The organism is Bradyrhizobium sp. HKCCYLRH3099 (assembly GCF_051167855.1).
Lineage (GTDB): Bacteria > Pseudomonadota > Alphaproteobacteria > Rhizobiales > Xanthobacteraceae > Bradyrhizobium.
Genome location: NZ_JBNPTW010000011.1, coordinates 171,772 through 227,981, shown reverse-complemented (window position 1 = coordinate 227,981; position 56,210 = coordinate 171,772). Strand labels below are relative to the sequence as shown.

48 protein-coding genes, 1 tRNA gene and 1 pseudogene (1 of these 50 running past the window's edge) are annotated in these 56,210 nt (G+C 65.8%); 26 read left to right on the top strand and 24 right to left on the bottom strand.

The window, feature by feature from the left end; genetic code table 11:
* Positions 1–93: 93 nt before the first annotated feature.
* Positions 94–771: a ParA family protein gene (locus ACQR1Y_RS21625; protein ID WP_006610486.1), complete on the top strand. Its 678-nt coding sequence runs from the start codon at positions 94–96 to the stop codon at positions 769–771.
* 51 nt (positions 772–822) lie between these two features.
* Here ACQR1Y_RS21625 and ACQR1Y_RS21620 read toward each other — a convergent pair whose 3' ends face one another.
* From ACQR1Y_RS21620 to trxB, 4 genes are all read right to left on the bottom strand, one after another.
* A complete protein-coding gene (locus ACQR1Y_RS21620; protein ID WP_434861147.1) occupies positions 823–957 on the bottom strand; it encodes a hypothetical protein in 135 nt (44 codons plus the stop codon).
* Between the two features lie 103 nt (positions 958–1,060).
* Positions 1,061–1,966: a 4-hydroxy-tetrahydrodipicolinate synthase gene (gene dapA, locus ACQR1Y_RS21615; RefSeq protein WP_434875154.1), complete on the bottom strand. Its 906-nt coding sequence runs from the start codon at positions 1,964–1,966 to the stop codon at positions 1,061–1,063.
* A gap of 433 nt (positions 1,967–2,399) precedes the next feature.
* A complete protein-coding gene (locus ACQR1Y_RS21610) occupies positions 2,400–3,323 on the bottom strand; it encodes a LysR family transcriptional regulator (protein ID WP_008962929.1) in 924 nt (307 codons plus the stop codon).
* Between the two features lie 7 nt (positions 3,324–3,330).
* Complete coding sequence (gene trxB / locus ACQR1Y_RS21605; protein WP_434875155.1) at positions 3,331–4,296, bottom strand: thioredoxin-disulfide reductase; 966 nt, start codon at positions 4,294–4,296, stop codon at positions 3,331–3,333.
* Between the two features lie 282 nt (positions 4,297–4,578).
* Between trxB and ACQR1Y_RS21600 the strand changes: the two genes are divergently transcribed.
* Positions 4,579–5,058 carry an Lrp/AsnC family transcriptional regulator gene (locus ACQR1Y_RS21600; protein WP_434861144.1) on the top strand — a complete coding sequence of 160 codons (480 nt, stop codon included), beginning with the start codon at positions 4,579–4,581 and terminating at the stop codon, positions 5,056–5,058.
* A gap of 129 nt (positions 5,059–5,187) precedes the next feature.
* Here the strand turns inward: ACQR1Y_RS21600 and ACQR1Y_RS21595 are convergent, their stop codons facing one another.
* The 5 genes from ACQR1Y_RS21595 to ACQR1Y_RS21575 form a co-directional block, all read right to left on the bottom strand.
* Positions 5,188–5,592 (bottom strand): DoxX family protein, encoded by a 405-nt coding sequence (locus ACQR1Y_RS21595; protein WP_434875156.1) that lies wholly within the window; start codon positions 5,590–5,592, stop codon positions 5,188–5,190.
* A 249-nt stretch (positions 5,593–5,841) separates the two neighbouring features.
* The gene (greA, locus tag ACQR1Y_RS21590; RefSeq protein WP_434861142.1) at positions 5,842–6,318 is read right to left on the bottom strand and encodes a transcription elongation factor GreA; all 477 of its coding nucleotides are present in this window, start codon (positions 6,316–6,318) and stop codon (positions 5,842–5,844) included.
* A gap of 211 nt (positions 6,319–6,529) precedes the next feature.
* A complete protein-coding gene (carB, locus tag ACQR1Y_RS21585; RefSeq protein WP_434875157.1) occupies positions 6,530–9,994 on the bottom strand; it encodes a carbamoyl-phosphate synthase large subunit in 3,465 nt (1,154 codons plus the stop codon).
* Between the two features lie 247 nt (positions 9,995–10,241).
* Positions 10,242–10,318, bottom strand: a tRNA-OTHER gene (locus ACQR1Y_RS21580).
* Between the two features lie 109 nt (positions 10,319–10,427).
* Complete coding sequence (locus ACQR1Y_RS21575; protein ID WP_434875158.1) at positions 10,428–11,123, bottom strand: class I SAM-dependent methyltransferase; 696 nt, start codon at positions 11,121–11,123, stop codon at positions 10,428–10,430.
* Between the two features lie 108 nt (positions 11,124–11,231).
* Between ACQR1Y_RS21575 and ACQR1Y_RS21570 the strand changes: the two genes are divergently transcribed.
* Complete coding sequence (locus ACQR1Y_RS21570) at positions 11,232–11,759, top strand: Dps family protein (RefSeq protein WP_434861139.1); 528 nt, start codon at positions 11,232–11,234, stop codon at positions 11,757–11,759.
* A gap of 178 nt (positions 11,760–11,937) precedes the next feature.
* Here the strand turns inward: ACQR1Y_RS21570 and ACQR1Y_RS21565 are convergent, their stop codons facing one another.
* Both ACQR1Y_RS21565 and ACQR1Y_RS21560 read right to left on the bottom strand, forming a co-directional pair.
* Positions 11,938–12,390 carry a DUF6691 family protein gene (locus tag ACQR1Y_RS21565; protein ID WP_434861138.1) on the bottom strand — a complete coding sequence of 151 codons (453 nt, stop codon included), beginning with the start codon at positions 12,388–12,390 and terminating at the stop codon, positions 11,938–11,940.
* Between the two features lie 7 nt (positions 12,391–12,397).
* Complete coding sequence (locus ACQR1Y_RS21560) at positions 12,398–12,820, bottom strand: YeeE/YedE family protein (RefSeq protein WP_434875159.1); 423 nt, start codon at positions 12,818–12,820, stop codon at positions 12,398–12,400.
* Positions 12,821–12,908: 88 nt separating this feature from the next.
* On the opposite strand from ACQR1Y_RS21560, the gene ACQR1Y_RS21555 reads away from it, so the two are divergent.
* The 3 genes from ACQR1Y_RS21555 (at position 12,909) to ACQR1Y_RS21545 (ending at position 16,171) form a co-directional block, all read left to right on the top strand.
* Complete coding sequence (locus ACQR1Y_RS21555) at positions 12,909–13,250, top strand: ArsR/SmtB family transcription factor (protein WP_434861136.1); 342 nt, start codon at positions 12,909–12,911, stop codon at positions 13,248–13,250.
* Between the two features lie 141 nt (positions 13,251–13,391).
* The gene (locus tag ACQR1Y_RS21550; protein WP_434875160.1) at positions 13,392–14,561 is read left to right on the top strand and encodes an ROK family transcriptional regulator; all 1,170 of its coding nucleotides are present in this window, start codon (positions 13,392–13,394) and stop codon (positions 14,559–14,561) included.
* Positions 14,562–14,599: 38 nt separating this feature from the next.
* The gene (locus ACQR1Y_RS21545; RefSeq protein WP_434875161.1) at positions 14,600–16,171 is read left to right on the top strand and encodes an ABC transporter substrate-binding protein; all 1,572 of its coding nucleotides are present in this window, start codon (positions 14,600–14,602) and stop codon (positions 16,169–16,171) included.
* Between the two features lie 11 nt (positions 16,172–16,182).
* Here ACQR1Y_RS21545 and ACQR1Y_RS21540 read toward each other — a convergent pair whose 3' ends face one another.
* Together ACQR1Y_RS21540 and carA are read right to left on the bottom strand one after the other, a co-directional pair.
* The gene (locus ACQR1Y_RS21540; RefSeq protein ID WP_434875162.1) at positions 16,183–16,674 is read right to left on the bottom strand and encodes a PaaI family thioesterase; all 492 of its coding nucleotides are present in this window, start codon (positions 16,672–16,674) and stop codon (positions 16,183–16,185) included.
* A 146-nt stretch (positions 16,675–16,820) separates the two neighbouring features.
* A complete protein-coding gene (gene carA / locus ACQR1Y_RS21535) occupies positions 16,821–18,017 on the bottom strand; it encodes a glutamine-hydrolyzing carbamoyl-phosphate synthase small subunit (RefSeq protein WP_434861132.1) in 1,197 nt (398 codons plus the stop codon).
* A 192-nt stretch (positions 18,018–18,209) separates the two neighbouring features.
* Here carA and ACQR1Y_RS21530 point away from each other — a divergent pair, with 192 nt between their 5' ends.
* The 4 genes from ACQR1Y_RS21530 to ACQR1Y_RS21515 all read left to right on the top strand — a co-directional run bounded on the left by ACQR1Y_RS21530 (position 18,210) and on the right by ACQR1Y_RS21515 (position 22,120).
* The gene (locus ACQR1Y_RS21530) at positions 18,210–18,665 is read left to right on the top strand and encodes a GatB/YqeY domain-containing protein (protein ID WP_434875163.1); all 456 of its coding nucleotides are present in this window, start codon (positions 18,210–18,212) and stop codon (positions 18,663–18,665) included.
* A gap of 286 nt (positions 18,666–18,951) precedes the next feature.
* Positions 18,952–20,559, top strand: coding sequence for an acyl-CoA synthetase (locus ACQR1Y_RS21525; protein ID WP_434875164.1), 1,608 nt, complete (start codon positions 18,952–18,954; stop codon positions 20,557–20,559).
* 346 nt (positions 20,560–20,905) lie between these two features.
* Positions 20,906–21,682 carry a DUF2189 domain-containing protein gene (locus tag ACQR1Y_RS21520; RefSeq protein ID WP_434861129.1) on the top strand — a complete coding sequence of 259 codons (777 nt, stop codon included), beginning with the start codon at positions 20,906–20,908 and terminating at the stop codon, positions 21,680–21,682.
* Positions 21,683–21,697: 15 nt separating this feature from the next.
* On the top strand, positions 21,698–22,120 hold the full coding sequence (locus tag ACQR1Y_RS21515; RefSeq protein WP_434875596.1) for a hypothetical protein: 423 nt from the start codon (positions 21,698–21,700) through the stop codon (positions 22,118–22,120).
* A gap of 7 nt (positions 22,121–22,127) precedes the next feature.
* On the opposite strand, the gene ACQR1Y_RS21510 is transcribed toward ACQR1Y_RS21515, so the two are convergent.
* Positions 22,128–22,664: an SRPBCC family protein gene (locus tag ACQR1Y_RS21510; protein WP_434875165.1), complete on the bottom strand. Its 537-nt coding sequence runs from the start codon at positions 22,662–22,664 to the stop codon at positions 22,128–22,130.
* Positions 22,657–22,971, bottom strand: coding sequence for an ArsR/SmtB family transcription factor (locus ACQR1Y_RS21505; RefSeq protein WP_434875166.1), 315 nt, complete (start codon positions 22,969–22,971; stop codon positions 22,657–22,659). Before ACQR1Y_RS21505 ends, ACQR1Y_RS21510 begins: the two co-directional genes overlap by 8 nt.
* Before the next feature lie 129 nt (positions 22,972–23,100).
* On the opposite strand from ACQR1Y_RS21505, the gene ACQR1Y_RS21500 reads away from it, so the two are divergent.
* Positions 23,101–23,721: a LysE family translocator gene (locus ACQR1Y_RS21500; RefSeq protein WP_434875167.1), complete on the top strand. Its 621-nt coding sequence runs from the start codon at positions 23,101–23,103 to the stop codon at positions 23,719–23,721.
* Between the two features lie 27 nt (positions 23,722–23,748).
* On the opposite strand, the gene ACQR1Y_RS21495 is transcribed toward ACQR1Y_RS21500, so the two are convergent.
* The 3 genes from ACQR1Y_RS21495 to ACQR1Y_RS21485 all read right to left on the bottom strand — a co-directional run bounded on the left by ACQR1Y_RS21495 (position 23,749) and on the right by ACQR1Y_RS21485 (position 25,434).
* On the bottom strand, positions 23,749–24,333 hold the full coding sequence (locus ACQR1Y_RS21495; protein ID WP_434875168.1) for a Uma2 family endonuclease: 585 nt from the start codon (positions 24,331–24,333) through the stop codon (positions 23,749–23,751).
* Between the two features lie 95 nt (positions 24,334–24,428).
* Positions 24,429–25,265, bottom strand: a complete 837-nt coding sequence (locus ACQR1Y_RS21490; RefSeq protein WP_434875169.1) for a PhzF family phenazine biosynthesis protein — start codon at positions 25,263–25,265, stop codon at positions 24,429–24,431.
* A gap of 25 nt (positions 25,266–25,290) precedes the next feature.
* Entirely contained in the window at positions 25,291–25,434 is a 144-nt protein-coding gene (locus ACQR1Y_RS21485) for a DUF1127 domain-containing protein (RefSeq protein ID WP_434875170.1), read from the bottom strand.
* Between the two features lie 86 nt (positions 25,435–25,520).
* Between ACQR1Y_RS21485 and ACQR1Y_RS21480 the strand changes: the two genes are divergently transcribed.
* Positions 25,521–26,930, top strand: coding sequence for a PLP-dependent aminotransferase family protein (locus ACQR1Y_RS21480; protein WP_434875171.1), 1,410 nt, complete (start codon positions 25,521–25,523; stop codon positions 26,928–26,930).
* A gap of 196 nt (positions 26,931–27,126) precedes the next feature.
* On the opposite strand, the gene ACQR1Y_RS21475 is transcribed toward ACQR1Y_RS21480, so the two are convergent.
* A complete protein-coding gene (locus ACQR1Y_RS21475) occupies positions 27,127–27,915 on the bottom strand; it encodes an N-formylglutamate amidohydrolase (RefSeq protein WP_434875172.1) in 789 nt (262 codons plus the stop codon).
* A gap of 187 nt (positions 27,916–28,102) precedes the next feature.
* On the opposite strand from ACQR1Y_RS21475, the gene ACQR1Y_RS21470 reads away from it, so the two are divergent.
* From ACQR1Y_RS21470 to ACQR1Y_RS21445, 6 genes and pseudogenes are all read left to right on the top strand, one after another.
* On the top strand, positions 28,103–28,927 hold the full coding sequence (locus ACQR1Y_RS21470) for a transglutaminase-like domain-containing protein (RefSeq protein WP_434875173.1): 825 nt from the start codon (positions 28,103–28,105) through the stop codon (positions 28,925–28,927).
* A gap of 36 nt (positions 28,928–28,963) precedes the next feature.
* Positions 28,964–29,374, top strand: a complete 411-nt coding sequence (locus ACQR1Y_RS21465; RefSeq protein ID WP_434875174.1) for a gamma-glutamylcyclotransferase family protein — start codon at positions 28,964–28,966, stop codon at positions 29,372–29,374.
* A 267-nt stretch (positions 29,375–29,641) separates the two neighbouring features.
* Complete coding sequence (gene dnaG, locus ACQR1Y_RS21460; RefSeq protein ID WP_434875175.1) at positions 29,642–31,648, top strand: DNA primase; 2,007 nt, start codon at positions 29,642–29,644, stop codon at positions 31,646–31,648.
* 409 nt (positions 31,649–32,057) lie between these two features.
* A complete protein-coding gene (rpoD, locus tag ACQR1Y_RS21455) occupies positions 32,058–34,169 on the top strand; it encodes an RNA polymerase sigma factor RpoD (protein WP_434861116.1) in 2,112 nt (703 codons plus the stop codon).
* A gap of 152 nt (positions 34,170–34,321) precedes the next feature.
* Positions 34,322–34,561 (top strand): hypothetical protein, encoded by a 240-nt coding sequence (locus ACQR1Y_RS21450; RefSeq protein WP_434861115.1) that lies wholly within the window; start codon positions 34,322–34,324, stop codon positions 34,559–34,561.
* Positions 34,562–35,002: 441 nt separating this feature from the next.
* A pseudogene (locus tag ACQR1Y_RS21445) lies at positions 35,003–35,938 on the top strand (DUF817 domain-containing protein).
* A gap of 149 nt (positions 35,939–36,087) precedes the next feature.
* Here ACQR1Y_RS21445 and ACQR1Y_RS21440 read toward each other — a convergent pair.
* A complete protein-coding gene (locus tag ACQR1Y_RS21440) occupies positions 36,088–36,324 on the bottom strand; it encodes a hypothetical protein (RefSeq protein WP_434861113.1) in 237 nt (78 codons plus the stop codon).
* Between the two features lie 296 nt (positions 36,325–36,620).
* Here ACQR1Y_RS21440 and ACQR1Y_RS21435 point away from each other — a divergent pair, with 296 nt between their 5' ends.
* Positions 36,621–36,995, top strand: a complete 375-nt coding sequence (locus tag ACQR1Y_RS21435; protein WP_434875597.1) for a thiol-disulfide oxidoreductase DCC family protein — start codon at positions 36,621–36,623, stop codon at positions 36,993–36,995.
* A gap of 98 nt (positions 36,996–37,093) precedes the next feature.
* Here the strand turns inward: ACQR1Y_RS21435 and ACQR1Y_RS21430 are convergent, their stop codons facing one another.
* Both ACQR1Y_RS21430 and ACQR1Y_RS21425 read right to left on the bottom strand, forming a co-directional pair.
* A complete protein-coding gene (locus ACQR1Y_RS21430) occupies positions 37,094–37,408 on the bottom strand; it encodes a hypothetical protein (RefSeq protein WP_434875176.1) in 315 nt (104 codons plus the stop codon).
* A 141-nt stretch (positions 37,409–37,549) separates the two neighbouring features.
* Entirely contained in the window at positions 37,550–38,068 is a 519-nt protein-coding gene (locus ACQR1Y_RS21425) for a hypothetical protein (protein WP_434875177.1), read from the bottom strand.
* A 345-nt stretch (positions 38,069–38,413) separates the two neighbouring features.
* Between ACQR1Y_RS21425 and ACQR1Y_RS21420 the strand changes: the two genes are divergently transcribed.
* From ACQR1Y_RS21420 to ACQR1Y_RS21395, 6 genes are all read left to right on the top strand, one after another.
* Entirely contained in the window at positions 38,414–39,232 is an 819-nt protein-coding gene (locus ACQR1Y_RS21420; RefSeq protein ID WP_434875178.1) for a lytic murein transglycosylase, read from the top strand.
* Positions 39,233–39,295: 63 nt separating this feature from the next.
* Positions 39,296–42,967 (top strand): trifunctional transcriptional regulator/proline dehydrogenase/L-glutamate gamma-semialdehyde dehydrogenase, encoded by a 3,672-nt coding sequence (gene putA, locus ACQR1Y_RS21415; protein ID WP_434875179.1) that lies wholly within the window; start codon positions 39,296–39,298, stop codon positions 42,965–42,967.
* 150 nt (positions 42,968–43,117) lie between these two features.
* Positions 43,118–44,365, top strand: a complete 1,248-nt coding sequence (locus tag ACQR1Y_RS21410) for an amidohydrolase family protein (protein ID WP_434875180.1) — start codon at positions 43,118–43,120, stop codon at positions 44,363–44,365.
* Between the two features lie 1,400 nt (positions 44,366–45,765).
* On the top strand, positions 45,766–45,978 hold the full coding sequence (locus tag ACQR1Y_RS21405) for a DUF3800 domain-containing protein (RefSeq protein WP_434875181.1): 213 nt from the start codon (positions 45,766–45,768) through the stop codon (positions 45,976–45,978).
* Positions 45,979–46,010: 32 nt separating this feature from the next.
* Positions 46,011–46,670 (top strand): DUF3800 domain-containing protein, encoded by a 660-nt coding sequence (locus ACQR1Y_RS21400; protein WP_434894314.1) that lies wholly within the window; start codon positions 46,011–46,013, stop codon positions 46,668–46,670.
* Positions 46,671–46,772: 102 nt separating this feature from the next.
* A complete protein-coding gene (locus ACQR1Y_RS21395; RefSeq protein WP_434875182.1) occupies positions 46,773–47,417 on the top strand; it encodes a hypothetical protein in 645 nt (214 codons plus the stop codon).
* A 51-nt stretch (positions 47,418–47,468) separates the two neighbouring features.
* Here ACQR1Y_RS21395 and ACQR1Y_RS21390 read toward each other — a convergent pair whose 3' ends face one another.
* Together ACQR1Y_RS21390 and ACQR1Y_RS21385 are read right to left on the bottom strand one after the other, a co-directional pair.
* Positions 47,469–50,621, bottom strand: coding sequence for an efflux RND transporter permease subunit (locus ACQR1Y_RS21390; protein ID WP_434875183.1), 3,153 nt, complete (start codon positions 50,619–50,621; stop codon positions 47,469–47,471).
* Entirely contained in the window at positions 50,614–51,618 is a 1,005-nt protein-coding gene (locus tag ACQR1Y_RS21385) for an efflux RND transporter periplasmic adaptor subunit (RefSeq protein ID WP_434875184.1), read from the bottom strand. The genes ACQR1Y_RS21390 and ACQR1Y_RS21385 overlap by 8 nt, the downstream gene beginning before the upstream one ends.
* A 765-nt stretch (positions 51,619–52,383) precedes the next feature.
* Here ACQR1Y_RS21385 and ACQR1Y_RS21380 point away from each other — a divergent pair.
* Positions 52,384–56,210, top strand: the 5' portion of a protein-coding gene (locus ACQR1Y_RS21380) for an AAA family ATPase (RefSeq protein WP_434875185.1). 1,489 nt of this gene lie beyond the right edge of the window; only the first 3,827 of its 5,316 coding nucleotides appear in the window; the start codon lies at positions 52,384–52,386; the stop codon falls past the right edge of the window.

Genomic DNA, 56,210 nt, shown 5'->3' with positions numbered 1-56,210 from the left:
CAGGAGTTACGCCATATCAAACGCTAAATTTATCTTCCGCGAATCAGTCCGCTGATTCATTTTCGCCGCCGGGGTCAATCTGGAGGCCAAGGTATGAACGTTATTGTTTTCGCATCGCGTAAGGGCGGTTCAGGCAAGAGCACCCTGGCCGCTCATCTCGCTGCGCAGATCAAGGCGAGCAAGTCCTGTCTGCTCATCGATGCCGACCCCCAGGGGTCGCTGACGCTCTGGCACAAGCTGCGCGGGACCAACGAGCCGCCGATCAAGACCGCCGTGAACTCGGTGAGCGCGATCGTCTCCGCCGCCCGCCGCGACGGTGTCGAGTGGGTGCTGATCGATACGCCGCCGACCATCTCGGCCGTGGTCGAGGATGCGATCAAGAACGCGACCATGGTGATCATCCCGGCGCGTCCGGGCGTGTTCGACGTCAACGCGGTGCAGGAGACGATCCAGACCTGCCGCGCCGCGCGCAAGCCCTATGCGGTCGTGCTCAACGGCGCGCCGGCGCGCCGCGACGATGCCGAGAGCCCGATCGTGACGATCGCCCGCGAGGCGCTCGCCAAGTTCAAGGCGCCGGTGTGGGGCGGCCAGATCACCAACCGCGCCGACCTGTTGATGGCGCTCGGGCAGGGCGAAGGCGTGCGCGAATATTATGCGGAAGGCCGCGCGGCGGCCGAGATCGCCCGCCTGTGGGCTGCGATCGAGCGCTCGGTGAAGGCGATCCGCGGCACGGTGTCGGCCAACGGCGCGATGCACAAGCAGGCGGCGTGATCGGGACATGGGAGTTGAACGCGCGGGGGACCGCGCGTTTTGGCAGCGAGATCAGGCGACCATCAGCAGATAGAACGCGATCGCCGGCGTGAGCGTCAGGATCACCGACCAGATCCCGATCGCCCAGAGAATGTCTTCGGTGCTGAATCCCTGACGCTCAGGGAATGGATGATCCTGAAAAGCCACGACGCCCCCGCGCTCGTTTTGAGGTTTTCAACATCGATAGCGGATCATCTTTAAACATCGCGTTTCGGACTACGCCGCATTTGCCGACCTTTGTTAGCTCCGATTAACCACCGCCGCGCCGCCGCTCGATCTCCTGGTCGAGCCGGGCCGCGAGCGCGGCGCCGACCTCGACCATCGGCAGCCGCACTTCGGGGCTGGCGATCAGTCCGGTCCGGGCGAGCCAATACTTGGCCGGAGCGGGGCTCGGCTCGGTGAACAGCAGCCGCGTGAGATCCTCGACCTCAGCCCAAGAGGTCGCGGCGGCCTCGGTCTCACCGGCCTTCACGTGGCGCAGGATGGCGGCGAAGGTCGCGGTCTCCAGATGCGCCGACAGCAGGATCGCGCCGTCTGCGCCGGCCTGCAGCGCGTCGAAGCTCTGGGCGTCCTCGCCCGTGAGGATCCGGAAGTCCGGTGGCCGGCGTGCGATCAGGTCGCGCGTCTGCATCCGGTTGGCGCAGCAATCCTTGAGGCCCGCGATGGCGCGATGCGCCGCGAGCTGCAGCAAGGTCTCGTTGTCGAGCCCGACGGCGGATCGATACGGAATGTTGTAGAGCACGATCGGATGGGCGGTCCGATCGGCCAGCGCCGTGAAATGCGCCAGCAGCCCGCGCTGCGAGGGACGGACATAGGGCGGGCTGGAGATCAGATAGAAGTCGATGGGCCATGATGCGGTTCGATCGAGCGCCTCGATCAGATCAGACGTCGCGACGCCGCCGAGGCCGAGACAGATCGGGAGGGAACGTCCGATGCCGTCGCATTCCGCGCGGACCACCTCGACGAGGCGGGCGCGCTCGTCCCACGACAGCGACAATCCTTCGCCGGAGGTCGCGCCGAGTACCAAGCCGTCGATCGGCTTGGCCGCGTAGTGGCGGACCAGTTGTCGCAGCGAGGCTTCGTCGAGCCCGCCGTCCCGGAACGGCGTGATCAGGGGAAGCCAGAGGCCGTGGAGGTGTGTGCTGGATGTCGTCATGATCGTCTCTCATGCTGGATGGCCGGAGACGGGACATGAAAAAACCCCGTCCTTGCGGCGGGGCCTGGTGATGCGGCGTCTGCTCGAACGAGAGTCTAGCGCGCGCGTCCACATGTCCCCGAAAGGGGAGCTTTTTTCGACGACAGTGCAATGCGCGAAATCGTGGACATGAGATCTAGATGCGCCGTGCACGACGCGCTGTCAACGACGTGAGCTCAGACGACGGCACAAAAAAATAGCCGGGCCCAATGAGCCCGGCTGGAGGTTTTGGCCAATGAGGCCGACACAATCACCTTCCAAGAGGGATTCCCGAGCGCTCACGCCACTGGAGGAGGGGGACAATGCGCAGCGCCAACGCTCAGTACTCAAGCAGTATGATCCTTCATGCGGCCCTGCAGCAACTAGGCAGGCCGCATGTCAGACATGCACAATCTCAAGCCGGCCAGCGCTGCGCTTTGCTCACGACAAAGTCACGGAACACTTGCACGCGTGCGACCGTCTTCAATTCCTCGGGATAGACGAAGTAGGTGTCGAGCTGGATCGAATCGGACTCGCCGAACAGCTGCACGAGACGGCTGTTCTCTTCAACGAGATAGTCGGGCAGCGCGGCGATGCCGAGCCCCTGCTGGCAGGCGCGGACGAGACCGAGAATGTTGTTGACCTTGAAATAGGCCTCGCGCGGACCGGAGCCGTTGCGGCCCGCATCGACCAGCCAGTTGCGGTTCTGCAGATGCGGCGCGACCTGGCCGTCGGCGAGCATGATGATGCGGTGGTCGTCGAGCTCGTCGAGGGTGCGCGGCGTGCCGAAGCGCTTCACATATTCCGGCGAGCAGTACGCATGGAAGCTGATCGCGAACAGCTTGCGCTGGATCAGATCGGGCTGCGTCGGCTTGCGGGTGCGGATCGCGACGTCGGCCTCGCGCATCGACAGGTCGAGCTCTTCGTCGGTGACGATCAGCGAGATCCGGATCTCCGGGTACATCGCGGTGAACTCGCCGAGCCGCGGGATCAGCCAGTTGATGCCGACGCCGGGCGTGGTCGTGATCTTGAGGTCGCCGCTCGGACGCTCGCGGCTGTCGGTCAGCTTGGCCCGTGCCGCCTGCAGCTGCATGAAGACGTCATGCGCGGTCCGGAACAGCAGATCGCCCTGCTCGGTGAGGATCAGGCCGCGCGCATGGCGATGAAACAGCGAGACCGCCAGCTCCTGCTCGAGCGCGCTGACCTGGCGCGAGACTGCCGATTGCGACAGTCCGAGTTGCTCCCCGGCATGCGTGAAGCTGCCAGCTTCCGCCGCTGCGTGAAACACCTTCAGCTTGTCCCAATCCATATCCGTAAATCCATCCCGTGATCGTGGCATCGTCAGTTCATTCCGCAGCGGCGCGTTCGCTCGCCGCGTGGGCGATGAAGCGTTCGGCCTCGAGGGCTGCCATGCAGCCCATGCCGGCGGCGGTGATCGCCTGCCGATAGGTTTCGTCGGCGACGTCGCCGGCGGCGAACACGCCGGGGACGGAGGTCGCGGTCGAGCCGGGCACCACCTCGACATAGCCGGACGGCTTCAGCTTGAGCTGTCCCGCGACGAGCTCGGTGGCCGGCGCATGGCCGATCGCGACGAAAACGCCATCAGCGGGCAGCTCGGTGAGCGCGCCGGTCTTGACGTTTTTCAGCCGAACGTGAGTGACTTTCGATGGTGAACTCGCGCCACAGATCTCGTCGAGCACGCTGTCCCAGACCACCTTGATCTTGGGGTGTTTGAACAGCCGCTCCTGCAGGATGCGCTCGGCGCGGAAATGATCGCGCCGGTGCACGACCGTGACGGTGGAGGCAAAATTGGTCAGGAACAGCGCTTCCTCGACCGCGGTATTGCCACCGCCGACAACGACGACCTCCTTGCCGCGATAGAAGAAGCCGTCGCAGGTGGCGCAGGCCGAGACGCCGAAGCCCTTGAACGTTTCTTCGGACGGCAGGCCCAGCCAGCGCGCCTGGGCGCCGGTGGCCAGGATCACGGTCTCCGCGAGATAGACGTCACCGGAATCACAGGTCAGGCGGAACGGACGCTGGCCAAGCTCGAGCTTGGTCACCAGATCGGTCCGGATCTTGGCGCCGACATGGGTGGCCTGCTTCTCCATCTGCTCCATCAGCCAGGGGCCCTGGATCACGTCGGCGAAGCCCGGATAGTTCTCGACGTCGGTGGTGATGGTGAGCTGGCCGCCGGGCTGGATGCCCTGGATCAGCACCGGCTCAAGCATGGCCCGTGCCGCGTAAATCGCCGCCGTATAGCCGGCGGGGCCGGAACCGATGATGACGACTTTGGCATGGATCGGAGCTTGCATGGCGACGAGAACTCGCTGGAAAGGGGGAGATTGACGACGCAGCGAGCGGAATGCGTGGACGAAACGCCCCGAGGCCCCATCGAAAATGTCAAATCCAAGTCTAAGCCATCTGGCAAGCTATGCAAGAATTGCAACGCATCTCGGCGAATTTTCCCTTCACGACCCGGTCAACAGGGGAAATCTAGAGTAATAAAATTGCGCAAATTGACCGGCTTGCGCTAAGAGATTGCGATCCACCCGGGGGCCCGCCTCCCGTTTGTTCCCGCCAGCCCCCAATCCCCCGTGACCAAGAATCTCGACGATATCGATCTCAAAATCCTGAGCGAAATTCAGGCCGACGGCAGGATCACGAATGTGGAACTGGCCAAGCGGGTCGGGATCTCGCCGCCGCCCTGCCTGCGGCGCGTCAGGACGCTGGAGGAGGAAGGTTACATCACCGGCTACCGGGGCCTGCTCGATCCGCGCAAGCTCGGCTTCGACGTCACCGTGTTCGCCGCGGTTCATCTCTCGAGCCAGGCCGATGCCGACCTGAAGGCGTTCGAGGAGTTCGTGCGGTCGGAGCCGCTGGTGCGGGAGTGCTGGATGCTGTCCGGCGAGGTCGACTTCATCCTGAAATGCGTGGCGCCTGACATGGCGACCTTCCAGGAGTTCGTGACGCATCTCACGGCGGCACCGCATGTGCGCAACGTGCGGACGTCGCTGGTGCTGCACAATTCGAAATACGACGCGGCGGTGCCGCTCGAGGTGAAGGGCCGCAATTGAACGTGGCCGTCATTCCGGGGCAGCCCCGAAGGGGCTGAACCCGGAATCTCGAGGTGGCGTCGGTAGTCTCTGGATTCCGGGTTCGATGCTGCGCATCGCCCCGGAATGACACGGAGATGAAGCGAACGCTCAGCTCTTCTTGCGCAGCAACGCGTCGAGGCTGATCGGGCCGCCGCCCGCCGTCGCCAGATACAGGCACGAGAAGCAGAAGGCGATTGCCGCGGTGCCGTTGTTCAGGAGCGGCAGCCAGACCGGCTCACCGGTCTTGAACATGTGGCCGAGGAAATAGGCGAACGCCATCTGGCCTGAGAGGATGAAGGCGACCGGGCGCGTCAGCAGGCCGACCATTAGCAGCGCGCCGAGCACGAGTTCGACCATGCCGGCCGTGTAGATGAGCGGCGGGATATTCGCGAAGTACGGAATCACCGGAAACTTGAAGATCTTCGCCACGCCGTATTGAAACAGCAGCAGGCCGGTGATGAAGCGAAACAGGCTGAGCACAGCCGGTTGCCATTTCGAGAGCATCTGCTCCATGTGTGATCGTCCCCCATCCAGGAAATCGGTAAGGCGGCCCCAGATATCAAGTCCGGCGTGGCTCGCCGGTCCTGACCTAGCCCATTCCTGTAACCCCGTCACCGCGTCTGTCTTCCCGGCCCGATGAATTGACCGTGTACTGCCGAACTGCCTGGATCGGGCGCAGGTCCCAAAACGCGAAAAGGGCCGCGCTTCGCGCAGCCCTTGGTCAGTCCAGACTCTTCTGGCGATGCGTGCGGCGAGACCGCCTCAGCGCCACTCGACCTTCTCGATCTCATAGGACTTGGCGCCGCCCGGGGCCATGACCTCGACGGTGGTCCCCATCTTCTTGCCGATCAGGGCACGGGCCAGGGGTGAGGTGATCGAGATCTTGCCCTTCTTGGCATCGGCCTCGACCTCGCCGACGATCTGCCAGACCGTCTTCTTCTCGGTGTCCTCATCGATCAGGGTGACGGTCGCACCGAACTTGATGGTATCGCCCGACAGCTTCGTCACATCGATGATGTCGGCGCGCGCGAGCTTGTCCTCGAGCTCGGCGATGCGGCCCTCATTGTGCGACTGCTCTTCCTTGGCGGCGTGATATTCCGCGTTCTCCGACAGGTCGCCATGGGACCGCGCTTCGGCGATGTGCTCGATGATGCGCGGGCGGTCCACCGACTGGCGCTGCTTGAGCTCGGTCTCCAACGCGGCGTAGCCGCCGGCGGTCATCGGAACCTTTTCCACCATCTCTTCTCGTCCTTCAGCCGTGCGGGCAGAGGCGCGCACGATCAGCATCTTCAGAATAGGCCATTGCGGCTCAAAGCAAAGCCTGAAAGCTCGGCCGCGCCGGTCCCGTCAAAGGCGGGACCAACATCGAACCGGGCAGCGAGTTCCTGCCGGAGGGCGTCATTTCCAATGATTGCCAATCGCTTAGCGGGCTCTCGCCCGCGCCACGCGATTAGTTTTCGGAAAAGTAACTCTGCAAGGTGCGGACCTCAAGGTCTCCCCCGAGATAGGCACGGATGCCTTGCGCAGCCGCCACGGCACCCGAAAGAGTGGTGTAATACGGCACTTTATGCAAGAGGGCAGCGCGCCGCAGCGAGCGGCTGTCGGCGAGCGCCTGCGGACCTTCGGTGGTGTTGAAGACCAGCTGGATGTCGCCGTTGGTGATGGCGTCCACGATGTGTGGCCGGCCTTCCAGCACCTTGTTGATCTTCTCCGTCGGCACGCCCTGATCGACCAGGAAGCGCTGGGTGCCCGAGGTGGCAACGACCTTGAAGCCATGTTCGTGCAACATGCGCACGACCTCGGTGATCCGGCTCTTGTCACTCTCGCGCACCGAGACGAACACCGTGCCCTTGCGCGGCACACGCGTGCCGCCGCCAAGCTGGCTCTTGGCAAAGGCCACCGCGAAGGAGCGGTCGATGCCCATCACCTCGCCGGTCGAGCGCATCTCCGGGCCCAGCACCGTGTCGACGCCGGGGAAGCGGGCGAACGGGAAGACCGATTCCTTGACGCCGACATGCTTCAGCGCGCGCTTCTTCAGGCCGAAATCGGCGAGCTTCTCGCCGGCCATGATTCGGGCCGCGATCTTGGCGACGGGTGTGCCGACCACCTTGGCGACGAACGGCACCGTGCGCGATGCGCGCGGATTGACTTCGAGCACGTAGATCGTGCCGTCCTTGATCGCATACTGGACGTTCATCAGGCCGACCACGTCGAGGCCGAGCGCCAGCTCGCGGGTCTGCCGCTCCAGCTCGGCGATGGTGGCTTCGTCCAGGGAGTGCGGCGGGAGCGAGCAGGCGGAGTCGCCGGAATGGATGCCGGCTTCCTCGATGTGCTCCATGATGCCGACGACGAAGGTGTCCTTGCCGTCGGAGAGGCAGTCGACGTCGACCTCGGTGGCGTCAGACAGATAGCGGTCGAACAGCAGCGGGTTCTTGCCGAGCACCGTGTTGATCTGGCCGGTCTTGTCGTTCGGATAGCGCGCCTTGACGTCGGCCGGCACCAGCTCGGGCAGGGTGCCGAGCAGGTAGTCGCTGAGCTGATTGTCCTCGCGGATGATCTGCATCGCGCGGCCGCCGAGCACGTAGGACGGACGCACCACCAACGGCAGGCCGAGATCCGCTGCGACGAGCCGCGCCTGCTCGACCGAATAGGCGATGCCGTTCTTCGGCTGCTTCAGATGCAGCTTGTCGAGGACGCGCTTGAACCGGTCGCGGTCCTCGGCCAGATCGATCGCCTCCGGCGAGGTGCCGAGGATCGGCACGTCGGCCGCTTCCAGCGCACGGGCCAGCTTCAGCGGCGTCTGGCCGCCGAACTGCACGATGACGCCATGCACGGTGCCGTTCTGCCGCTCGGTCGCGATGATCTCGAGCACGTCCTCGGCCGTCAGCGGCTCGAAGTACAGCCGGTCGGCGGTGTCGTAGTCGGTCGACACCGTCTCCGGATTGCAGTTGACCATGATGGTCTCGTAGCCGGCATCCGCTAGCGCGAAACAGGCATGACAGCAGCAATAGTCGAACTCGATGCCCTGGCCGATCCGGTTCGGACCGCCGCCGAGGATGATGACCTTCTTCCTGTCCGACGGCGCGCTCTCGTCGCCGAGCTGGCCGGCGAACGGCGTCTCGTAGCTCGAATACATGTAGGCGGTCGGCGAGGCGAACTCCGCCGCGCAAGTGTCGATGCGCTTGAACGCCGGACGGACGCCGAGCGCCTGCCGCTTGGCGGCGACCTCGGCTTCGGTGGTGTTGGCGAGCACCGCGAGCCGCGCGTCCGAGAAGCCCATCGCCTTCAAGCTGCGCATGCCATTCGCGTTCGGCGGCAGGCCGTGACGGCGGACCTTGTCCTCCATCTCGACGATGCCGCGCATCTGCGCCAGGAACCACGGATCGATCTTGCAGGAGTTGAAGATCTCTTCATCCGACCAGCCGAGGCGCATCGCCTGCGCAACTTGCAGGATACGGTTTGGCGTCGGCGTGCCCAGCGCGGCGCGGATTGCGTTCTTGTCGTCGCCGCGGCCGAGGCCCTCGATGTCGATCTCGTCGAGACCGGTCAGCCCGGTCTCCAGGCCGCGCAGCGCCTTCTGCAGGCTCTCCTGGAAGGTGCGCCCGATCGCCATGACCTCGCCGACCGACTTCATCGAGGTGGTCAGCGTGGTCGAGGCGCCCGGGAATTTCTCGAAGGCGAAGCGCGGAATCTTGGTGACGACGTAGTCGATGGTCGGCTCGAATGACGCAGGCGTCGCGCCGCCGGTGATGTCGTTGGCGATCTCGTCGAGCGTGTAGCCGACCGCGAGCTTGGCCGCGACCTTGGCGATCGGGAAGCCCGTGGCCTTTGAGGCCAGCGCCGAGGAGCGGGACACGCGCGGATTCATCTCGATCACGACCATGCGGCCGTCGGCGGGATTGACGCCGAACTGCACGTTGGAGCCGCCGGTCTCCACACCGATCTCGCGCAGCACCGCCAGCGAGGCGTCGCGCATGATCTGGTATTCCTTGTCGGTGAGCGTCAGCGCCGGCGCGACGGTGATGGAGTCGCCGGTGTGCACGCCCATCGGATCGAGGTTCTCGATCGAGCAGACGATGATGCAGTTGTCCTTTTTGTCGCGGACGACCTCCATCTCGTACTCCTTCCACCCGAGCACCGATTCTTCGATCAGCACTTCGTTGGTGGGGGAGGCGTCGAGACCGCGCTCGATGATGTCGAGGAATTCTTCCTTGTTGTAGGCAATGCCGCCGCCAGTGCCGCCCATGGTGAAGGACGGACGGATGATCGCGGGCAGGCCGATCTCGGACAGCGCCATGAGCGCCTCGCCAAGCGCATATTCCTGGTAGCGCTTGCGGCGGTCGTTTTCGCCGAGCGTCCACTGCCGGTCGAGTTCGTCGCGCGCGGCGCCCGTGAGCTTCTCGCGCTCGGCGAGGTATTTGTCGCGATACTGCTTCTTCAGCGCGGAGGCGTTGGCGAGCCGCGACTTCGGCGTCTGCAGCCCGATCTTCTCCATCGCGTTGCGGAACAGCTGGCGGTCCTCGGCCTTGTCGATAGCGTCAGCCGTGGCGCCGATCATCTCGACGTCGAACTTCTCCAGCGTGCCCTGCCGGCGCAGCGACAGCGCGCAGTTCAGCGCGGTCTGGCCGCCCATGGTCGGCAGCAGCGCGAAGCCGCCGGGGATGACATGGCGTTCCTTCTCGATGATCTTGGCGACGATCTCGGGCGTGATCGGCTCGATATAGGTCGCGTCCGCCAATTCCGGATCGGTCATGATCGTGGCCGGATTGGAATTGACGAGGACGACGCGATAGCCCTCCTCCTTCAGCGCCTTCACCGCCTGCGTGCCAGAATAGTCGAATTCGCAGGCCTGGCCGATCACGATCGGACCGGCGCCAATGATCAGGATGGTCGAGATGTCGGTTCGTTTCGGCATTCAAGCTCACGGGCAAGAAACGGCAGAGATCTGGGCACAAAAAAAGGGCGCGCGTGCCGCGCGTCCCCCACAGGCCCAGGGAAGGCCAAGGCGCGACCGGTGCTCGCGCGCGAGCGGTCTTTAGACCAGTTTCCTCTGAGCGAAAAGGGTTTTGGGCCGAAATCAACGGCCAAATTGGCGAGGGCAGGGCGCTAGGACGGCCGATCTTGGCTGCTTGCCGAGCCGAAGCTGCAAAAGCAGCGAAGGCTGGAGGCCCGGCCTGGACTTGAACCAGGTTCAAGAGCGTTGCACCGCTCTTCGCGTCGTAGCTTCCGCCACCGGGCCGAGAACGATCTTACCTTTCACGGAGCCGTGAGCCAGCCCGTGTTTCAGTTAACCCTAACCCTGTTGCAGGATGTGGCGAGATGAAGGCGGCCGAAGATCAGCCTGCGGTTCAGGGCGCGGGTCTCGCGACGAAGGTCATGCGCCAGGGATTGTGGCCAATGTTCTTGGGTGCCCGGACCGCGCTGAAGCCGGCCGTCTTGAGCCGGGCCAGCATATCGGCCTCGCTGTAGCGCTGCAGGCCGACCTTGGTCCGCAGCTGCCGGTAATCGGACAGGGCGGTCGCCACCAGGCCCACCATGGCATCCTTCAGGAAGCCATCGCGCGCGGCGAAGCGTAAGAGGGCCAGCACGTCCCGCCCCATGCCGACCTCGGGCCGCAGGATGTCGCCGAGCACGAATTGTCCCGACGGCTTCAGCAGCCGGCGGATTACCGCCAAGGCGGCAGCGAATTCGGTCTCGCTCATGTACTGCGCCACCGAATTCATGACGACGAGGTCGATCGAGGCTTCCTGCATGTTGCGCAGCTCGTCGAGCGAGCGGACGCGGATCTTGGTGTTGGGCGCGAAGCGCGCGATCAGTCGGCCGCGTACGCCTGGTGCCGGCTCGGCCAGGATCAGGGTCATGCAGGCGTCGGCGACCTTGGCCGCCGACAGGGCTTCGCCGCAGGAATAGTCGAGCACGACGGCATCGGGCGACGGAATGTAGCCGACGATGTCGCGCGCGATCCCCTCGAAGTGCAGGTCGCGGTGCAGCTTGCTCGCATAGATCGTGTGCGTGGAATCGTAGTAATCGATCCAATCGTCCATGGCGGGTTCCGGCAAACACAGTTCCTTGATCGGAACCGGAGGGGTCAGCGAGCGTTAACGGGTCCGATTACCCGTGTCCATCGCTGCTTCTAACAGGAAGGTTAGGCCGTGAGTAAAGCAAAGACCGATAAGACCGCCCCCGAGCTCGATACCCCGACCGATCTGTCGCCGGACGCCGTGAACAAGATCTCGACCGCTCTGAACACGCTCCTGGCAGACGCCTTTGCGCTCTATCTGAAGACCAAGAACTTCCATTGGCACGTCAGTGGACGGCATTTTCATGACTATCATGAGATGCTCGACCAGCAGTCGGATGCGATCTTTGCCACCACGGACCAGCTGGCGGAGCGGGTGCGCAAGATCGGCGGCACCACGATCAAATCGATCAGCCAGATCAGCAAGCTGCAGACCATCAAGGACAACAACGAAGAGTATGTGCCGCCGCGCGAGATGCTGCGGGAGTTGATGGAAGACAACAAGCACATCGCGGCCGCGATGCGTAAAGCGCACGAGGTGTGCGACGACAATGACGATCCGGCGACCGCGGGTCTGCTGGAGAACTTCATCGACGAGACCGAGCGCCGCACCTGGTTCCTGTTCGAGGCCAGCCGCCAAGAAGGCAGCAACGCGGCGTAAGCCGATCGCGCGATGCGATTTGAGGGACGTGCCGCGATGACGTGGCGCGTCCCTTATGTTTTGTGGCATCGAGCTAGTGGAGAGGCAGAGCGGCGCATGTCCGGTGCGCCGGGAGTGCGTGCTCAGAGCGCGTTGAGCGGTACGAGTGCAAGCGGCGCCTCTGTCGGGCGCAGCTGGCTCATTCTGCGAGAGCGGCGGAGAGCTGCGGCCGGCGGTTCGCAAGCATGCGTGCGGCTGCCATGCCGATGAACATGGCGACCACGAACAGCGCGATCGCGGGCGAGCCGTAGCCGAGCGCGACGAAGGCCGGACCCGGACAGATCCCGGCCAGTCCCCAGCCGATGCCGAAGATGGCGGGCCCGGTCGCGATCCGCCAGTCCAGGGTCTGCGAGGGCGGCAGATGAAAGCGGTCGTCGAGAACGGGGCGTTGACGCCGCAGCACCAGCCGGAAGCCGACGAAGGTGACGCCGACTGCGCCGGCCATCACCAGCATCAGGCTGGGGTCCCAACCGCCGGAGCGGATCGCTGCGAGATCCAGGAAGCTCAGCACCTTCTCCGGATTGGACATGCCGGAGAGCAGCAGTCCGAGCCCGAAGACGAGGCCGACGATGAACTGAGCGAAAATGGCCATGACCGCCTCACATCACGTGGCGTGCGAGAAAGGTGGTCGCGACGGCCGTCGCCATGAACACCAGCGTCGCGACCATCGAGCGCGGCGAGAGGCTGGCGATGCCGCAGACGCCGTGACCCGAGGTGCAGCCGTTGCCCCACACCGCACCGAACCCGACCAGCAGTCCCGCTGCCGCCAGGGCCAACGGGCCGACCGAGAGGATCAGCGGCGGCAGGCTGCCCGTGGTGAGCCGGACCGCCAGCGTCGCGGCGACGAGGCCGGCCACGAATGCGAACCGGCCGGCGAGCGCGCCGTCCCATGGCGGTAGCAGCCGGGCGGCAATGCCGCTGACGCCGGCGATCCGGCCGGTCAGGCCCATCATCATCACGGCGGCGATCCCGATCAGCGCGCCGCCCGCGAGTGCGGTGAAGATTGTCGTCCCGCTGATCATGCTGCTTGGTTGTCTCCGGCGAAGTACGCGTTGCAATCCAATATCATGTGCAATATTTCCTATATGCGAAAATAAGGAAGTAACAATCATGACAGCGCGGGTCGCACGGAAAGCCAAGGCTCCCTCGATGGCCGCCTCCGTAGCCGCAGGTCTCGAGGACAAGGCGGAGGAGGCCGCGCGCCTGCTGTCGGCCATGGCCAACCCGAAGCGGCTCATGGTGCTGTGCAACCTGATCGACGGCGAGCGCGCGGTCGGTGAGCTGGCCGAGCAGGTCGGCCTCCGGCAGGCCGCGCTGTCGCAGCACCTGGCGATAATGCGCGCGCTGGATCTGGTCGCCACGCGCCGCGAGGGCCAGACCATTTATTACCGGCTGGCGAGCCACGAGGTTCGCGCGATCCTGAAGACGCTCTACGGGCTTTACTGCGCCTGATCCAAGGCCCTGAGGTTTGGTCATCGGGCCGGGATCGCTGCCGCGCGCCGATGTCCGCCTCGGGCCGGGCGCGGCAATTGACACCCTCGGGCGGGCTGGCTAGCATTCTTACAATAAGTAAGAATGAGGCTGGAGGAGAACGTGCGGCTCATTCGCAGTCGGCACGATACGAGATCTGCAATCCTTGGATACCTCTGGTGCTCGGGCGGTTCGTTCCGTCCCGACCTCGCCGAGGGCGTGGCGCTCACCGAGGCCTCCATCTCGCGTATCATCAGCGAGCTGAAGGCCGAGGGCGTCATCGAGGAGACGCGGCGCGCGGCGCCGTATCGTGGCGGCCCGAGTCAGTTCATCACCTTGAGCCGCGAGATCGCCGTCGCAGCCATCGAGATCTCCAACAACCGGCTCTATTCCGCGGTGGGAACGCTGGCCGGCGAGACGCTGTCTTCGGAGCACTACGATCTGGCGGACGGACTCGGCGCCGCCCAGGTCGAGGCGACGGTGACCCGCGCGGTCCGCGATCTCGCGGCCTGGGCCATGCGGCGCGGCATCACGCTCGAGCAGTTGGCCGTGTCGATCCCGGGCTATGACCCCGATCTGCGGGCGAGCCCGATCGTTGCTGTCGATGTCGACAAGCTCGATGTGCTCTGTCAGCGGGAGATGCCGCAGACGCCGCTGCGGATGACCAATTCGATGGTGGCCCGCGCCGTCGCTCACCGGCTGCAGATGGGGATGGGCGTTCTCGGCGGATCCTATTTCTTCGTCTTCGTCGGCCATGGCGTCGGCGCGGCGATTGTCGACGAGCTCGCCGAAAGTGGCGATGTCGAGACTTGCGAGATCGGCCATGTGGTGGTCGACCCCGGCGGTGGCCCATGCCGGTGCGGGCATGTGGGCTGTCTGGAGACCTTGGTATCGACGGTTGCCCTGGCGGATATTCTCAATATCGAGGAAAGCGACCTGCTGGGGCGCGGCGACCGCTGGCCGGATGACTTCCGCATCTCCAAAACGGCCCGCGCGGATATCAAGACGCGCTTGGACCGGCTCGGCCTTGCCATCGGCAACGCGCTCAATCTCACCCGCCAGCGCAACGTCGTCATCGCGGGATGGCCGAGCGCTCTGCCTGCGGAAGAGCGCAACGCCGTGCTGGACGCCATCGGCCGGTCACGGCTCGGCGGCGTGCAGGGCATCGCGCTCACCTTCTCCGATGCGAGCCTCGGGCGCGAGCCGAGGTCAGGACTGGCGCTCGCCGCCTTCTCGTTCATCCGGCGCAGCGGCGAGCGACGTGCGCAAGGCAAGCAACTGATTTCGAGCTGACACGTCGGCATTCACGTCCGACGATCATGGAGGGAATGATGAAGTTACGTCAAATCGTGGCGGGTGTTCTGGTCTGCCTCGCCGCCGCGCTGCCCGCGACGGGCGCGCGCGCCGAGACCGTGCTGAAGGTGAAGCCGTCGGGAGATCTCAAGGTTCTGGACCCGACCATCGCCGCGGATTCGATCGCGCGCAATTTCGGCTACATGATCTACGACACGCTGTTCACGGTGGACGACAAGCTGCAGGTCAAGCCGCAGATGGTGGACAGTTGGACGACCTCTGCGGACCGCAAGGTATGGACCTTCAAGCTGCGCGACGGCTTGAAGTTCGGCGACGGCGCGAGCGTGACGTCGGAGGACGTGGTGGCCTCGCTGAAGCGCTGGAGCCAGGCCGATGCGATGGGCCAGATGCTCAATGCCCATGGCGCGGCGTGGGAGGCTGTCGACGCCAGGAGCTTCACGCTGACGCTGAAGGAGCCCTGGGGTTTCGTGCTCGATGCGCTCGCCAAGCCGGGCGCGCCGGTGCCCTTCATCGTCCCCGCCAGGATCATCGCCAGCACCGCTGCGGGACAGCCGCTCGCGGACCAGACCGGCTCGGGCCCCTTCATCTTCAAGAAGGATGAATGGGTGCCGGGCTCGAAGCTCGTCTTCGTCAAGAACCCGCATTATGTGCCGCGCGCCGAGCCGCCGTCGGGCCTCGCGGGCGGCAAGGTGGTCAAGGTCGACCGTGTCGAATGGTTGATCATTCCTGACCAGCAGACCGCGCTCGACGCGCTGAAAAAGGGCGAACTGGATATTGCCGAGGACATTCCGGCCGATCTCGTCCCGGTGGCGAAGGCCGGCAAGAATGTGGTCGTCTCCAACCAGGACGAGATCGGCGTGGCGCAGCAGATCCGCCTGAACGCGATCCAGCCGCCCTTCGACAATCCCGCCATCCGCCGGGCCGCGCTGCTCGCTGTGAATCCCAATGACTACATCGAGGCCTGGGGCGGCGGCGAGGGCGGCGCCATCAAGGCCTGCAAGTCGTTCTACATCTGCGCCTCGCCCTACTACACGGAGGCCGGCTTCCCGTCCTTCGACCTGGAGAAGGCCAAGACGCTGCTGCGCGAGAGCGGCTACGACGGCTCGCCGGTCGTGATCCTCGACGCCTCCGAGAATGCGCAGATCCATCCCGCGAGCCTGGTCGCCGAGCAGCAGCTCAAGGCCGCCGGCTTCAAGGTCGACGTGCAGGCGATGGACTGGGCGACGGTCGTGAGCCGCCGCACCAAGAAGGAGCCGGTCGGGCAGGGCGGCTGGTCGATCTTCATCTCCGGCCCCGGCGGCCTCGACATGATGCTGCCGATCAGCCATCTCGGCCTGCGCTCGAACTGCGACAAGGCCTGGTTCGGCTGGCCGTGCGATGCCGAGATCGAGAAGCTGCGCGCCGCGTTCGGCGACTCCGCCGACACGGCCGAGCGCAAGACGCTGGCCGAACAGATCCAGCTGCGCGCCGTGCAGACCGTGCCCTACATCCCGATCGCTGTGGCCTATCAGTTCCGTGCCGCACGCGCGGAGCTGACGGGTCTGCTCAATCCGCCGGCGCCGGTGTACTGGAGCGTCTCGCGCAAGTGAGGCGGCGCGGGCTAGCCCTTGGGCAGCTCGAACACCAGGCAGGTGGTGGTCGCATGCGCGAGCAGCCGTCCCTGTGAATCGGTGATCCGCGCTTCGGCCGTCGCGGCACGGCGGCCGAAGGACAGCGTCGTGCCTTCGGTGCGTACGGCGCCCGTCGCCTCGGTCATCGCCTTGACGAAGGAAATCTTGAACTCGAGAGTGGTGTAGCCGCTGCCCTGCGGACACCGCGTATGGACGGCAAGTCCCATCGCCGAGTCCAGGAGGATCGCGGCATAGCCGCCGTGGACGGAGCCGATCGGATTGTAGTGCCGCAAGCCCGGCACGCTATGCATCACGACGTGGCCGGGCTCCGCCGTGCAGTCGAACGGCATGACGCCCTGCATGATCGGCGGCTGCGGCAAGGTGCCTCCGAAGATGCCGCGCACGAAATCCAATCCAGGCATCGAGGCCAGCACCGACACCGGTACCACGCCGTAATCATCACGTCCGACCGTCTCGCCCATCTCTGCTGCTCTCCATTGGATGAGGATCATCATATAAAGAAAGCGGCGACGGCGCGAGCGCAAAGCTGCGGCGGCGTCATCACGAAACCGGATGCAAAAATGCCCGGGAGCGACCCGGGCATTCGATTGTCGTCCGAGGCTCGGCCTTACGCCGCGCTGCGCTTCTTCTCGCGCATCAGCTCGGCGAAGCGCTGGAACAGATAATGCGAGTCCTGCGGGCCGGGCGAGGCCTCCGGGTGGTACTGCACCGAGAACACCGGCTTGCCGTCCAGCGCGATGCCACAGTTCGAGCCGTCGAACAGCGAGATATGGGTCTGCGTCGCGCCGGCCGGCAGCGTGTCCTGGTCGACCGCGAAACCATGGTTCATCGAGGTGATCTCGACCTTGCCGGTGGTCTCGTCCTTGACCGGATGATTGGCGCCGTGATGGCCCTGGTGCATCTTCTTGGTCTTGGCGCCGACCGCGAGGCCGAGCATCTGATGACCCAGGCAGATACCGAAGGTCGGCGTGCCCGAGGCGATCACCTGCTGGATGACCGGCACTGCATATTTGCCTGTCGCCGCGGGGTCGCCGGGGCCGTTGGACAGGAACACGCCGTCCGGCTTCATCGCCATGATGTCCTCGGCGGAGGTCGTCGCCGGCACCACCGTCACCTTGCAGCCGACGCCGGCCAGCAGGCGCAGGATGTTGCGCTTGATGCCGTAGTCGATCGCGACGACGTTGAACTCCGGTTGGGTCTGCTGGCCGAAGCCTTCGTTCCACACCCAGGGCGTCTCGTCCCAACTGAAGCGCTGCGCCGAGGTGACCATCGGCACGAGGTCCATGCCCTCGAGCCCTGGCCACTCCCGCGCTTCCTTCTTCAGGGCGTCGAGGTCGAATTTGCCGTCCTTCGCATGGGCGATGACCGCATTCGGCATACCCTTGGAGCGGATCAGCGCCGTCAAGGCGCGGGTGTCGATGCCCGACAGGCCGATGATGCCGCGGGCGCGCAGCCACTGGTCGAGATGGCGTGTCGCGCGGTAGTTCGAGGGATCGGTAATGGCGGTGCGCAGGATCACGCCGCGCGCGCCTGGCGTCGCCGCCATGTTCACCGTCTCGATATCCTCGTCGTTGGTGCCGACATTGCCGATATGCGGGAACGTGAAGGTGATGAGCTGGCCGGCGTAGGACGGGTCCGTCAGGATCTCCTCGTAGCCGGTCATTGCGGTGTTGAAGCAGACTTCGCCCACGGCGTGGCCTTCGGCGCCGAGGCCGTAGCCTTCCAGCACCGTTCCATCGGCGAGCACGAGGAGCGCGGTCGGTTTATGGTCCGGCCAGGCGGCGTCAGTATCGATGTGTGTCATGAGGCCCCTACATAGTGGGGTGCGGGCCCGGCGTCAAAGCGGGAAGCGGCCGATTCACACGCGAATTCAGTCAATTTGCGCGGAGAATGGCCCGGTTTCCGTCTCGCAGGCCAGAACGGATGCGGAACCGAGTTGTTTCGGGAGAACGAACCGCCTAGACCAGCCGGCAACCGAATTCGAGAGGGTGAGAGCATGCTGCGCGACGACATCAACAACGCGGTCAAGGAGGCGATGAAGGCCAAGGACGAGCGTAAGCTCTCCACCCTTCGCATGATCAATTCGACCCTGAAGAACGCCGACATCGCCGCGCGCGGCGAGGGGAAGCCGCCGCTCACCGACGCCGACGTGCTCGCGGTGCTGCAGAAGATGATCAAGCAGCGCCAGGAATCGGTCGAGCTGTACGAAAAGGGCGGCCGCGCCGAGCTCGCCGCCGGCGAGCGCGAGGAGATCGCGGTCATCTCGGCCTATCTGCCGAAGCAGATGAGCGACGACGAGGTGAAGTCGGCCATCTCGGCCGCGGTGGCCGAGACGGGTGCCGCCGGCATGAAGGACATGGGCAAGGTGATCGCGGTGCTGAAGGCGAAGTACACGGGCCAGATGGATTTTGCCAAGGCGAGCGGCCTGGTGAAGGCCGCGCTGACGGGCTGAGCCCGTTGCCAGCTGCCAATCGACAAGCGACCCGCACGGGCGGTGCGCTCCCTCACCCCGTTCTTCACGGGGCCGCGACGAGCTTCGCTCGCGCTGAGAGGGTTGGGGTGAGGGGCAGCCACGCGCACCGACCGTGCGGACAGCCCCCCTCACCCGGATTGCATCTGACGATGCAATCCGACCTCTCCCCGCACGCGGGGAGAGGTTGAGGACCGAGCAACCGTCCGGGCATTCGCCACCTCGTGGGTACGCTTGAACCAACAACCGAGAGGGAAACGCCTCCGCCATGCTCCAGGAAACGTCCGACTACGATCAGCTGTATCGCGACTTCCGCTGGGACATCCCGGCGCAGTTCAACATCGCGGCCGCGACCTGTGATCGCCACGCCGACGGCTCAGGCCGCCTCGCGCTGATCGTCGTCGAGGAGGACGGCGCTGCGCGCCGCGTGTCGTTCGACGAGCTGCGTGACGCCTCCTGCCGTTTCGCCAACGTGCTCAAGGCCGACGGCCTCGCGCAGGGCGACCGCGTCGCGGTGTTCCTGTCGCAATCCCTCGAACTGCCGATCGTCCATCTCGCGGCGTTCCGCGCCGGCCTCGTCTCGGTGCCGCTGTTCACGCTGTTCGGCGAGGACGCGCTGCAATTTCGTCTGCAGAACTCCGGCGCGAAGGTCGTGGTAACCGACACCACGGGCCTTGCCAAGCTGGTGCGCATTCGCGACCAGTTGCCGGAGCTCAAGACGATCTACGTCGTCGACGGCGAGGCGAGCGGCGCCCGGCCGTTCTGGCCGACGCTGGAGCGCGCCTCCGCCCAGTTTCCGACCGTCGCGACGTCGAGCGACGATCCGGCGATCATCATCTACACCTCGGGCACCACAGGAAATCCCAAGGGCGCGCTGCACGCGCATCGCGTGCTGCTCGGCCATCTGCCGAATGTCGAGATGGTGCACGGCTTTCTGCCGAAGCCCGGCGACGTGATGTGGACGCCGGCGGACTGGGCCTGGATCGGCGGGCTGTTCGATGCGCTGTTTCCGGCCTGGTATCACGCGGTGCCCGTCGTTGGCTATCGTGCGAAAAAGTTCGTGCCGCAGGCGGCGATGCAACTGATGGCGGACTATCAAATCCGCAACGTGTTCCTGCCGCCGACTGCGCTGAAGCTGATGCGCCAGGCGAACGTCAAGCATGACGGCGTCAAGCTGCGCAGCATCCTGACCGGCGGCGAGTCGCTCGGCGCCGAGCTGCTCGACTGGGTGCGCGCGACCTTCGGCATCGACGCGCATGAGATCTACGGCCAGACCGAGTGCAATCTCGTCGTCGGCAACAATGCGAAGCTGTTTCCGATCCGGCCGGGCTCGATGGGCAAGGCGACACCGGGCTTCGAGGTGCTGATCGTGAACGACAAGGGCGAAGAGCTGCCGCGGGGGACGCGCGGCATCATCGGCGTGCGCCAGCCCAATCCCTGCACCATGATCGAATATTGGCGCAATCCCGAGGCGACGCAGAAGAAGTTCGCCGGCGACGTGCTGCTGACCGGCGATCTCGGCACCCAGGATGAGGACGGCTATTTCTGGTATGCGAGCCGCGAGGACGACGTCATCACCTCCGCCGGCTACCGCATCGGCCCGGCGGAGATCGAGGACACGCTGCTCAAGCATCCCGCGGTGGCGTTGGCCGCCGTGGTTGGCATTCCCGATCCCGTCCGCACCGAGGCGGTCAAGGCGTGGATCGTGCTGCGGCCCGGCTTCGTTGCGAATGACACGCTGTCGCGGGAGATCCAGGACTTCGTCAAGGTGAAGCTCGCCGCGCATGAATATCCGCGGCATGTGGAGTTCACCGACAGCCTGCCGATGACGGCCACGGGCAAGGTGCTGCGGCGAGAATTGAGGGCGCGCGGGTAGGGACGCTTTTGTTTGAGGCACGATCGTGCGGCTTGCGACCTCCCCCGTCAGGGCGAAGCGAAGCTTCGCTAGAGCGGGGAGAGGTCGGATTGCATCGCCAGATGCAAGCCGGGTGAGGGGATACAGGTCTAACCACGGATACTTCTCGTGCGGCCGCCCCTCACCCCACCCCTCTCCCCGCAAGTGCGGGGCGAGGGAGCCGACCGTCTGTTCGGCGAGAGCCTTCATCTCGCGACAGGCAGGGCATGAGATCACTCCCTTCACCTTTGCCCACAAGTTGAAATTGAAATCCCCGCCCTCCCGCTGTTAGCATCCCTGCAACAAGAACATGCAGGAGGGACCGCCGATGACCGCATCCGTCTCGGGACGTGCCGACCCCGTGGTGCGCCGCATCACCACGGCCGATATTGCCGAGGCCTTGACGCAAGGCTTGCGCGATTTCCAGGCGCAGCCGCTGTTCGGGCTCGCCTTCGGCCTGATCTACGTGCTCGGCGGCATCAGCATCGTGCTGTGCGCGACGGCCTTCGGCATGGTCTATCTGGCCTATCCGCTGGCCGCGGGTTTTGCGCTGATCGGCCCGTTTGTCGCCATCGGTCTCTACGAGGTCAGCCGCCGCCGCGAACTCGGACAGCCGATCTCCTATGGCGCGATCCTGCGTACCGTCACCTCGCGCGGCGAGATCGGCTGGATGGCGTTCGTCACCTTGTTCTTCTTCGTCATCTGGATGTACCAGGTGCGGCTGCTGATCGCGCTGCTGCTTGGGCTCAATGCCTCGTTCTCCAGCATCAGGGAATTCATGACCGTCGTGCTGACCACCAACGAGGGCCTGCTGTTCCTCGCGATCGGCAATCTCGACGGTGCGGCGCTGTCACTGGTGCTGTTCTCGCTCACCGTGGTGTCGTTCCCGCTGCTGCTGGATCGCGATGTCGACTTCGTCACTGCGATGATCACCAGCGTGCGCGCAGTCGTCGCCAGTCCCGGGCCGATGATCGGCTGGGCATGCGTCATCACCGTGCTGCTGATCGTCTCGGCCTTGCCGTACTTCCTCGGCCTGCTCGTCACTGTGCCGGTGCTGGGCCATTCGACGTGGCATCTCTATCGGCGGATCGTCGCGCCGAGCTGAGCAGCGAGAATGATGATGCCCGACAACATCGCCCTGTTCGCCACCATCATCCTGCTGCTGCCGATGTTCTATCTGCTGCTGGCGGCACCCGCGTTCCTGCTGGTGCGCCTCGACATCGTTCCGGTGACACGGCTTCTGCGCGGCATGTTCGATTCCTACTTCGTCGCGCTGGCGATCGCCGGCGGCATCGGCACGCTTGCGGTGCTGGCCGATGGGCGTCCCGGCCTGGCGCTCGGCATCGGCCTGATCGCCGGCTTCGCGCTGCTGTCGCGCCGCTGGTTCCTGGAGCAGATGGATGCGCGCATCCGTGACCGTGACGCCGGCGATGCGAAGGCCGTCCGCCGTCTGCGCTGGCTGCATTGGGGCGGCATGCTGAGCAACGCCGTGCAGGTCGGTGGCGTGCTGGCGTGCATTCCGCAGATCGCTGCGGTGTCCTAGCGGCGAGCTAGCCGGGCACCTGAATCCCCATCGCCTTGAGTGCAGCCAGCATGCGCGCCGGCGGCGACATCTTCACGGCGAGCGGCTGTCCGGTCTCGAGCAGGCTTTTCAGGCTCGACAGAATCGCCGGCCAGCCTGCGCGTCCGCCGGACAGGATGTCGTCCGACAACGGCCGCTCATGCGCTTCGGTCATCGTGAGCCGCACCGCGTCGCCGGCGGCTTCGATCTCATAGGTCACCACCGTTCGTCCAAGCGCCTCGACGAGGCCCGGCCAGTTGACGTCCCAGGTGATGGTCAGAAGCTGCGGCGGCTCGCAGGCGATCACCTTGCCGCTGATATGCTCCGAGCCGTCCGGCGCGCGCACGATGAACGCGCCGCCCTCGCGCAACTCGGCCTCGACGGCGAAGCCGAAGAAATAGTGACGGCTGAACTCGGCCGAGGTCAGCGCCTGCCAGACCTTCTCCGGACTTGCGGCGATGTAGATGGTGTAGACGGTCTCCGGCTTGAACTTGGAGATGTCGAGCGCGCGTCCCGGTTCAGTCATCGCCGTCCTCCAGTCGTTTTTTCAATTCGCCGAGCGCCACGAGCCTGGCGCGCTCGAATTTCCTGATCCAGCGCTCGCCGATCTGGTGAATCGGCACCGGATTGAGAAAGTGCAGCTTCTCGCGGCCGTGCCGGCGCGTAGTCACCAGATTGGCCGCTTCGAGGATCGCAAGGTGCTTGGTCACGGCCTGCCGCGTCATCGCGAGGCCATCGCACAGTTCGGTCAGCGTCTGCCCGTTGCGGGCATGGAGCCTGTCCAGCAGCGCCCGCCGCGATGCATCCGCCAGCGCCTTGAAGACTTCGTCCATGGACAGGAAAATATGCAACTAAAAGGTTGCATGTCAATCATCTTTTGCGCGTCTCTCGGATCAGACCCCGCTTCCATCGGCAGACATGTCATGCATTAGTCGTGCTCCTCACTCGCACCGGGGCGCTTCATGTCATTGCAAGTCTATCTCGCCTTCATCGCCGCCTGCGTCGCGCTGGCGCTGCTGCCCGGACCCGTCGTGACGCTGTTGATCGCCAATGGGTTGCGTCATGGAACCCGTGCCGCACTGATCAATATTGCGGGCGTGCAGACCGGGCTTGCCATCGCAATCGGCGTCGTCGCGATGGGCCTGACGACGCTGATGGCCACCATGGGCTACTGGTTCGAATGGGTACGCCTGATCGGCGCCGCCTATCTGGTGTGGCTCGGCATCCAATTGATCCGCTCGCCGGTCGAAGGCATCGGCGAAGGCGAGGCGCCGCCTCCGCCGCCACGCGGCGGCTTCTTCCTGCAGGGGCTGCTGGTGCTGCTGTCAAACCCGAAGGTGATGGTGTTCTTCGGCGCCTTCCTGCCGCAGTTCATGGACATGAGCCGGGATCACGTGCCGCAAGTGGCGCTGCTCGGCGTCACCTTCATGGTGGTCGCGGGCCTCACCGACGCCGTCTATGCGCTGCTCGCCGGCCGGGCCCGCAAGATGTTCTCGGCGAAGCGGACGCGCCTCGTCTCGCGCATCTCCGGCGGCTTCATGATCGGCGGCGGCCTGTGGCTCGCGTTGACGCGGGCGCGGTGAGGATGCAATCGAGGGCCGATGCCGCGCTTACTCGACGAGGCGCGGCTTCGGCCGGAAGTCCAGGCCGGCATAGACGTCGCGAAGCTCGAGCGAGACGTTCAGCTTCTTCAGCTGAATGACCGCCTCGATCCCCTTGAGCACGACATCGGTCCAGGCGCCGTTTGCAGCGCGCGAATAGAGATGGACGTTGGGGCTGTCGGTATCGACGAACAGAATGTAGTCGAGGGAAGGCAGGGCCTGATATTCGGCCAGCTTGACCGTCACGTCGAAGCCGCCGGTCGTGGGCGACAGCACCTCGACCAGTAGCGCCGGCCGGTCCGCCACCAGCGAGTCCTCATCCGGCTTGCCGCAATCCACCCCCAGATCCGGCATGCGGCGGGTCGACGGCGACGTGATCACATAGGTGTCGCCCGTGAAGGTCTGGCACGGACCGCCCCTGGTCTGGGCGTGAAGCGCCGCCGTCAGGTTGACGACGATGGCATCGTGGCGACGGCCGGCGACGGCCATCATCACCACTTCGCCGTCGACGAGCTCGTAGCGCTCGTCCTGTGTCGTCACCCAGGAAAAGAATTGCTCGGGCGTGACCGCGGCCGGATCGACCTTGATGTTCATGCACGTTCGCCTGTTTGGCCGAAGTATAGGCGACGCCTTCGGCGGGCGGAAGCAGCGGCGCCATGGCTGTGGTGCCGGTCCTGCCCTTCACGGGCCTATAGGCTGATCGAACCCTTCACCACCGGCGCGACGTCGCCGCCGATCCAGATGGTCTCGCCCTCCTGGGCGACGTGAACGCGGCCGGCGCGGCCGAGCGCGGTGCCCTGCGACGCGACATATTGCTTCGGAGCAATTCCGGCGCCGATCAGCCATTGCGCCAGACTTGCATTGAGGCTGCCCGTCACCGGGTCTTCGGCGCCGCTCCAGGTGAAGGCGCGGACTTCGTAGTCTGCATCGCGACCGTCCGTCGCTGGATCCCATGGCGCGACGACGCCGACCGGCTGCTGCGACAGCGCCAGCACGTTGAACTTGATGTTGAGCAGATCCTGGCGCGAGTCCATCAGCACGCCGATCCAGCCCGGGCCGTTGTCGGCCCACTGCACCGCGCGCATGGACTGAGCCTTGATGCCGAGCGCGGCGGCAATCCTGGCCGTGAGCTCGGCATCGACGGCGCCGGTCCGGCGCAGCGGTGGCGCCGCGAAGGCGAGCCGGTCGCCGTCACGCTTGATGCGCACGAGGCCCGCGCCGCATTCCTGCACCACGTGCTCACCCTTCGGCCGACCGCCGAGCGCAAGCCACACATGCGCTGAGCCGAGCGTCGGATGGCCTGCAAAAGGCAGCTCGCGCTGCGGCGTGAAGATGCGCACGCGATAGTCAGCGCCTGGATCCTGGGCAGACGACAGAAACGTCGTCTCCGACAAATTGGTCCAGTTGGCGATCGCCTGCATCGTTGCGTCGTCGAGGCCGTCGGCCTCGGCGATCACCGCAAGCGGGTTGCCCTTGAAAGCAACCTTGGAGAACACGTCGACTTGGTGAAACGGAAGCGTCGGCATGGCTGTGTTCTCCCTGAATGCCGTGTCAGTCGCGCCAGAACGGCTTGTTGGCCTCTTCCTGAACCAAGGTCGGGTCAAGCCCGCAGTCGCGCATCTGCTCGGCGTCGAGCAGCGCGAGTTCGGAGCGCCAGAACAGGCGCTGCAGCCACAGTTGCGGGACCTGGAGCAAATTGCTCTTTCCGTGAGCAACTTGCGGAGTTGCCCAACGCTGCGCCAGGGAATATGCCATGAGTCACCTATTGGTCTTCGATTGCGTTGTTCGAAGAGCAATCGCGCAGTACATATCTCGGTGCAATTGAAACATTGCTCTCGGTGCAATATAGCATGAATGCTTCGTATACGACCCTGGTGGACGACATCGCCGAGGACATCGCGCAGGGCCGGCTGAAGGCCGGTGACCGGCTGCCGCCGCAGCGCCAGTTCGCCTATGAGCGGGGAATTGCCGCATCCACGGCAGCGCGCGTCTATGCCGAATTATTGCGCAGGGGCCTCGTGGTCGGCGAAGTCGGTCGCGGCACCTTCGTCGCTGGTGAGCCGGTCCCGGTCCCGCCGTCGCTGCGGCTGGAGGCGTTCGACGGCCGCATCGATCTCGAGTTCAATTTTCCGACACTGTCCGATCAGGCGGCCCTGATCGCAAAATCGCTGGCCGCCTGGCAGCGGCCGGAGAAGCTAGCGCCGGTGCTGGCGCCGATCACCCAGCGCCGGCTCGTCGAGGCCGGCCGCACGGCCGCGGCCTTCTTCGCCGGGGAGCGCTGGCGGCCGCGCGCGGAGAACTTCGTGTTTGCCGGCAGCGGCCGGCAATCGCTGGCGGCGGCGATCTCTGCGCTGGTGCCGGTCGGCGGCCGGCTCGGCGTCGAGGCCGTGACCTATCCGATGATCAAGGGCATCGCGGCGCGGCTCGGCGTCACGCTGGTGCCGCTCGCGATGGACGGCGAAGGCGTCCGCGGCGATGCGCTGACCAAGGCGCACCGCGCGCATGCGCTGAATGCGATCTACATCCAGCCGGTGATGCAGAACCCGCTCGGGCTGACCATGAGCGAGGCGCGGCGCGAGGAGATCGTTCGGCTCGTGCGCAAGCACGAGCTGATGATCATCGAGGATCTCGTCTACGGCTTTCTCAGCGATCAGGTGTCGCTGGCGGCGCAGGCCGAGGAGCGCGTCATCGTCGTCGACAGCCTCGCCAAGCGGCTCGCGCCGGGCATCGCCGTCGGCTTCCTCTACGTGCCCTCGGCGTTGCGCGAAAAGTTCGCCGCAACGGTGCGCACCGGCGCGTGGTCGGTGACCTCGCTGGCGTTGGCGGCGGGCATGGGCCTGCTCGCCGATGGCACCGCCGCCGAGATCACCCGGCGCAAGCGCGCCGATGCCGTCGTCCGCCAGGCGATCGTCGCCGAGTGCCTCGCCGGCCATCGCATCGACGCCGATCCGCGCTCCTATCACGTCTGGCTGCATCTGCCGGACGGCTGGCGTGCCGAGGCCCTGACCGCGGCGGCGGCCCGCGCCGGGATCGCGATCACGCCGGCGAGCGCCTTCGCGATCGCGCATGGCCATTCACCCAACGCGGTGCGGCTGGCGCTGGGACTGCCGAGCCATGACGATCTGCGCACCGCGCTGTGGCGGCTCGCCGGCCTCTTGTCGCATCACGACGCATCCGACATGACGGAGTAGGGCTCCGGGCCTCATGGTTCGAGACGCGCGCCAAGCGGCGCGCTCCTCACCATGAGGGTTGAATCGCGCTGCGACAAAGCAACGCCACACATTCCGCCCTCGTCCTGAGGAGCCCGCCGGAGGCGGGCGTCTCGAAGGACGGTGGAGGGCAGGTGAGCTTCTCCAGGCAAATGTCGCCTGCGATGCTCCAAGCTCTTTATGCGAGCCCCCGGCCGCGCAGCTCGCTCTCGATCTCACCGAGGATGCGGATCAGTCGCTCGGCCCAGAGCTTCTGCCCCTCGGGCTCGGCGATCTCGTTCTGCCGGATCTCGATGCCGGATGTGATGAGCCCACGGCCCTCGCCATGCACGGGAATGGTGTAGTCGGTGTTGTCGCCGACGGCATAAGGCTGGTTGTCGCCGACGACGAGATCGGGCTCGGCCCGCAGCGCTTTCAGCAGCAATGGCGGCAGAACCTTGTCGTGCTGATACAGCGTGCCGATGTGCCATGGCCGCGAGATGCCCGCGTAGACCGGCGTGAAGCTGTGCAGCGAGACCAGGATCGTCGGCCGCCCCGCCGCCTTGCGCGCATCCAGCACGGCGGTGATCCGGTCATGATACGGATCGAAGATCGCCCGGCGCCTGAGCTCGGCATCCTGATGCGTCAGGCCTTCATTGCCCGGGATGGTGGTGCGCTCGCTGATCATCGGGATCGCGTTGGGCGCCGTCGGCCAGCGGTTGCAGTCGATCACCAGTCGCGAATAGCGCTGCGCCACCAGATGCGCATCGAGCGCGCGCGAGACGGCCTCCGCGACGGCGGCGATGCCGATGTCCCACGCGATGTGCCGCTCCAGCTCGCTCTCATCGAGCCCGAGATCGCCGAGCGCGCGCGGCAGCAGCCGGCCGTAGTGATCGCAGGTGAACATGAGCGACGATGCGCCGTTGACGTTCTGCTCATAGACCGGCGGAACTTCATCGCTTTGAAGGAGTCGTTTTGGATCGGTCACGTGCAAGGCTCAGTCATGGTCACGTTCGTTGCTCATTCAGGCGGCATGACGAACGACGATTGAGCAGAGGTCAACCTGGATTGGTTCGTCGAAACCCGCGATGATGATTCGCTGACGATGCCGGTCCCAGTGGTCGATCACAAGGCCTGATATCGCCGAGCCTGTGCACAGGCGGAGGAGGGGACGGATGCAGATCAAGGTCGGGTTCGAGATCGCCTATGCGGCGCCAGCGGCGACGCCGATGGTGATCATGCTGTCGATCCATCCCTCGCGCCGCCAGGACATCATCGGCACGGAGACCATCGTCGCCGAGCCGGCGGTGCCGATCAGCTTCTATCACGACAGCTTCGGCAACATCTGCGGCCGCCTGGTGGCGCCGAGCGGCGGCGTCACCTTTCATGGCAGCGCGATCGTGCGCGATTCCGGCCTGCCGGATGCGGTCAATCCGGCGGCGCAGCAGCTGCCGATCGATCAGCTGCCGGACGATCTCCTACTCTATCTGATGCCGAGCCGCTATTGCGAGACCGACAAGCTGACCGATGTCGCCTGGTCGCTGTTCGCCCAGGTGTCGGCGGGCTGGGCGCGGGTGCAGGCGATCTGCGACTTCGTCCATCAGCATGTCAGCTTCGGCTATGAGCACGCCCATCACATGAAGTCGGCGCACGATGTCTATCAGTCGCGCACCGGCGTCTGCCGCGACTTCGCGCATCTGGCGCTGACCTTGTGCCGCTGCATGGGCATCCCGGCGCGCTACTGCACCGGCTACATGGGCGACATCGGGATTCCGCCGGAGCCTTATCCGATGGATTTCTCCGGCTGGTTTCAGGCCTATCTCTCCGGCCAGTGGTACACCTTCGATGCCCGCCACAACGTGCCGCGCATGGGGCGCATCCTGATGGCCACCGGCCGCGATGCCGCCGACGTCGCGCTGTCGACCTCGTTCGGCCGGATGACCCTGACCAAATTCCACGTCGTCAGCGACGAGATCCTGCCCGCCCGCGGCGCGGCGTAAGCTGGCCTTGCCGCGCCGGGGCGGCTATGCAGGGCCATGAGCTCCGACACGACCTCCGATCTCCTGTTCGTCTACGGCACCTTGATGCGCGGCTTCGACCATCCGATGGCGCGGCTGCTGTCGGCCAATGCCGATTTCGTCGCCGAGGCCAGCTGCCGCGGCCGGCTCTACCGCATCCAGCACTATCCGGGCCTCGTATTGTCCGAGGATGTCGCCGACCAAGTCCATGGCGAGCTGTTCCGGCTGCACCAGCCCGCGCCGATGCTGCGCGAGTTCGACATGTATGAGGCCTGCGGCGAGGGATTCGAGCAGCCCACCGAATATCTCCGCCAGCGCCTCAGCGTGACGCTCCCCGACGGCTCGGCCCGCGAGGCCTGGACCTACGTCTACAACTGGCCCGTCGACGAGGCCGCCCGCATCGCCTCGGGGCGCTTCCTGGCGCCGTAGGCCTCTCCGCCGTCATTCCGGGACATCGCGCAGCGATGGGCCCGGAATCCATAACCACGAACCGCGCGGGGCACGCAGGTGACGTGGCCGTCACGCCCTCACTGCCGCTCGTGGTTATGGATTCCGGGCTCGCCCTGCGGGCGCCCCGGAATGACGGGCGGAGAGAGCGGGGGCTGTGAATAGCCCTGATAAGGCCGAGGAAGTTCACATTTCGTACACGGCTGCCTATATGCGTAAGTTCACCCACACAGGACCGTAACGCCGCCCATGGCCCGCTTCACCCCCGAATTCCTCGATGAGCTGCGCGCCCGGCTTCCGGTCTCGGATGTCGTCGGCAAGCGCGTGAAGCTCAAGAAGGCGGGGCGGGAGTGGAAGGGGCTGTCGCCGTTCCAGCAGGAGAAGACGCCGTCCTTCTACGTCAACGACCAGAAGGGTTTTTACCACGATTTCTCCTCCGGCAAGCATGGCAACATCTTCGACTTCGTGATGGAGACCGAGGGCTGCTCCTTCCCGGAGGCCGTGGAGCGGCTGGCGGGGATTGCCGGCCTCGCGCTCCCTGTGGCGACGCCGGATGCGGCGCGGCAGGAGCGCCAGCGCAAGACGCTGTATGACGTGATGGAGCTGGCGGCGAAATTCTTCGCCGACACGCTGGCCTCGCGCCATGGCGCAAGAGCGCGAGGCTATCTCGCCGACCGCGCGATCCTGCCGCAGACGCAGCTTCAGTTCCGCCTCGGCTACGCGCCGCCGGACCGCTTCGCGCTGAAGGAATATCTCGGCGCGAAGGGGGTGCCGGTGAACGACATGGTCGAGGCCGGTTTGCTGGTCGGCGGCGACGACATCCCGGTGCCGTACGATCGCTTCCGCGACCGGGTGATGTTCCCGATCACCGACCTGCGAGGCCGCGTGATCGCCTTCGGCGGGCGCGCGATGCAGAAGGACGTGCCGGCAAAATATCTCAACTCGCCGGAGACACCGCTCTTCCACAAGGGCGACAACCTCTACAATCTCCCAGCCGCCCGCCAGGCCACGCACAATGGTGCGCCAATGATCGTGGTCGAGGGCTATGTCGACGTCATCGCGCTGGTCGCCGCCGGCTTCGCCGGCGCCGTGGCGCCGCTCGGCACCGCGCTGACCGAGAGCCAGCTCGCGCTGATCTGGAAGATGGTCGACGAGCCGATCCTCTGCTTCGACGGCGACCGTGCCGGCCAGAAAGCGGCCTACCGGGCCGCCGACCTGGCGCTGCCGCATCTCAAGCCCGGCAAGAGCCTGCGCTTCGCGCTGCTGCCCGAAGGCCAGGACCCCGATGACCTCGTCCGCTCCGGCGGCCGCGGCGCTGTCGAGGAGGTGCTCAAGGTCGCAAAACCGCTTGCCGAGGTGATCTGGTCGCGCGAGATCGAGGGCGGCAGCTTCACCACCCCGGAACGGCGCGCCGCGCTGGAGGCGCGCATCGGCCAGCTCACCGGCGGCATCGCCGATGAGGTGGTGCGGAGATACTACAAGCAGGACCTCAGCGACCGGCTCTACCGCGCCTTCGCGCCGGACGGCGGCAGGGGCTTTGGCCGCGGCTTCGGTGCCGAATCAGGACGCCGGTTTGCCCCTCGTGGTCCCGGTTCCGGGCAACAGGGGCGGTTATCCACAGGGGGCGGCCGCCGTGGCGGCGCGCCGTCCACAGGCCCGTCAATGGCTCGCGGACCCTACATGGCGGCGAGCCCGCAACTCGCGATGAGCCCCATCATGCGCGGCCAGCGCTCGGCGATCTCGCGCCGCGAGGCGCTGATCCTGCAATGCCTGATCAACCATCCCTGGATCCTGCACGACCATCTCGAGGAGGTCGCGGCCCTGGAACTCGCCCACCCCGAGGCCCACAAGCTGCGCGCCGCGATCATCGCCGCCTTCGCCCACGACCACCACCATTCGCCGGATCCGGACGAGCAGGCCGAGAAGATGCGCGCCGACCTGGAGAAGGGAGGCTTTTCCGAGCTTCTTCAACGGGTTGAGCGGGCGATCACGACCGCGGCGGTGTGGGCTGCCAAGCCCGGTGCTGCGCGCGATGACGTTCTTGCGACCTGGCACCAGCTCGTTGCCTTGCATCGGCAATGGCACTCCTTACTTAGGGAATTGAAGGATGCCGAGCTTGCCTTGGGCGAGGAGCCGAGCGAGCCGAACATGGGCTGGTTGAGGGACGTGAAGGCCAGGATGGCCGAGATGGACGGCACCGAAGCGCTGATCGAAGGCTTCGGGGAACTGTCCGGGCGTACCAATCGCAACGTGTGAAAATCGGGCCCGGCGCCCTGTCATGGACGAGCACATTTCGGCCCGGTCCCGCCGAGCGGGATCAGGTCCGCGCGAAAAGACTCGCCAAATCCATGGTTTGGCTGCAAAAACAGGGTTAATCGAAGTTTAAGAGGTCCGGGGCATTTTCTGCAAGTGATGGGTTGGTTTCGCTGTCGGATACCACGCCGGTAATTGGGCGCCGGATTCGATTGCAAAACCGGTATCGCTTTTGCAAGAAACGCGCGCCGGTCCAAAACTGGACGACACCAGCGACAGACCTTTGGGGGTGGCGACTTCAGATGTGCGCCGCCCTTTCCGCGTCGAGAACAGTTTGAGTAGAGCAGGCGGGCGCCGCGATGCCAAGGGCTACGATGCCACGGGTAGAGCGGGCGCGTTTCGGGAGCAATGAATGGCCACGAAGGCAAAGACGCTGCAGGTGAAGGACAAGGAAAAGGACGACAAGGCCGCCGACGCTCCCGAAAAGGACGCCGCCGACGCCCCTTCGCCGTTGCTCGACCTGTCGGACGCCGCCGTCAAGAAGATGATCAAGCAGGCCAAGAAGCGCGGCTTCGTGACCTTTGATCAGCTCAACGAAGTGCTGCCTTCCGACACCACCTCGCCGGAACAGATCGAAGACATCATGTCGATGCTCTCCGACATGGGCATCAACGTGACCGAGGCCGAGGAGGCCGACGAGTCCGAGGAGAAGGACGACGGCGAGGACGAGACCGACAACGAGCTTGTCGAGATCACGCAGAAGGCCGTCACCGAGGTCAAGAAATCCGAGCCCGGTGAGCGCACCGACGATCCCGTGCGCATGTATCTGCGCGAGATGGGCACCGTCGAGCTGCTGTCGCGCGAGGGCGAAATCGCGATCGCCAAGCGCATCGAGGCCGGCCGCGAGGCGATGATCGCGGGCCTCTGCGAGAGCCCGCTGACCTTCCAGGCCATCATCATCTGGCGTGACGAGCTCAACGAAGGCAAGATCTTCCTTCGCGACATCATCGATCTCGAAGCGACCTATGCCGGCCCCGAGTCCAAGGGCGGCATGAACCCGCAGATCGCAGCACCGGCGGCCGGTGACGGCGAGGCGGCCGAGGGTGGCGAGATCCAGGCGGCGGTCGCGCCGCCGGCGGCGCCACAGCAGGCAACGCCGTTCCGGGCCGCGCCGAACGGCGGCGCGCCGGCCGAGGAGAAGGATCCCGGCGAGGCGGCGGCCGAAGCCGACATGGACGACGACGAATTCGAGAACCAGATGTCGCTCGCCGCCATCGAGGCCGAGCTGAAGCCGAAGGTGGTCGAGACCTTCGACAAGATCGCGTCCGAGTACAAGAAGCTGCGCCGCCTGCAGGAGCAGGACATCGCCAACCAGCTGCAGAGCGAGTCGCTGTCGCCATCGCAGGAGCGCAAGTACAAGAAGCTCAAGGACGAGATCATCGTCGAGGTGAAGTCGCTGCGCCTCAACCAGGCCCGCATCGACTCACTCGTCGAGCAGCTCTACGACATCAACAAGAAGCTGGTCTCGTTCGAGAGCCGGCTGATGCGTCTCGCCGACTCCCACGGCGTCGCCCGCGAGGACTTCCTGCGCAACTACCAGGGCTCGGAGCTCGATCCGCGCTGGCTGAACCGCGTCTCCAAGCTGTCGGCCAAGGGCTGGAAGAACTTCGTCCATTACGAGAAGGACCGCATCAAGGATCTGCGCCAGGAGGTGCAGTCGCTGGCCGCGCTCACGGGTCTCGAGATCGGCGAGTTCCGCAAGATCGTGCACTCCGTGCAGAAGGGCGAGCGCGAGGCCCGTCAGGCCAAGAAGGAGATGGTGGAAGCCAACCTCCGTCTCGTGATCTCGATCGCCAAGAAGTACACCAACCGCGGCCTGCAGTTCCTCGACCTGATCCAGGAAGGCAATATCGGCCTGATGAAGGCGGTCGACAAATTCGAGTACCGCCGCGGCTACAAGTTCTCGACCTACGCCACGTGGTGGATCCGGCAGGCGATCACCCGCTCGATCGCCGACCAGGCCCGCACCATCCGCATCCCCGTGCACATGATCGAGACGATCAACAAGATCGTCCGCACCTCGCGCCAGATGCTGAACGAGATCGGCCGCGAGCCGACCCCGGAGGAGCTCGCCGAAAAGCTCGGCATGCCCCTGGAGAAGGTGCGCAAGGTCCTCAAGATCGCGAAAGAGCCGCTGTCGCTCGAGACCCCCGTCGGTGACGAGGAGGACAGCCACCTCGGCGACTTCATCGAGGACAAGAACGCGATCCTGCCGATCGACGCCGCCATCCAGTCGAACCTGCGCGAAACCACCACCCGCGTGCTGGCCTCACTCACCCCGCGCGAAGAGCGCGTGCTCCGCATGCGCTTCGGCATCGGCATGAACACCGACCACACGCTGGAAGAAGTCGGCCAGCAGTTCTCGGTGACGCGCGAACGTATCCGCCAGATCGAGGCGAAGGCGCTGAGGAAGCTGAAGCATCCGTCGAGGTCGCGGAAGCTGCGTTCGTTTCTGGACAACTGATCGCTGTCCAGACGGACGTCATTGCCGGGCTTGACCCGGCAATCCATCAGAACAGAACGGCGGACCGAGAGGTTCGCCGTTTTCGTTCATGGCTAGTGAGTCCCCGGCCATCCTCCACGGCAGTGATGCCAAGATCCGAAAGACGTGCGCCGATGTCCTCAACTCTGTTCGCGACCGTCCGCCTGCTCGAGAAACTCGGTCACCACTTCTTCATCGAGCGAACGCGACCCGATACGATCCGACTATCCGTGACGTTGGTCGGCGAGCGGCTGGAAATCGATGTGTTCGAAGACAATCATCTCGAATTCAGCCGCTTCCGCGGCGACGAGAGCGTCGAAAGTGACTACGAAAAGCTGATGTTCATTCTGCAGTCTCAGGCTGACAGCAACTGAGAAGTCGCTATAGTTCGCGCAACGACACAGCTGATAGCGGGTACACGCCGATTGCGCGTTGTTTTGCTGTCCTACAGGCCGTCCTTGCTTCCGCAGCGGGCGCTTTTGGATACAGCGCCCTCGCCCCTTGTGGGAGAGGGCATGTAAGGCCCATCCGCGTATGCGGTTGGGTGAGGGGTCTGTATCCGCGAGTCGCGCTTGTGGAGAAGTGCCACTCACCCGACCGAATTTGCAGCGCTGACCTACATGCCCTCTCCCACAAGGGGACGGGGAGCATTCATGGGCTTCGTGTTCGTTGTCAGTTGTGACCTTCGACGGTTCGCGCTCGTCGCAAGCCTCGTCCGCACTTGTCCGCATTGCTCCGGGAGAAGGCCGAAAATTCCGCTGACGTGGCGTGAGCCGCCGCTGCTACCTATGAGGTCCTTCACGGACCAGCTTTCGATGCAGAACGACAGAAAATCTTCGTCAGATAGCACTTCAAGCGCCGCCGCAATCTGGCCGCTCCTCCGTCCCTTCATCGCCGCCGAAGCTCGCCTCGCCGCTCGCGCCGCCGAGACACCCAGCACCGCCTTCCTCTACGAATTCCTCCGCTTCGGCGTGAAGCAGGCCTGGGCCTGCCTGTTCGGCGGCATCGCGGTGGTGCTGATGCTGGCGACGTGGCGGTTCTATCCGGCGCAGGCGCCCCTCGCGCGCTACGACTTCCTGCTGCTCTGCATGCTCGGCGTCCAGGTCGCGCTGCTCGCGCTCGGGCTCGAGACGTGGGAGGAGGCCAAGGTCATCCTCATCTATCATCTCGTCGGCACCGCGATGGAGCTGTTCAAGACCGCGACCGGCTCGTAGATCTATCCCGAGCCGAGCCTGATCCGGCTCGGCGGGGTGCCGCTGTTCTCCGGCTTCATGTATTCCTGCATCGGCAGCTATCTCTGCCGGGTCTGGCGGCTGTTTGATTTCCGCTTCACCGGCCATCCGTCACGGCGCTGGCTGATCGCCTTGAGCGCTGCGATCTATCTCAACTTCTTCACCGACCATTATGGCCTCGATCTCAGGCTGGTGCTGTTCGGCTGGGCCGCGCTGCTGTTCGCGCCTGCGACCGTGCACTTCAAGGTCTGGCGCGTGCACCGCTCGATGCCGCTGATGCTCGGGCTCATCCTGGTGTCGCTGTTCATCTGGCTGTCGGAGAACATCGGCACCTTGTCGCGGACCTGGATCTATCCGGCGCAGGCGCATGGCTGGGCGATGGTGTCGCCCGCCAAGCTCGGCTCGTGGTTCCTGCTGCTGATCATCAGCTACACGCTGGTCAGCCTGATCAACCGGCCGAGGGCGATGGACGTCAAGGAGAACGCGTTGTCGCGGGAGTGCGAGCAGCAGGCCGCCTAGCGCGCAGCCGTAGGGTGGGCAAAGGCGCTCGCACGATGGTCAGGCTTTGAGACGGTCTTGCGCGCCGTGCCCACCGCGCCTCGCGGCAGTCAGCTGATGGTGGGCACGCGCTGACGCGCTTTGCCCACCCCTACGGCAGCTCAGCTTTGCTACTTCTTCTTCGCCCCGACCCGCTCCAGCGACTTGATCGCCAGTGGCGGGCGGCCGGATTTTTCGGCGATGTCGCGGTCCTGCTCCATGATGAAGCCGCGCGCGGGTTCGTCGCCGTCGAGGCCGCCGAGCAGCTCGGCCGGGACGCGGCGGTTGGAGCGCTGCGAGCCGTCCTCATAAATGACGTTGAAGAAGGCGAATTCGCCTTTAGGATTGGAGCCGGGTTTCTTTGCCATGGGGGGCTTTTCCAGGATCACGACCGCCGCGTCAACGAGCACGGACGCCGGTCTGCACATCGATTTTGCTGAGGAAAATGGTTAAGGGGGCAGCCGGGCAGGAAAGCCGCGATGGGCTCGCGGCGCGTGCTGGCTGTCAAGGCCGATATGGTGATCACGCCGCGGTTTGCCTACCCTTGCTTGAGCCGCCGCTGTGGCTGCATTCGGACTCCTCGATTTTGCCGGATCGCTGTGTTCCCCATGCGCCCGATTCCCATGTCAGCTTGATGAATGTCAGCCCGCGAGCCCCGATGTCGATGCCGCAACTCACCATCTGGTACAACACCCGCTGTCCGGTCTGCGACGCCGGCATCGACTGGCAACGCAACAAGCTGCTGGCGCTGGTCAAGTCGGGCCGCGTCGCGTTCAAGGACATCAACGAAGAGCCGGAGGCGCTGGCTGCGTTCGGTGCCGATATCGACGTCGTCCGCCGCCGCCTGCATGCGACCGACGAGGACGGACAACTGATCACCGGCGCCGACGTCGCGCTCTTGCTGTGGAAGCTGACGCCGGGCGAGGGGTGGCTGGCGACGCTGCTCGGCAACCGCGTGATGCGGCCGCTGACGCGGTTTGGCTACGACCGGTTTGCCGACGGGCTGTTCGCGTGGAACAGGTGGAAGGGGCATTGGTGAGCATGCGTGCTTGAGGCATGCTCTCGCCGCGAGGGCGGTGGACTCCCCTCCCCGCAAGGGGGAGGGGAGCGCACCGTCGGCATTGCAAAAGCCGGGCTTTAGCGCCGGCGCACCTTCACCCGGGCGTGTACCCGCGTGCCGCCGCGCGGGCCGTCATCATCATCGCTGCTGCCGAGTGCCATGATGGCGGTGCCCATGGCGGTCGAGCCGAAGGTGACGAAGAACGAGCCGAGCAGCAGGCCGATGGCGACGCCGGGGGAATGATCGGCGAAGATCAGGTGGCGGAGGTCCCAGGGGTTCAGCGCGAGCAGGCCGCCGACCAGCACCAGGGCCATGACCAGCCCGAGCGCGAGGTTGATCGCGAGCAGGCGGAACAGGGGCGACTGCAACAGTCGGCGCTGGCGGGGCGGCATCGGCGATCTCCTGAAGATCGTGAACGACGGCGGAATCGTAGCACCGATCGCGCCCCGCTCAAGGCCGGAGCGGCCCGGTGCGCGCATGACCGCCGGCCGGCCCGTGCATCGTTTTGGGACAGGCCTGGCAAATCGCGCAGTCTACGCCGCCTCGCCCTCGGCGACGCCGTGCTGCTTGGCAATGACCGTCTGCCAGACGCTGGCGATCGCGCGCTGGGTCTCCGGCGCGATCAGGCAATGGCCTTCATGATCGAAGCCGCAGAACCGCGCGGACGGATCATGCCTGGTCTCGATCAGCGCCTTGTTGATCATCTCCAGCGACGCCATGACCTGGCCGATGTTCTGCAGCCGCGTGTGGTGCAGGATGTCGATCAGGCGGAAGATCATCACCGGCGGCTGTCCCAGCGCGATGCCCGGGCGGCCGAATTCGAAGAACACGTTGACCGCCGGCAGCACGCCCTGGATGTGCGCCAGGATGTTGGTTGCATCGTCAGTCGTGCAGGCGACGAGATGGGCGCCTTGCACCGGCAGAGCGGGCGGCGCCGCTGGGGCCTCCTCCGGGCCGAGCCCAAGCCCTGAGAGCACCTGATGCTCGATCCAGCGCCGCACCTCCGGTGGCGCCGAGCGGATCTGGTCGGCGGTCAGCGTAATCCCGATCATGGCGTGGTCTCCGTTTGCGGGGCAGATTAGGAAGGGGAGGCGGGCTGGATGTTGACGAGGATCAAGCGGCACCAGGCATGGTGATCGCGCATCTCACTGCTTGCGCGGTCTGCGCCTCCCCCGCATGCGGGGGAGGTCGTATCGCATCGAAGATGCGATGCGGGTGGGGGACTTCTCTCCACGCGCACCGCCGTTGCGGCGGCCCCCACCCCAGCCCTCCCCCGCAAGTGGGAGAGGGGGCGCACCAGTTTCGTGATCGGCAGATGCGGTCACATCGCCGCAGTTTTGACGGCGGCATTTCGGCCATGCCATGATCGCCCGATCAGGAATCATCAGGGAATCCGCATGCTTCTACGTCGTCTGGCCGTGCTGCTCGCGGCTTCGCTCTCGGCCCTCACGGCGGCAAGCTCCGCGCAGGCCGCGCGCTGCGGTGGTGACTTCAACACCTTCATCGCCAATATCTCCACGGAGGCGCAGAGCGCCGGCATCTCCAGCGGCACCATCAGCCAGGCGCTGTCGGGCGTGACGCTCGATCCGGCCGTGCTCGCCTTCGACCGCCGCCAGCGCTACACCTTCAACAAGAGCTTCGAGCAGTACGTCTCGACCCGCGTCGGCGCGGGACGCATCAATGGCGGGCGGGCGATGCTGCAGCGGCATGCGGCGCTGCTGTCGAAGATCGAGAGCCAGTATGGCGTGCCGCGCCAGATCCTGGTCGCGATCTGGGGGCTGGAGACCGATTTCGGCAAGGGCGACATGGGCAAGCTGCCGGTGATCCGCACGCTTGCTACGCTCGCGCATGATTGCCGCCGCACCGAGCTGTTCCAGGGCGAGCTGCTGGCGGCGCTCAAGATCCTGCAGCGTGGCGACCTCACGCAGCGCGATCTCGTCGGCGCTTTCGCCGGCGAGATCGGCCAGACCCAGTTCCTGCCGTCGTCCTACATCAAATACGGCGTCGATTTCGACGGCGATGGCCGTGTCGATTTGCGCCACTCGACCGCCGACGTGCTGGCCTCGACCGCCAATCTGCTCAAGACCAGCGGCTTCAAGATGGGCCAGCCCTATGACGAGGGCAGTGCGAATTTCGACGCGATGCGCGAGTGGAACAGGGCGGTGATCTACCGCAAGACCATCGGCTACTACGCCGACCAGCTGATGGGGCGCTAGCGCTGCGGGTTGTTGCTGCCTAGCTAGAGCTCGACACGCGGGAATCGCTTCAGGAGACGGGTGATGTCGCAAGCACAGAGCCGGTCCGATCCCGCGCCTCCCTTCGCCGCTTTCGCCGCGCAGGTTCAGCTGCAGAGCGGGCTGCGCGCCGCGATCACCTCCGCCTATCGCCGCGCCGAGCCCGACTGTGTCGGGCCGCTGCTCGACCTCGCGGCGCTGACGCCGGAGCAGTCCGCGCGCAGCGCTGATCTCGCACGCGATCTCGTCCTGCGGTTGCGCGGCAAGGCCGGTGCGGGCGGCGTCGAGGGGCTGATCCAGGAATATTCGCTGTCGAGCCAGGAGGGCGTCGCGCTGATGTGCCTCGCCGAGGCGCTGCTGCGCATTCCCGACACGGCGACGCGCGATGCGCTGATCCGCGACAAGATCGCGACCGGCGACTGGCAGGCGCATATCGGCCACAGCCCGTCGCTGCTGGTGAACGCCGCGACCTGGGGGCTGATCGTCACTGGAAAGCTGACGGCCGCCGCCAGCGAGGAGAGTCTCGCATCCTCGATCACGCGGCTGATCGCGCGCGGCGGCGAGCCGATCATCCGCAAGGGCGTGACGCTGGCGATGCGACTGATGGGCGAGCAGTTTGTCGCGGGACAGACCATCGACGAGGCGCTCGCCAATGGGCGGCGCTGGGAAGCGCAGGGCTTCCGCTATTCCTACGACATGCTCGGCGAGGCCGCGACCACGGCGGAGGACGCAGCGCGCTACTTCGCCGCCTATGAGACCGCGATCCATGCCATCGGCCGCCACGCGGCCGGCGCCGGCATCTACGAGGGACCTGGCATCTCGATCAAGCTCTCGGCGCTGCATCCGCGCTACCAGCGCATCAAGCGCGAGCGCGTGATGGCCGAGCTGCTGCCGCGGCTGAAGCAGCTCGTGCTTCTGGCCCGGCGCTACGACATCGGCCTCAACATCGACGCCGAGGAGGCCGATCGTCTCGATCTGTCGCTCGATCTGCTGGAGGCGCTGTGCCTCGATCCTGATCTCGCCGGCTGGAACGGCATCGGCTTCGTCATCCAGGCCTATCAGAAGCGCTGCGCCGTCGTCGTCGACTGGATCATCTATCTCGCGCGGCGCTCGCAGCGCCGGCTGATGGTGCGGCTGGTGAAGGGCGCCTATTGGGACAGCGAGATCAAGCGCGCCCAGGTCGACGGCCTGCAAGACTTTCCGGTGTTCACGCGCAAGAGCCACACCGACGTGTCCTATCTCGCCTGCGCCCGCAAGCTGCTGGCCGCACCGGACGCCGTGTTCCCGCAATTCGCGACGCATAACGCGCGCACCTTGGCGTCGATCGTGGAGATGGCGGGCCCGGACTACACGCCCGGCCAGTATGAATTCCAGTGCCTGCACGGCATGGGCGAGCCGCTGTTTGAGGAGGTCGTCGGTCCCGAGCGGCTCGGCCGCCCGTGCCGCATCTATGCGCCCGTCGGCTCGCATGAGACCTTGCTGGCCTATCTGGTCCGCCGGCTGCTGGAGAACGGCGCCAACACCTCCTTCGTCAACCGCATCGCCGATCCCGGCGTGTCGATCGACGAACTGATCACGGATCCTGTCGAGATCGTGCGCGCCGCGGAGCATTCTGGCGCGCCGCATGACAAGATCAGGCGCCCGCCGGAGCTGTTCGGAAAAGCCCGCGTGAACTCGGCCGGTCTCGACCTCTCCGACGAAAATGCGCTGGCGCACCTTGCCGAGGGGCTGGTGGTAAGCGTGACCTGCGGCTGGACGGCGCGTCCGCCTGGCGCCGCCGAGGGACAAGGCGCGCGATTGATCCGCAATCCGGCCGACCACGACGACATCGTCGGCAAGGTCGCGGATGCGAGCCCGTCCGACATTGAGGCCGCGCTGATGCGCGCGGCCGCAGTAGCACCGGGCTGGGCGGCGACACCTGCAAGCACCCGCGCCGCGTGCCTGCGTCGGGCGGCCGATGCGCTGGAGGCGCGCAGCACCGTCCTGATCGGCCTGATCGTGCGGGAGGCGGGAAAGACCTACGCGAACGCGATGGGCGAAGTGCGCGAGGCCGTCGACTTCCTGCGCTATTATGCGCATGAGATCGAAGCGCTCGCCGCGAATGACCCTCTCATCCCGCTCGGTCCGATCGTCTGCATCAGCCCGTGGAATTTCCCGCTCGCGATCTTCACCGGCCAGATCGCGGCGGCGCTCGCGGCCGGCAATCCGGTGCTGGCGAAGCCGGCCGAGGAAACGCCGCTGATCGCCGCCGAAGCGGTGCGCATCATCCATGAGGCCGGCGTGCCGGCGGAGGTCCTGCAGCTGCTGCCCGGCGACGGCCGTGTCGGCGCGGCGCTGGTCGGTGATCCCCGTGTGCAGGGCGTGATGTTCACGGGATCGACCGAGGTCGCGCGGCTGATCCAGACACAGCTCGCCGAACGCCTCACCGCGCAGGGACAGCCGGTGCCGCTGATCGCGGAGACCGGCGGCCAGAACGCGCTGGTCGTGGATTCCTCGGCGCTCGCCGAGCAGGTCGTCGCCGACGTCATCGCCTCGGCGTTCGACTCTGCCGGCCAGCGCTGCTCGGCGCTGCGCATTCTCTGCCTGCAGGAGGACGTCGCCGATCGCATCCTGTCGATGCTGCGCGGCGCGATGCGCGAGCTCGAACTCGGCAATCCCGTGTCGCTGTCGGTCGATGTCGGCCCGGTCATCAGCGCGGAGGCGCGCAGCACGCTCGAGGCGCATATCGCCACGATGCAGGCGCGTGGTCACGCGGTGGAGCGGCTGCCGCTGCCGCCGCAGGCCGTGCACGGCACGTTCGTCGCGCCGGCCATCATCGAGATCGCCAACATCTTCGATGTCGAGCGCGAGGTGTTCGGCCCCGTGCTTCACGTCCTGCGCTATCGCCGCGAGCAGCTCGCTGACCTCATCGAGGCGATCAACCTCACCGGCTATGGCCTGACCTTCGGCATCCATTCGCGCATCACGGAGACCATCGCGCGTGCGTCGAGCCGCAGCGCCGCCGGCAACATCTATGTCAACCGCAACGTCATCGGCGCCGTCGTCGGCGTGCAGCCGTTCGGGGGCTCCGGGTTGTCGGGGACAGGGCCGAAGGCCGGCGGCCCGCTGTATCTGCGCCGGCTGTTGGCCGTGCCGCCGCGCCCGCTCCCCGAACTGGTCGGCGTGCTCGACATGGCGGCACAAGCCTATCTCGACTGGCTGCGCGCGAACGGGCATGCCGATGCCGCGCGGGCCTGCGAGGCGCAGCTGTCGTGCGCGTGGGCCGGCGCCGAGATCGAGCTGCACGGGCCGGTCGGCGAGCAGAACATCTATCGCATCAAGCCGCGTGGCGCGGTGGCCGCGCTGGCGCGGACGGACGAGGCGTTGCTGATCCAGCTTGGCGCCATCCTGGCCACCGGCAATCAGGCGATCGTCGAACGATCGAACCCGGCGCTGGTGGCTCTCGGCGGTCTCACCGGTCAGGCGCGCGAGCGCATCATCACCGTGGAGATCTGGCGGACGGTCGATGCGCTGGCAGCCGTGCTCTCCGATGGCGATGCGCGGGAACTCATCGAACTCGGACGGGAGTTGGCCGCGCGGGCCGGGCCGATCGTCCCGCTCGTCGCGCGGCGCAGCGTGGATGGCGGCTACGATCTCGACCGGCTCGTGGAGGAGGTCAGCCTCTCGACCAACACGGCGGCAGCCGGCGGCAACGCCAGTCTCATGTCGATCGGGTGAGCGGCGATTGGAGCGGCGGATGCAGGTATTCCGGCTTGAGCTGGCTCGCCGCGCCAGGACGCGATAGGGGATGACTTCGTTGCTGCCTGCCGTCGCTTGCGGCCGCCGCGCCAAGCCGACTGACTTCCCGTTCCGATCGAGGACACCTTGATGCCGACCATCCTGTTCCAGAATGCCGCCCTGCTCGACCCGCTGCAGCCAGATCTGCTCGAAGCGCAGCACGTCCTGGTCGAAGGCAACTTGATCAAGGAGGTCTCGGACAAGCCGCTGCGGGCGGGCGCCGACCAGACCATCGATCTCAAGGGCAAGACCCTGATGCCCGGCCTGATCGACCTGCACGTCCATGCCATCGCGGTCGAGCTCAACCTCGCCCAGCAGGTGCAGATGCCGAACGTGCTGGTGACCTTGCGCTCGGCGATTCTGCTGAAGGGCATGCTGCGGCGGGGCTTCACCACGGTGCGCGATGCCGGCGGCGCCGGCTATCCGCTGAAGCAGGCGGTCGACACCGGCCTCACCGAAGGCCCGCGGATGTTCGTGTCCGGCCGCGCGCTCAGCCAGACCGGCGGCCATGGCGACATGCGGGCGCGGACGGATTTCCTCTCCGACAACGCGCCCTGTCCGTGCTGCGTGCGGGTCGGTGCGCTGGCGCGCGTCGCCGACGGCGTCGATGCCGTGCGCAAGGCGGTGCGCGAGGAGCTGCAGATGGGCGCCGATCAGATCAAGATCATGGCGTCCGGCGGCGTCGCCTCGCCGACCGATCCGGTCGGCGCGTTCGGCTATTCCGAGGACGAGATCCGCGCCATCGTCGCCGAGGCCCGCGGGCGGCAAACCTATGTGCTCGCACATGCCTACACCGCGGAAGCGATCGCCCGCGCCGTCAATTGCGGCGTGCGCACCATCGAGCACGGCAATCTGGTCGACCTGCCGACCGCGCGCCTGATGGCCGAGAAGGGCGCCTACGTCATTCCGACGCTTGTCACCTATGAGGCGCTGGCGAACGAAGGCGCGCAATACGGCCTGCCGCCGGAGAGCGTCGCCAAGATCGCCGACGTCCGCGACGCCGGCCTGCGCTCGCTGTCGATCTACCGCGAGGCCGGCGTGAAGATGGGTTTTGGCAGCGACCTGCTCGGCCCGTCGCAGCGGCTGCAGAGCGACGAGTTCAGGATCCGCGCCGAAATCCTCGGGCCCCGCGAGGCGATCGCCAGCGCGACCGTGATCGGCGCCGAGGTGCTGGGCATGGAGGGCAAGCTCGGCCGCATCCAGCCCGGCGCCATCGCCGATCTGCTCGTGGTCGACGGCAACCCGCTGCGCGACGTGTCCTGCCTGCTCGGCCAGGGCGACCACATTCCGCTGGTGATGAAGGCCGGCAAGGCGCACATCGACCGGCTGAACGGCTGAGGTAGTTAGGCGCCGACATCCATCGGGCCAGTGGTCGACAGTCCTCGCGTCTGTGCGCGCCGTCATGCGGCACGTCCATCGTCTCTCCGCCGCCTCGGCGCTGAGGGCACCGACATCGGCGACGGGGGCTGCTTGGCGCATGATATGTTTTTGCGGAATCGCCTCAGGGTATCCCCCGGCGTTTGCGCGCGGAGCTTCGAGATCGGCCCCGCTGTCACCCTCCCTGGAGGGCAGGGCCATCGCATGTGGCGATCGCCGTTTTGTGCTCGTCTCTCTCCAAGTCGTCATGGCCGGGCTTGTCCCGGCCATCCACGTCGACCGGCATGCTGAGAACGACGTGGATGCCCGGGACAAGCCCGGGCATGACGGAGTAACTAACTTGCAGGATCGTTCGTCGCGACAGCCTGGAATTTCCACATGCATGGCCCTGCCCGCAAGGGGGGGAGACTGAAATCGCGGCGCATGCCGTGTCGTCATCGGCAAATTGGCGATGAGAGCATCGTGCCTTTCCACGTATTCGCATCATGCTCTAGAACGCAATGACTCGGCCTCGCGGCGCCCAGAGCGCCCGAGTTGTACCGGTCGTTTCGCCCTCATCGAAGCAGAGGGCGCAGGGAATGCCGGGAGCTGGCCGCCCCCATGGCCCGCCAGCGTAAGAAAATGCTGGCGGCAGGTACCACAGGTTCAGCCGAGACATCCCGGCATTCCCCGCGCGATGGTTGGGCGGCTTATACGTCCTCTCCCCGGGGACCGGCTGTCTTGCCCCCGTCACGGACGGATCATCGCCATCCGCTTGGCCTCAGCATCGGGAGGCCAGGACCCTACGATTTCGCCGGCGCATCGGGCTCGTTCGTCCGCACGATGGCTCGCGCTGCGATCCAATGCACCCACCGCATCCCGCACCCACGTCTCGTGACGATCGCGAAGCGCCCCTCATGGCGGGACGGGATGCGCAGAGTCAATCATGTTTTTCTGAAAAACGAAAGTGGAATATTTTTCGCGGGAGGACTGGACGAGGGTGATGTGCTTGAGGTGGTGAGTGAAATTAGATTTTCGGCGCATCGCATCAGAGGCGTTCTTGTCAGTCGCGTGCGCCTGGCTTCGGGCCTGCCCGAGTCTCGACAAGCATTTCCGATCAAGCCCAGCAGGCCCACGTCTTTGGCGGCGGCCGGAAGGTCTGAGAAGGGCGAAGAACAGACATAAGGAGGCAACCCAAAGCCGGTATCTCTGGACGCTGAGCTGGCGTGTTCTCATGATTGGGAGGCGATCCGACTAACGCGGCCAGCTGGCAAAAACACTCCTTCCGAGAGCTCGGTTTTCTGATACAACCTTTGGAGGTTTCAACAGGCTGTTTGTAAGCACTCTCGTCATCGGTCCTGAATAGCATAGGGATCTCGTCCATGAAGTTTGCTTACGTCGATGAATCGGGCGAGCAGAATCACAGCTCCGTTTTTGTAATGGCGGGTGTGCTCGTGGACGCCTACCGCCTTCGAAAGTATACGGAGACCTTTGACGAAAAGCTTTCAGTAATCCTAGCGAAGCATCCCGGTCTTCGAACTGAACTGAAAACTCAGAGAATGATCAACGGAGAGGGGGGGGGTGGAGTAAAGTAGACGCGGACGAACGAAAGAAATTCCTCGAAGATATTTGTGCGCTCGCATCGGAGTGCGCTCGAATTTTCGCTATCGCATTCTCATTTGAGAACTTCGAAGCCGCCCTGAGCGGTTCCTATGAGCAGCCGTTCAAAAAAAGCTATTGGAACGGCGCGGCGTTGTATATTTCTTGCTTGATCCAGCAGAAGATGCAGAGGTCGCGTAAAAATAAAGGCCTTACCGTGCTAATATTTGACGATAACAAGAAGGAGATGCCAGATCTCTCGGATTCGCTGCACGAGGCATCACCTTGGTTTGATCCTCTTTATCAAACTAGAAGAACCCTCCGCAAGAAGACGGTGTGGGAGGAACTCACTCCGGCTAGAAGATTCGATCAGATCGTAAACACCGCATTCGCTTTGAAATCACAACATTCTTCTTTGGTTCAAATAGCAGACGCGGTCGCATATATTCACCGTAGGAATCTTGAATTAATCACTGGCTCAGAGAGTTGGGCTGGAGAGAAGAACTACATAGCGGGCCTTGTCGGCAAGCTTCCAAGATCTGAACGTCTCGGACGAACTCCTGGGGGGCATGCCTCGATTTCTATAACGCTGCGAGACATCCAGGCTGGGTGCTTTAGAGCTAGTAGCCCGGGGGGCGGATTAGCGGCGCACAATCCGCCGCTCCGGCCTAGTTGGCAGCACGCGTGATTTCCTGACCACATCGGCGAATTTCGCGTTCGACCAATCCGCCCTGCGCGCTGGGTGCGTCGGCAACTGGCGACGAAGCGTACAGCACGATTTGAGCGCACGATGGCCAATTGCCTCAAGGCCGAGAAAGGGACGTTGATCGTGGTTCGCACTGCAAAGGCAATCGCCCTCTTCACAGTCATCGTTCTCCTCCCATTTGTAGTCGCGGGCACGCTCATCAAATCAGGAATCCTGAGCCCATTTCAGCCTGAAACGGCTCGCACGTTATTGTTTGGAACTATTGCAGTCGCTTTTGCGATCGCCGCGACTATCGTTGTGGAGCGGATCTACCCTTCGAAGCCCGTCCAGCCCTTTGAGGCTACCAAGGGACTTGTTGGCCGATTTCTTGTGCCGTCCGATGACATACACCTTCCCGCTGTCACTCTGAGTCGTACTATCTCAAAAGGGTTCTTCGACCTAATTAGAAATCTAGCGGTTATCGGCGCTCTCAAATATTTCGCTGATAAGACCGGTAACGCCTACTTGTATTGGGCCGTTCAGCTCTGCTTCTACGTGATGATTGTTTGGGTCTATAGCTATTTAATTGTTTGGAAGGTCCGTCTGTTCGGATACTTGGCGTGGGGAGGGTTTGGACGCTTCATCGATGCGCTTCTCACGTTGGCGCTTTCGACAGCGGCAACCCTGTTCGTTTTCCAAGTAGTCGTTTCGATTGTCGATGCTATTGTAAAAGGCCAGATCAAGGCATGAAGCGTCGAGCAGCCACGTGCGGCGAACCTCGCGGACGGCTCACACCCACGATCAGCTCGCCGCGACATCTCCGCGGGCCTGCACGCCGCGCGCGAGCCGGCCGAAACGTAGCGCCAGGGTCGGCAGCACCAGCAGGTTGAGCGCCATTGACGTCAGCAGGCCGCCGAGGATGACAATGGCCATTGGGCCCTCGATCTCGCGGCCGGGCTCGCCGGCGCCGAGCGCGAGCGGCAGCAGGCCGAGGCCGGTGACGAGCGAGGTCATCAGGATCGGCACCAGACGGTCGGCGGCGCCGGCGATCGCCGTCTCCAGGCTCCAGGCGCGGCCTTCGACGACGACCAGGTGCTCGTAATGCGAGATCATCAGGATCGAGTTGCGCAGCGCGATTCCGAACAGCGTGACGAAGCCGATCATCGAGCCCAGCGACAGCACGCCGCCGGTCACGGCGACCGCGATGACGCCGCCGACGAAGGCGAAGGGCAGGTTCAGCAGCACCAGCACGAGGTTGCGCCAGTGGCCGGTGACGAACGACAGCAGCAGCACGATCCCGATCGTCGCCAGCAGCGAGTTCATCAAGAGGTCGCGGCGTGATCTGGCCTGCGCCTCGGCCGCGCCGGTGAACTCGACAAGCGCGCCCGGCGGCAGCTTCACCTCCTTGGCGAGCTTGCGCTTGGCCGCAGCGACGAAGGATTCCAGGTCGCGCTCGGCGACGTTGGCGGTCACGATCTGCACGCGCTGGCCGTTGCGATGGAGCACGACGTAGCGGCCGGCGGTGCCGTAGACGTCGGCGACCTGCTTGAGCAGGATGTAGGCGCCGCTCGGCGTGCGGATCGGCATGTTGCCGATCTCGGTCGGCCGCGCGCTGGCATCGGGGTCGAGCCTGACGATCACGTTGAACACGACATTGCCTTCATAGGCCTGTCCGACGACGTCGCCCTGATAGGCGGTGCGGATCAGCTCCAGCACCTCGACGGCGTCGAGTCCCCAGGATTGCAGATCGGTCGGGCGCAGGGTGACGTTGACCTGCGGCATGCCCGGCGGCGATTGCTGCTGGATGTCGACCGCGCCCCAGACCTCGCCGAGCTCGCGCGCGATGTCGCGCGCCGCGCGCTCGAGGTCGTCGAGATCGGGACCGTAGACGTTGATGACGACGGCGGCGTTGAAGCCGGACAGCGTCTCCTCGATGCGCTCCGTCAAATAGGTCTTGATCGAGACATTGATCCCGGCGAAATCGGCGAGCGCGGCGCGGATGCGCCGCTCGGCGCGCTCCTGGTCATCGCCCGACAGGCCCGGCTTGAGGTCGACCTCGATCTCGCTGGAATGCGTGCCGGCGGTATCGACGCCGGCTTCGGCCCGCCCCGCATGCTGGGCGACGCTGCGGACCTCCGGCACGGCACGCAGCGCGTCCGAGATCAGGCTGCCGAGCCGCAGCGTTTCGTCCAGCGACGTGCCCGGCAAGGTCGCGACGTGGACGATCAAATGGCCTTCGCGGAGCTCCGGCAGGAAGGTGCCGCCGAAGAAGGGCACCATGCCGGCGCCGCCGAGCGTCACCAGCAGCGCTGCCGCGATCACCAGCTTGGGAAAGGCGCTGAGGCGCCGCAGCAGCCGCTCGTAGTGACGGCGCGACCAGCGCACCAGCGGCGGCTCGCGGATGTCGCGGGTCTCGCTGCCGGCAAGCAGTATCATCGACAGCGCGGGCGTGACGGTGAGCGCGATGATCAGCGAGGCCAGCACGGCGAGGATGTAGGCGATGCCGAGCGGGCCGAACAGCCGGCCGGCGAGGCCCGGCAGAGCCAGGATCGGAACGAAGACGAGCAGCACGGCGAAGGTGGCGTAGGCGACCGCGCCGCGGACTTCGAGCATGGCGTCGTAGACCACACGGGCTTCGCTGCGCGGCGACGGCAGGCCTCGATTCTCGCGCAGCCGGCGCACCACGTTCTCGACCCCGATGACGGCGTCGTCGACCACCTCGCCGATCGCGATCGCAAGGCCGCCGAGAGTCATGGTGTCCAGGCTCTGCCCCATCCATTGCAGCGCCAGCACGGCCGAGAACAGCGACAGCGGAATCGCCGTGCAGCTGATGAGCGAGGTCCGCCAGTCGTAGAGAAACAGCAGCAGCACCACGATCACCAGCGCGCCACCGATCAGCAGCGCGACGAGCACGTTATGGGTCGCGGAATCGATGAAGGTGGCCGGGCGGAACAGGTCGGCATGCAGCTTGACCTGTTCGCTCTCCAGGGCGGGGCGCAGCTCCTGCAGCGCCGTCTCCACGCGCGCGGCGACGTTGCGTGTGTTGGCGCCGTATTGCTGGCTGATCATCATCATGATGCCGGGCTGGCCGTTGATCAGTGCGCCGCCGATCGGCGGCTCCGGCGCATTGACGACGGTCGCGACGTCACCGAGCACGACGCTGGCGCCGCCCTGATGCAGCAGCACCGTGCGCGCCAACTGATCGGGCGTCAGCGATTGCCCCTGGGTCTGCAGAATGACGCGCTGATTGGCGGTGTCGACGAAGCCGGCGCCGCGCACGCCGGTAGCTTTGCGCGCCGCCGCAACGACATCGTTCATGCCGACGCCGAAGCGGACGAGGTCGTCGGCGCGGACCTGCACCTGCAGCGACCGGACGTCCCGGCCATAGGTGGTGACCTGCGCGACACCGGAGACGGCGAGCAGCCGCCGGCTCACGGTCCAGTCGGCGATGGTGCGCAGATCCATCAGCGAGCGCCGCTCGGAGGTGAGGCCGATCACCAGCACCGTGCCGGCCGCCGGCACCAGCGGCGTCATCGCTGGCGCGCGGACGCCCTGCGGCAGGCCGCTCGTGATCACCGTGAGCCGCTCGGTCACCAATTGCCGCGCCTTGAAGACATCCGTGCCGGGCTGGAAGATCACGGAGACAACGGACAGGCCCTGGATCGATGACGAGCGCATGCTCTCGACGCCGGCGAGGCCGTTGATCGAGGTCTCGATCGGCTGGGTGACGAGCACCTCGACCTGTTCGGGACTGAGCCCGGGCGCCTCGGTCTGGATCGACACCTGCGGTGGCGCGAACTCCGGGAAGACCGCGTATTTGGCGCTGCCCAGCGAGAAGATGCCGTGAATGAGGATGGTGCAGGCGAGCGCCAGCATCATGCCGCGAAAGCGGATCGCGAACGAGACCAGCGCGGCCTGCGGCCCCGTGGCGGCCGCACGGATGCCGTCAATCATCGTCGCCGCCGCCGCGTAGCTCGCTCTTGGCTTCCTCCGACAGCAGCACCTGCGCGCCGCGCATCACGATTTCCGAGCCGGGCGGAATGTCCTGCACGACGTAGTCATCGTCCGAGATCGGCTGGTCGGTGCGGATCGGATGGCGCCGGAAGGTCTCGGGACCTGCGCGCAGATAGACCCAGGCGCGTCCCTGCCATTGCACGATCGCGGTGTCCTCGACGAATACGCCCTGATAGGCCTTGCCGGAGGGAACATAGGCCGTCGTGTTCATGCCGGGCAGCAACCCGCTGTCGCCGGCCGCGACGAAGTAATAGCTCACGCCCTGGATGCGCGGATCGGTGCGCGGCGCAGGCGAGAGGTAGTGCAACTCGATATTGGCGTTGCGCGTCGACGCCTGGGCCAGCGCCAGGCGCGGCGGCTCGGACAGGGTCACGCCGGGCGGCAGCGTGACCTGCACCAGCAACTGCTCGCGCTCGATCAGTTGCACCACCTGGGGTGAGCGCTCGATGATGCCCTTTCCGATCACGGCGCCCCATTCCTGCCGCGCGGTCGCCATCAGGGTCTTGACCTGCGAGTCCGCTGCGGCCAGGGCAGCCTGATCGGTGCGGAACGTGCCCTCCGCGGCTTCGGCGTCCTTGCGCGGCATCGCCGCCGACTGGACCAGGTCGCGGGCGCGCTCGAAGGCGAGCCTGGCGACGTCGAGCCTGGCCTGGGCGGTCTGCAGTTGCGCCTGGGCGTTGGCGTAGTTGTTGGTCAGGTCGGTCAGCCTGGCGACGTCCAGAACGGTGCCATAGGCCCGGAACTGCTCGGGGTGGGATTCCCTGGCCAGCACCGCCGTCTGGAGGCCGATCTGCTTCTGCTGCGTCGGGGACAGCTTGACCGTTGCGGGCTCACGCGCCGTGCCCGACGACTGCGCCCGGACATCCGGCTGCGCTGACAGCAGCGTCAGAAATGCTGCACTGCATGCGGCGGCCGTTCTCATCCGTTGCCAAATCATGCAGTCCCGGCCCATCGATCGGGGACGTCTGAACGACGTTGATGTCTTTGCAATGACTGCTACTTCAGCTTTCGGGGCGTTTCAAGCAGGGCCCTGCTGTCCAGCGCTCGGCTTTCGCGGCCACGCGTGCGGTCCGTGACGGCCGGATGTCCTTCCCGACGCGCTCCTTCGGGAAGGCCGCTCGCCCGACCGGGCCGCGTTGCTTTCACCCGGTGCCAAGCTGAAGACGCGATGCGCTCGCGTTTGTGGCGCTGTACTTGACGCGAGAGTCGCATGCGCGACGGCGCGATGGCTGAACCTTGGCGACGGCCACGCGGCGGCGTGGACATCGTGCCTTGGTCAAGCGTCACGTCGCCTCGTCTTGAGCGTTAGAAGTATTCTTAGACACATTCTAGCGTATTCGCGCGCAACCTGAGCTTGCCGCTGCGATTGCATGTCGCCCCCGACAAAAACTGCAGACTAACAGGGTTGTTAGAAGAGATTTTCCGCAGCAAACGACCCGGGATTTTTTCCCGAGATCCCCGCAAGAACGAGAATCGTCACATTCATCTACCTGTCGGGTCATTGATGTGACCTACCTTCGCCATACGCCTCCGCAACGAGTCGGGAGTTCCATCGACGTTGCAGCGAGGAAAGCTTGTCCAGTCTGAACCCACTCTCCGATCGCCCGGCGCGCCGTGATCACGGGCGGGGCCATCCGTGTCGGTCAGCCGCTCGCCGACCTCAGGCCACTGCCGCAGCCGAGTTCAGAAAAGGATCTGCACGATGAGCCAGCTGGTGAATATGCGGCCGAATGAGGCCAAGGCGAGCGAGTCCGCCGCGCAGGCCACGATCGGCGATCACGGCATGCGGCTGCTTGGTGCTCTCGGTGCAAGTGCAGCGTCGTCCCTGGACAACCCGGCGGCGGCCGACGCCTGGCAAGACTCTTGGCAAGGCTCCGCGAATGACACGCGGACGGCCGGCGAGCCGCTGCAGGAGGTCCTGGGCGGTCTGACGGAGATGATCCGGGCGGAGACATCCCCGCTCGAGCGGCAGCCGGATCACCCGTTTGCCGATGATCACGGCTTGGCCCTGGACCAGGGTGAGATGGAGCACCTGCCCGGCGTGGTGCTCAACACCTTCGATGTCGACGGGCCGGTGTGGCTCGCCGTCGAGGCGCTTGCGGCGACCGAGCCGCCGGCGATCGATGCCGATCTCGACGCCTGGGTCGAACTGTCCTCGGATCCGGATCGCCGTCCATCGCCGCGGGACAGCATCCTGGTGAAGGTCGACGAGATCGAAAAGAACCGCCTCACCTTCGCCCGCCACGCCCGTCCCGAGGATTTCTCGCCGGCCGCAGCTCTCGGCGTATGGACCGGACGGCTGCGCCTCGAGCAGCGCCCCGATCTCTTGCAGCGGATCGAGCGCTACGTCTCCGGTCCCTGGACCGCATGGGCCGACACCGAGCGCAAGCGCCGCCGGACCATGGCCATTCATCAGCGCCTGCGCGAGCTGGCGGCGGCATCGGCTTCCGATCCTGCGCTCGAAATCATCTGGGGCATCGGCTTGTCGTCATGGCGGCAAAGCGGCCGCGACTACGAACTGCCGCTGTTCGAGCGCGCCGTGGAGATCGAGGTCATTGCGCGCCCCGATGCCGAGGTCCGGGTGCGGCCGCGTTTCGTCGGCGCCACTGTCAACCGCAAGGCGCTGGAGGCGGTGGTGCCCGACGCAGCGCTTGCGTTGGCCGATAGGTCCGACCGACTGGTCGAGGCGCTCGAGCAGCGCGGCGAGCTGTCGCCGTTCACGCCGCTCGATCTCGAGCAGATCATCGGCGCGGTCGGCGTCCAGACCGGCCACAAGCCGTCGCGCGCGGCGGACAGCCCGATGGCGGACGCCTCGGACGCGGCCATCGCGAACGGCCGCTGGACCATCTCGGCGCGCCGGCGGCCGGATGTCCGCGCGCTACGCGACATCGAGAGCCTCAAGACGGCGGTTGCGCACGCGCCGCAGAGCGAATGCTGCTTGACCGGCGCCGTCGGCGCCCTGCTGATGCAGTCCGATGGACGAGGCCACGCCACGGCGCGCCGGCATCTGTCGGGCATCGTCGGCGGCCCGATCGACATTGCGCCGCCGCCGAAGCCCGTCGCCGTGGAGCAGGGTGATCTGTTCTTTCCGTTGCCGGCCGCTCCCGAGGACGTCGAGATCGTACGCGAGCTGTCCGGCTCGGACGGCCTCGTGCTGCAGGCCGCCGCAGATGATGACCGCATCGCCGCTCTCGTCAACGTCGTCTGCCATCACCTCGCGCTCGGATCGCGCGTGCTCGTGGTCTCCAGAGACGAGACCGCGCTCGGCTTGCTGCATGAGAAGCTGCCGCCGCCGGTCCGCGAGCTGACCGTCAGCTCGACGGGCTCCGACAAGGACGTGCTCAGAAAGGCCGAGGCGCTGGCGGGCCGGCTGCAGTCGATCCTCGATGCCGCGAACCTGCGGGATCAGGTCGCGCAGATCGGCCGGCTGGAGCGCGACATCATCTCGAAGCGCTCCCAGATCACATCGCTTGACGACGAGATCGCGGAGATCGTCAGGCGCAACCTGCGGCTCACCGGCGGCTTGCCGGAGCTGCCATTCGACCTGTTTAAGGGACTGGTCGGCGAGCCGCATGCCTATGGTTGGTTCAAGGACCGGCCCAAGCGTCTCATCTCGGGGGCGGACGCGCTGGTCGCCGCGGTCGACAAGGCGCGCGAGGCGCGAGAGCGTCTTGGCGATCGTCTCAAGCATATCGACGACGAGTTGCCGGAGACCGCGGCGCTTCCGGACACGGCGGCGATCTTGCGCCTGCATGAGGAGCTGCGTCATCAGGCAACGATCACGTCCGACAACGGGCGCGACGAGGATCTCGCGCTGGATGCGATCGCGACCTTCGGGCTCGACGCGACCAGCCGGCTCGCGACCGACCTGGACGCGCTCGCCGCCGGCCATCGCGCCATTGCCGAGGAAGCCTGGCTCGGCCGGCTGTCGCCGCTCGGGACGGCCAAGACCGAGGGGCCTGCGGGGCTGGACAAGGTGGTGGGCTGGGCGCGCGATGCCTCGTTCCAGCTGTCACGAAGTGCCGAATTCGCGCGGCGCCAGGTGCGGGCGCCGGTCGAGGCCTTCACCAAGAAGGACGCCATTCGCGTGGTCGAACGGCTCGCGGCCGGCGAGAAGCCGTTCGCGCGGTTCACGCCGTCGCGCCGCGCGCTGAAGACCGCGGTCGATGCCATCACGCTGGACGGAGCCGCGCCATCGACGCCGGCTGATTGGAGCTACGTCGCCCGCTTCCTGCTGTGGCGCCACGACCTGCATGCGCTGCGCGCGCGCTGGACGTCGATCGCGATGAAGATCGATGCGCCGGCGCTGCAGCTGGAATCGGCGCGCGCCTTCGATGATCTCGAGCAGATCGTCAAGAGCGTCGAGGTCGCCGTGGTGACGGCGGCGCTTGCGGTCCGCAACGTCGTCGATGCCTGCCGCAAGCTGTCGATGACCGACAGCGAGGTCGCCGCGATGGTGGCGGATGTGCAGCGGCCGACCGCCTTCGGCGCGGCCATTCGCACCGTCATGACGCGGGTGTCCGGGCCGTTGGTCGAGCTCGCGCGGCTCGGTGAATTGTTCGCCGGAGCCGGCGAACTCGCGGCGACCGTCCAGGCCGACGTGCTGTCGCTGGTCGGCGATGCCGAAACGGACGCGCAGGACCTGGCGGCGCGGTGGTCGGGAATCCTCGCCGCGGTGGAGACGATCCGCGGCAACGAGAGCGACTACGAACTGGTCAGGACGGCGTGCCGGATGGCCATCGCGGCGGGCGCACCGAGCCTCGCGCAGCGATTGCGGTCCGTGCCGGCCGAGGCGGACACCAAGGATACGACGAAGGCTGCTGCGAAGCATGCTTTCAAGGAAGAAGCGACACTCGCGGACTGGGTGAGCGCGTGGAATCTGGCGGTCCTCAAGCGGATCGAGAATCCCGAGGAGCGCCAACTGCTCCATGATCTCGCGGCGCAGCGGCTGCGGCTGGAGAAGCGATCCCTGGCGCTGTTCGAGGTGGTGATCGGCGCGCGCATGTCGCTCGGCATCGCGCAGAATGCCAGCGGCGCCCTCCGGCAATCGCTGAAGCGCTTCCGCGACACGATGCAGAAGATGGCCTCGGCCTGCTCCGGCCCGACTGCGCGCCGTCTGCGGATCGCTGCCCGCAGCTCCTTCGAAGGCTGGCTGGAGGAGATCCCCTGCCACATCATGCCGGCGTGGCGCGTCGCCGAACTGCTGCCGGCGCGGATCGGTACCTTCGATCTGCTGGTCGTCGACAGCGCCTCGCGCTCGGATGTGCGCGAGCTCGCCGCGATGCTGCGCGCCCGCAAGGTCCTGATCAGCGACGAGCGCCGTGATGCGGCCGCGATCGCAGCCCGCAGCGATCGGCTGGCCCGGCGCGGCCATGCGAAGGCGCTGCGCGGCATGCCTCCGGCCTTGCGCCGGCTGCTGATGCCCGGGGCCTCGCTGCGCGATCTTGCCGAGATCCTGTTCCCGGAGCGGATGATCGAGCTGCGCGCGCGGCCGATTCTTGTCGAGGCGGCTGCCGCGCCGGCGCCGCT

What these genes read in the sequence shown, in the direction of transcription:
- ACQR1Y_RS21410 (WP_434875180.1), top strand. Translation starts at nt 43,118, where the DNA reads ATGCCGACCATCCTGTTCCAGAATGCCGCCCTGCTCGACCCGCTGCAG.
- ACQR1Y_RS21525 (WP_434875164.1), top strand. Translation starts at nt 18,952, where the DNA reads ATGCTCCAGGAAACGTCCGACTACGATCAGCTGTATCGCGACTTCCGC.
- ACQR1Y_RS21530 (WP_434875163.1), top strand. Translation starts at nt 18,210, where the DNA reads ATGCTGCGCGACGACATCAACAACGCGGTCAAGGAGGCGATGAAGGCC.
- ACQR1Y_RS21385 (WP_434875184.1), bottom strand. Translation starts at nt 51,618, where the DNA reads ATGATTTGGCAACGGATGAGAACGGCCGCCGCATGCAGTGCAGCATTT.
- ACQR1Y_RS21595 (WP_434875156.1), bottom strand. Translation starts at nt 5,592, where the DNA reads ATGGAGCAGATGCTCTCGAAATGGCAACCGGCTGTGCTCAGCCTGTTT.
- ACQR1Y_RS21405 (WP_434875181.1), top strand. Translation starts at nt 45,766, where the DNA reads ATGAAGTTTGCTTACGTCGATGAATCGGGCGAGCAGAATCACAGCTCC.
- ACQR1Y_RS21540 (WP_434875162.1), bottom strand. Translation starts at nt 16,674, where the DNA reads ATGGGCGAGACGGTCGGACGTGATGATTACGGCGTGGTACCGGTGTCG.
- ACQR1Y_RS21435 (WP_434875597.1), top strand. Translation starts at nt 36,621, where the DNA reads ATGCCGCAACTCACCATCTGGTACAACACCCGCTGTCCGGTCTGCGAC.
- ACQR1Y_RS21450 (WP_434861115.1), top strand. Translation starts at nt 34,322, where the DNA reads ATGTCCTCAACTCTGTTCGCGACCGTCCGCCTGCTCGAGAAACTCGGT.
- ACQR1Y_RS21390 (WP_434875183.1), bottom strand. Translation starts at nt 50,621, where the DNA reads ATGATTGACGGCATCCGTGCGGCCGCCACGGGGCCGCAGGCCGCGCTG.
- ACQR1Y_RS21505 (WP_434875166.1), bottom strand. Translation starts at nt 22,971, where the DNA reads ATGGACGAAGTCTTCAAGGCGCTGGCGGATGCATCGCGGCGGGCGCTG.
- ACQR1Y_RS21500 (WP_434875167.1), top strand. Translation starts at nt 23,101, where the DNA reads ATGTCATTGCAAGTCTATCTCGCCTTCATCGCCGCCTGCGTCGCGCTG.
- dapA (WP_434875154.1), bottom strand. Translation starts at nt 1,966, where the DNA reads ATGACGACATCCAGCACACACCTCCACGGCCTCTGGCTTCCCCTGATC.
- trxB (WP_434875155.1), bottom strand. Translation starts at nt 4,296, where the DNA reads ATGCAAGCTCCGATCCATGCCAAAGTCGTCATCATCGGTTCCGGCCCC.
- ACQR1Y_RS21465 (WP_434875174.1), top strand. Translation starts at nt 28,964, where the DNA reads ATGAGCTCCGACACGACCTCCGATCTCCTGTTCGTCTACGGCACCTTG.
- putA (WP_434875179.1), top strand. Translation starts at nt 39,296, where the DNA reads ATGTCGCAAGCACAGAGCCGGTCCGATCCCGCGCCTCCCTTCGCCGCT.
- ACQR1Y_RS21495 (WP_434875168.1), bottom strand. Translation starts at nt 24,333, where the DNA reads ATGAACATCAAGGTCGATCCGGCCGCGGTCACGCCCGAGCAATTCTTT.
- ACQR1Y_RS21560 (WP_434875159.1), bottom strand. Translation starts at nt 12,820, where the DNA reads ATGATCAGCGGGACGACAATCTTCACCGCACTCGCGGGCGGCGCGCTG.
- ACQR1Y_RS21545 (WP_434875161.1), top strand. Translation starts at nt 14,600, where the DNA reads ATGAAGTTACGTCAAATCGTGGCGGGTGTTCTGGTCTGCCTCGCCGCC.
- ACQR1Y_RS21470 (WP_434875173.1), top strand. Translation starts at nt 28,103, where the DNA reads ATGCAGATCAAGGTCGGGTTCGAGATCGCCTATGCGGCGCCAGCGGCG.
- dnaG (WP_434875175.1), top strand. Translation starts at nt 29,642, where the DNA reads ATGGCCCGCTTCACCCCCGAATTCCTCGATGAGCTGCGCGCCCGGCTT.
- ACQR1Y_RS21575 (WP_434875158.1), bottom strand. Translation starts at nt 11,123, where the DNA reads ATGGACGATTGGATCGATTACTACGATTCCACGCACACGATCTATGCG.
- ACQR1Y_RS21510 (WP_434875165.1), bottom strand. Translation starts at nt 22,664, where the DNA reads ATGACTGAACCGGGACGCGCGCTCGACATCTCCAAGTTCAAGCCGGAG.
- ACQR1Y_RS21395 (WP_434875182.1), top strand. Translation starts at nt 46,773, where the DNA reads ATGGCCAATTGCCTCAAGGCCGAGAAAGGGACGTTGATCGTGGTTCGC.
- greA (WP_434861142.1), bottom strand. Translation starts at nt 6,318, where the DNA reads ATGGTGGAAAAGGTTCCGATGACCGCCGGCGGCTACGCCGCGTTGGAG.
- ACQR1Y_RS21555 (WP_434861136.1), top strand. Translation starts at nt 12,909, where the DNA reads ATGACAGCGCGGGTCGCACGGAAAGCCAAGGCTCCCTCGATGGCCGCC.
- carA (WP_434861132.1), bottom strand. Translation starts at nt 18,017, where the DNA reads ATGACACACATCGATACTGACGCCGCCTGGCCGGACCATAAACCGACC.
- ACQR1Y_RS21490 (WP_434875169.1), bottom strand. Translation starts at nt 25,265, where the DNA reads ATGCCGACGCTTCCGTTTCACCAAGTCGACGTGTTCTCCAAGGTTGCT.
- ACQR1Y_RS21625 (WP_006610486.1), top strand. Translation starts at nt 94, where the DNA reads ATGAACGTTATTGTTTTCGCATCGCGTAAGGGCGGTTCAGGCAAGAGC.
- ACQR1Y_RS21520 (WP_434861129.1), top strand. Translation starts at nt 20,906, where the DNA reads ATGACCGCATCCGTCTCGGGACGTGCCGACCCCGTGGTGCGCCGCATC.
- ACQR1Y_RS21420 (WP_434875178.1), top strand. Translation starts at nt 38,414, where the DNA reads ATGCTTCTACGTCGTCTGGCCGTGCTGCTCGCGGCTTCGCTCTCGGCC.
- carB (WP_434875157.1), bottom strand. Translation starts at nt 9,994, where the DNA reads ATGCCGAAACGAACCGACATCTCGACCATCCTGATCATTGGCGCCGGT.
- ACQR1Y_RS21515 (WP_434875596.1), top strand. Translation starts at nt 21,698, where the DNA reads ATGCCCGACAACATCGCCCTGTTCGCCACCATCATCCTGCTGCTGCCG.
- ACQR1Y_RS21430 (WP_434875176.1), bottom strand. Translation starts at nt 37,408, where the DNA reads ATGCCGCCCCGCCAGCGCCGACTGTTGCAGTCGCCCCTGTTCCGCCTG.
- ACQR1Y_RS21440 (WP_434861113.1), bottom strand. Translation starts at nt 36,324, where the DNA reads ATGGCAAAGAAACCCGGCTCCAATCCTAAAGGCGAATTCGCCTTCTTC.
- rpoD (WP_434861116.1), top strand. Translation starts at nt 32,058, where the DNA reads ATGGCCACGAAGGCAAAGACGCTGCAGGTGAAGGACAAGGAAAAGGAC.
- ACQR1Y_RS21425 (WP_434875177.1), bottom strand. Translation starts at nt 38,068, where the DNA reads ATGATCGGGATTACGCTGACCGCCGACCAGATCCGCTCGGCGCCACCG.
- ACQR1Y_RS21610 (WP_008962929.1), bottom strand. Translation starts at nt 3,323, where the DNA reads ATGCCACGATCACGGGATGGATTTACGGATATGGATTGGGACAAGCTG.
- ACQR1Y_RS21565 (WP_434861138.1), bottom strand. Translation starts at nt 12,390, where the DNA reads ATGGCCATTTTCGCTCAGTTCATCGTCGGCCTCGTCTTCGGGCTCGGA.